Genomic DNA, 57,671 nt, shown 5'->3' with positions numbered 1-57,671 from the left:
TCTTTCTTATATTTAAGAATAGACTTCAAAATCACCTTTATTTTCGTTCAAAAAAAATTTATTACATTGCAACTGGCTATAAATTAGAAAATCACCCAGATGTTAAAAAAAGCTTGTTTGCTATTCTTATTCGTGAGTATCATTTTCTCATGCAATAATGACGATGATATTATTCCTGTTTGCGATACTGTAACTAATATATCATCAAACGCTATTACCAATAACTCTGCTACATTAACTTGGGAAACCACAAGCACTTCTGCAACTTATACCTTAGAGTATGGAGTTTCAGGATTTGCTTTAGGAAGCGGAACAACCATTTCCGAATCTGACACAGGTGCTCAACTCATCAATTTACAAGCCAACACAACTTACGATGTCTACATTCAAACCGTTTGTAGCTCTAGTAACATCAGCCTTCATACTGACGTATATAGCTTTACAACAGCATTACCAAATGTAGCTACAGAATTCAAACCTATTTTATCTGAAATGAATTTGTTTGTCGGAAATCTAGAAAATTTACAAATAACCCCTTTAGCTTTTGAATATAATCTTAATACCACCTTATTTTCTGATTATGCTCACAAACAACGTATCATAGCATTACCAGAAGAAACAAGTATGGAGTTTGATGGAGATGGCTTGCCTATTTTTCCAGATCATACAGTAATAGCAAAAACCTTTTATTACAATACAGATGAACGCGACCTATCTTTGGGAAGAACTATTATTGAAACGCGTATTTTAATTAAATTAAATGGAGCTTGGGAAACTGGAGATTACAAATGGAACGAGGAACAAACGGATGCCGTTTTAGATTTAGCAGGAAGCACATTACCTATCACTTGGATTGATGCATCAGGCAGCTCAAACTCTACAACTTATAAAATCCCTTCAAATACAGATTGTTTTACTTGCCATAACAGTAATAATGATATTATACCAATAGGTCCAAAATTAAGATCTATGAATTTTGAAATCAATGGGGTGAATCAATTAGAGCAATTTATAAGTAACCAACAACTAACAGGCTTGTCAAGCAGTTCTTCTGTTAGAGTGCTTCCTAATTGGGAAGACACATCACTTCCATTAGAAACTAGAGCAAGGGCTTACATGGACATTAACTGTGCACATTGCCATATTCCTGGCGGTACTTGTGCAGACGAATCTACTTTAAATCTTGCTTTTGAAACACCTTTAGAAGAAAGCAATATTGTAGAACAAAGTGTTGTCATTGATTATAGAGTATCGTTTTATTCTGAAGGATTAAGCATGCCTTTTATTGGAACTACAATGCGCCATACAGAAGGTTTGAATTTAATTCAGGAATATATGAACACACTTTAATACTCACGTTAAAAAAATACTAAAATCGGTTTTTATATTAACAGATTCTTAATAGAATCCGTATTTTCATCAAAATTTAATAAAAACCAACTATTTTGAAACACGTATCCATTAAGCTACTCTTTGTAGTTTCCGCGTTCCTAGCATTTTCTTGCTCTACTGCAAAAAAGGCTGGAAAATCAGGTAAAGACGCCAGTGCGATGGCTAAACCTCCAGCTAAAAAACCTGGAAAAAATGATCCTCAACCTTACAGCAAAATTATAACCAAAGACGCCAAAAGCGACAAAGGGTTATTTACGGTTCATAATGTAGATGACAAATTCTTTTATGAAATACCAGATTCTCTTTTCGATAGAGAAATGCTTATGGTTACACGTATCGCTAAAACAGCGTCAGGACTTGGTTTTGGTGGAGGAAAATTAAGCGAACAAGTATTACGATGGGAAAAGAAAAACAAAAAAGTATTACTACGTATGGTATCTCACCAAGTAGTTGCTGCAGATTCTTTACCCGTACATGAAGCGGTAGTTAACTCTAACTTTGAACCCGTAATTGCTACTTTTCCAATTAAAGCATTCAGTAAAGATTCTTTAAACACTGTTATTGATGTTACAGATTTATTTTCAAAAGATGTTAAGCCGTTAGGCTTTCCTCAACGTGCTAGACAACAATATAAAATTTCACGTTTAGATGGTCAGCTTTCATACATCGAAAGTATTAAATCCTACCCTACAAACATTGAGTCGCGTACGGTAAAAACTTATGCTTCAGGTCAACCACCATCAAACTCTAATACAGGTGCGATTTCTATAGAAATTAATAATTCTATGATATTATTACCTGCAGTACCAATGAAGCGTCGTTATTTTGATGAGCGTGTAGGTTGGTTTACGAGTAATCAAACCGATTATGGTTTGGAAGATCAAAAAAGTAAAACTTTAGAATTTTTAGATCGTTGGAGATTAGAAGTTAAAGACGAAGACATCGAAAAATTTAAACGTGGAGAATTAGTCGTTCCTAAGAAACAGATTGTCTACTATATTGATAGAGCAACTCCAGAAAAATGGAGAAAATATCTTAAACAAGGTATTGAAGATTGGCAAGTAGCTTTTGAAGCTGCCGGATTTAAAGATGCTATTATCGCTAAAGATCCTCCTACTGTAGAAGAAGATCCAGAATGGAGCCCAGAAGATGCACGTTACTCAGTTGTACGTTATTTAGCATCACCAATTCCTAATGCTAATGGTCCTCACGTAAGTGACCCAAGAACAGGTGAAATTTTAGAAAGTGATATTAATTGGTATCACAATGTAATGTCATTATTACGTGGTTGGTTCTTTGTACAAACAGCTGCTATTAATCCAGATGCACAGAGCCCACAATTTAAGGACGAAGTAATGGGCCGTTTAATTCGTTTTGTTTCAGCTCACGAAGTAGGACACACTTTAGGTTTACCTCACAATATGGGAAGTAGTGTGGCATATCCCGTTGAAAAATTACGTGATGCAGAGTTCACCAAAAAGTACGGAACTGCACCTTCTATTATGGATTATGCACGTTTTAACTATATAGCTCAACCTGGAGATGAAGGTGTAGCTTTAATGCCAGACATTGGAACTTATGATAAATATGCTATTTCTTGGGGTTACAGACCTATTTTAGACAAAACTGCTGAAGAAGAAAAGCCAATTCTTAACGAGTGGATTATGAAACATGCTGGTGACCCAATGTACCGTTTTGGACATCAACAAGCTGGAGATGTTGTTGACCCAAGTTCTCAAACTGAGGATTTAGGTGATAATGCCATGTTAGCGAGTGAATACGGTATTAAGAATTTAAAGCGTATTGTACCTAATTTAATTGAGTGGACTACAGAAGCTGGAGAAGATTATGATGATTTAGAAGAAATGTACGGTCATGTAATTTCTCAATTTAACCGCTATATGGGACATGTATCTAATAACATTGGAGGTGTTTACGAGCATTATAAAGCTGCCGACCAAGAAGGTCCTGTTTATACCGCTGTACCAAAAGCACATCAAAAAGAAGCGATGCAGTTTCTTCATGATAACTTATTTGAGACTCCAGAATGGTTAATTAACAAAGATATCTTTGATCGTATTGAGTTTACAGGTTCTGTAGAACGTGTTCGTGCCCTACAATCTAGAACAGTTAATAACATTTTGAGCTTAGGAAAAATGCAACGTTTAACTGAAGCTTATACCTTTGATAACAAAGCCTACTCTTTACCTGACATGATGAGTGATTTACGTTCAGGTATTTGGAGTGAATTACGTACTGGAAAAAAAATAGACACATACAGACGTAATTTACAACGTGCACATATTGATAGATTAGAATACTTGATGACAGCTAAAAACCAAACAGCAAGCAGAAGATCTAGTCCTTACGTTAAAGTAACACCAGTTAATACTAGCCAATCAGATATTAGAGCGGTTGTAAGAGCTGAGTTAAAAACTTTACGTAGTCAATTACGTTCTGCACGTGGTGGAGATACCATGAGTAGAATTCATATAGCAGATGCTATAGAACGTATTAATTTAATTTTAGATCCTAAATAATCTAGATGACAATACAACTAAAAAAAAGGCTTCAATTAATTTTGAAGCCTTTTTTTTTTAGTTTAAAATAGTTTGAATGGTTTTATGATAGTCTTCAAACTCAATCAAATTATTATGAGCAGCACCTTCTACAGTTACAAAGCTTAAGTTTTCAATATTTAATTCTGAAAGCTTTTTTCCTGAAGCATAAGGTACAACAGCATCATCAGTACCATGAATAATTGTTATTGGGCATTCCGACTTTGGTAAAAACTGATAGGTTGGAAAATGATATTTTAAAACTTGTTTTACCGGTAACATAGGAAATCTGTCTTTTGCAACATCTAAAATACTGTAATAAGGTGTTTCTAAAATAAGTTGTTTAGGATTGTTTTTTGAAACTAAATAGGATGCAATTCCCGTTCCTAATGATCTGCCATACAAGGTAATTTGATTTTCAGAATACTGTTCTAAGAGGAAATCATAACAATATTGTGCATCTTTATATAAAGCTTCTTCACTTAATTTCCCTGTACTTTTCCCATACGTTCTATAATCCATTATAAATACGTCGTATTGCTGAAGTACAAAATATTCTGCTATAGCTCCCCAACGACTTAAATCGCCAGCATTACCATGAAAATAAAGGATAACACCTTTTGGGTTTTTAGCTTTAAAATGAAGTGCATTTATGCTTGTACTTTCATCTGTTTTAAGGAATAATTCTTCAAAATCATGATAAAACTGATACTGGTAATTTTGCGCCAACCTACTAGGCATAAACAATAATTTTTCTTGAAAAAAATAAAGTACAGATCCTATCATAACAAATATGCTTAAAAGTACAAGTATAAACACTTTAAGGCTTTTTTTAATTTTACTTTAATGGTAAATGCCATTTGTTTCTTAATATTTAATTATCAAAAACATTTCAATACCCCTTCAAAATGGAAAGTCTAAAAGCAATAAACTATAAAAAGTATTTTAAAACCTCGCAGCACTATATAATGCTGCAAGGTTTTGGGTTATTATCTAACCTATCATCAAAACTAATCTTCGTCTTCTTTTGCCGCTAGTTCATTATTTATATAAGCCACATCTCTGGTATTTTTCTGTACAGCAATAGCCGAAAACAAACTTAGAGTAAATGACATAGCGTAAAACCCTTTTTCACTTAATTCTAAATCGGCATTCCAAAGTCCAATAGTTAATAAAACAATAGATGCAATAGATGTAAACCAACTAATACCAAAATACATCTCTGTAACTTGAATACCTTCTAGTTTGTCCCTAACTGCTTTTTGAACTGAAATTACAGAAAACAATCCAAAAAGGAGAATGGTAAAATAATAGCCTTTCTCATTAAGCATCATCTCTGCATTCCAAAGCCCAACACAATAAGCAACCATACCAATAAGTAAAGCCGACCATGAGGCACCAATAAACGCTGGTGTTGGCTTATGGTTATACACTTTCTTTTCTTTCTTTTTTGAATTTAGATTTTCTTCGTCTTTTAACGATACTGTTGTTTGATAATTCATCTTGTTTGGTTTTAATGATTATGAAGCAAATCTCAGATAAAAGTCAATATTTATAAAACAACAATCACAACAAAACTGACGATATATTTAATATACAAACATAATAAATTACTATATTCACTGATTAATTAAATAATTTAATGACGATTAAATGATAGAAATAAAATCAATCATCAATACATTAAGTACTGAAGATCATCAGAAATTTGTAAATTATCTTCAGCAAAAGAACAAACGCAAAGACACCAAAAACATTCAATTATTTAAATTACTAGCCTACTCTACCTATGATTCAAAAGCTATTTGCAAACAACTCTATAAAGTAGATAAAAGTAATGCTTACCATGCGCTTAGAAAGCGACTATTACAATCCTTAATAGATTATACTGCCAATAAAAACCTTGAAGACGAGAACTCTATTGACATGCAAATTGTTAAATACATCTTAGCATCACGTACATTTTTACTTCAAAATAATTTCAACATTGCTTATAAAATTTTAGACAAAGCAGAACGCCTAGCAGATGAACATTCATTGTTTGCCATACGCAACGAAATTTACCATACTAAAATCCAATATGCTCCAAATTATCCTAAAATAAATCTAGAAGACTTAATAAATAAGCAAAAAGCAAATCAGAAAAAACATCAATTAGAAGATCAACTCAATATTGTATATGCAAAACTGAAATCTATACTAAATAAAGTAGCCTACCAAGGAAACGTCATCGACTTTGAATCTGAGCTTGAGCACTTGTTAAAAGCACATCATATTGAAATTAACACATCACTTTCTTTTAAGTCTTTATATCAGATTTTAGCGATTGCTAACATTTCGGCTTTTGTCACAAAAAAATATTACTCTATTGAAAGCTTTGTGATGAAAAGTTATGATATTCTCAAACAAAAAAAGGAAACCAACAAGCAACTTTTTTATCAAATTGCAATCGTTTATATCATTGCCAACACGCTTTTTAGAAACAAAAAATTTGAAACGTCCCTACTCTACATCAAAGAGATGGAACAGTTAATGCAACTAAAAAAAGGGGCTTACTACAAAACCTTCATCTTAAAGAAAACTTTAGTTGAAGCCTTAAACCTTAACTACAGTAATAAACAAAATGAAGCTATTGCCTTAGTTGAAAAACACATAACTAAAAAACATAAGGATACAGAAACCTTATTAGACTTACAGCTAACTTGCTTTATGTTTCATTTCCAAAGAGAAGACTTTACAAAAGCCAAATCTATTTCATCTAAATTTTATCATTCAGATCAATGGTATAAAGAAAAAGCAGGGATAGATTGGATAATCAAAAAAAACATAGCAGAACTTTTATTATATATAGAATTACAAGAAGATGATCTGTTCTTTTCACGATTAAAAAGTTTTAGACGTCGTTATTCAACGTATTTAAAAGAAATAGGGCAAACCAAAATCCTTCAATTTTTAAAATTCGCAGAACTATACTATATAAAACCAAAATCGGTTACAACAGAAGATTTTAAAGATCAATTAGAAACAACTTTTGAATGGATTACAATTCACGAAGAAGATATCTTTGTCATTAGCTTTTATGCCTGGTTAAAAAGCAAAGTTGAAAACAATACGATATACCTAACCACACTACAGTTACTAAACTCATAATGTTAAATTCTGTGTTAAAAAAAACGACGGCTTTAAACGTTTTAAATTTAATAGCGTCTAAACTAGTATAACACAAACATATAAACAACATGAAAAAATTAGTAATTATTGCCCTAGCATTTGTAACCTTAAATGGTTTTGCACAAAAAAAAGAACATGACAAAAGAGACAGAGCGCATACTTCTGAATTAAGAAAAGACATGACTCCAAATGATATTGCAGATTTAAAATCTAAACAACTGACTTTAAAATTAGACCTAACAGATGCACAACAACAAAAAGTACACAAGCTAATTTTAAAGCAAGCTGAATCAAGAAATGAGGCAAGAGAAGCGCATAAACCTAAAGAGGGAGAAAAGAGAGAAAAGCCTTCTAAAGAAGAACTCGTAAAGATGCAAAATCAAAGATTAGATGATCAAATAGCAATGAAACGTGAAATGAAATCTATTTTAACTGCTGAACAATACGCTAAATATGAAAAAATGGAGCCTAAAAAGCACAAAAAAAGAGGCATGCGTAATAAAAATAGAAGCAAAAAATAGATTATTTCACTAAAAAAGTATCGGATAGTCGATACTTTTTTATTTTGTTGAATAAAATTATTACTTTAGTAACCAATTATAATTAAATAATCCATAATGAAAAAAGTAATAACCTTGTGCTTATTTGTATTTGCACTATTTCTTGGAACTCAAACTACTGTAGCACAAAACAGTAAAATAGAAATTAATAAAGAAATAAATGCTAAGGCCGCTACAAAAACTGAAGCTTTAAGAAAACACATAAAGTTTGACAAAGAACAACGTAATGAAATTTATTCAGCTTTAAAGGCATACGAACAAAGTAAAGTTCGTATTAGTAACAATCCTGTAAGCGAAGATGAAAAAGCAAAAATAGAAAAACAGTTAAACGACAAGATTAAAAAGATTTTATCAGAAGAACAATTTGAACGCTATTTGACTTTTGAATAGGCGTCTTGATAAAAAAGTTTAACAACTCATAAAAATTAAATCAGAACATTCATTTGTTCTGGTTTTTTTTTATTTTCAAAAAAGCGAAGAGGTGTTATATTTACAATTTATTAGATTAAAGATATTGAGTTTACACCAATAATTAAATTCTGCATTTCAAATAATCAAATAAAATATTTTACATTATTTGTAACATTTTGATAGTTTGTTACGTATAATAAAAGCAGCATGTTGTTGCAATAAAATTGCACAAATCTTAAAATTAAATGAGACAGCTTAAAATTACCAAGCAGGTAACCAATAGGGAAACTGCATCATTAGATAAATACTTACAAGAAATTGGCAAAGTAGACCTTATTACAGCAGATGAAGAGGTTGAATTAGCTCAACGTATTAAAGCTGGTGATCAGCTTGCTTTAGAAAAATTAACAAAAGCAAACCTACGTTTTGTTGTATCTGTTGCAAAACAATATCAAAACCAAGGGTTAACATTACCTGATTTAATTAACGAAGGTAATTTAGGTTTAATTAAAGCTGCACAGCGTTTTGATGAAACACGTGGGTTTAAATTTATATCTTATGCTGTTTGGTGGATTCGTCAATCAATACTTCAAGCTTTAGCTGAACAATCTCGTATTGTACGTTTACCGTTAAACAAAATTGGTTCTATTAATAAAATAAACAAAACCTTTGCTTTTTTAGAGCAAAGTCATGAGCGACCACCTTCTGCTGAAGAAATAGCTAAAGAATTAGACATGACGATTAACGATGTTAAGGAGTCAATGAAAAATTCTGGTCGCCATGTAAGTATGGATGCTCCTTTAGTAGAAGGAGAAGACTCTAACTTATATGATGTACTTAGAAGTGGTGAATCACCAAATCCAGATAGAGATCTATTACACGAATCGTTGCGTACTGAAATTGAACGTGCTTTAGAGACCTTAACCCCTCGTGAAGCCGATGTAATTCGCTTATATTTTGGCCTAGCTAGTCAACACCCAATGACTTTAGAAGAAATTGGAGAAACGTTTGATTTAACACGTGAACGTGTTAGGCAAATTAAAGAAAAAGCAATCAGACGATTAAAACATACGTCTAGAAGTAAAATATTAAAAACATATTTAGGTTAGTTTTTTGTATATTTAACGACCAACCTAATGAAAGCAACAACAGTTACAAAACATAACTGTTCGTTTTTTGATTGATGAAAGAACCCACGGCTGATTACCGTGGGTTCACTTTTTTAAAATAGTCAGTAACGACCCTCTGTCACATTGTAGTATGACTCTTTTATTTAGCTATAATTAAATTACACAGACGATACTAAATAGAGAGAGCTACAGCTCCTACTCCCTAAATTATCCACTCAATAGTGAAACCACAGTATTATCTTCAGCATAATCTTCCTTTTTTAATTACCTTTGCTAAAACCTAAAACAACCTCATAAAATGGCTTCAAAATTAATTGCCCCATCAATGCTAGCTGCCGATTTTGGCAATCTTCAACGTGACACAGAAATGGTAAATAAAAGTGATGCTGATTGGTTTCATATTGATGTTATGGATGGTCATTTTGTACCAAATATATCTTATGGTATGCCTGTAATTTCAGCCATCAAAAAACACGCTACAAAACCATTGGATGTGCATTTAATGATTGAAAAACCAGAGCGTTATATTGAAGAATTTGCAAAAGTTGGTGCTGATATTATTACAGTTCATTACGAATCTACGGTTCATTTGCACAGAACGTTAAGACAAATTAAAGATGCTGGCTGTAAAGCAGGTATTGTACTTAATATTACAACCCCTCTTAACGTTTTAGAAGATATTTTACCAGAATGTTATATGATTTTATTAATGTCTATAAATCCTGGTTTTGGTGGTCAAAAATTTGAAGACATCACTTATAAACGCATAAGAAACCTTCGTCAAATGATAAACGAGCAAGGTTTAGACACGCGTATTGAAGTTGATGGCGGTGTTACTGATAAAAACATACAAAAGTTAGTTGAAGCTGGCGCAGACACCTTTGTCGCTGGTAGCCATGTTTTTAAAAGTGATAACCCAACAGCAACTATTAAAACATTAAAGCGTTTAGCCAATTCATAAAAAATGCGCATTTAGCGCATTTTTTTTTATAATTGTTTCAATAAATAATTGATTAAATCTGTTGTAGTAACAATTCCGACTAAACGTCCTTTATCAACTACTGGTAGTGCGTGAAATTCTTTTTCAGCTAAAATTTTAGCCACTTCTTTTATAGTCGCATCAGAAGGTATAGTAACTACATTCTTAGCCATCACCTGGTCTATAGTAAACATGTTGTAAACCAAGGTTTCTATTTCAGTTTCAGTTTCATCTACAGCATCTGCAAAGCTAATTCTTAACAAATCGGTATAGCTTAACATCCCAATAATTACTCCTTCATTAACAACAGGAATGTGTCTAATTTTATGGCGTTTAAATAAAAGCTCTGCTCTTTCAAGATCATCCTCTCTATTGAGTGCAATAATATCAGTTGACATTATTGTAGAAATTAATGCATTATTTTTCATGTCTTTTGGTTTTATAATTCACTATTAAAAGTAGTTTATAAAGCCTTTATAAAGTATGACAAATATCACATTGCAAAAAAGTGACTAACCATATTCAAAAGTTAGTCTTTAGTACCATAGCCATAATTGTAACCATAATTGTAGCTATACCCATAAGATCTACTTGCGCCTACACTATTAATAACATAAGCTACATTTTTTAACTTACCTGTTTCTGTTAAATCTTTAGAGAATTTTAATAAATTCTTCTCTGTATAATTAGCTCGTGCTAAATAAATTGTAGCATCAGCTAACTGAGAAATTAACATGGTATCTGTGACTAGTATTGTTGGTGCTGTATCTACAATAATATAATCGTACTCTTCTTTAGCTTCTTCAATAAGCTTCTTAAAACGACCATTGGTTAATAAATGTGCAGGATTTGGTGGTATAACACCTGATAAAATAATTTGATGATTAGGATGTTTATCAAAACCATTAATTAAAGCATCTCTCCAATCATAATTAGTATCATGAAGATAATTAGATAATCCTGGCTTATGCTTTTCTTCATGAATATGCGTGTGAATCTGTGGATTTCTTAAATCAGCTCCTATTAATAATACTTTTTTATTAATACTAGACAAAGCTAAAGACAAATTAACACTTACATAGGTTTTTCCTTCCCCTTTAATTGTAGAAGTACAATAAATCACCTTTCCTTTTCCATCGTCTTTAATTGGCAAAATATAATCCACATTAGAACTTAAAATCCTAAAAGACTCTGCTAAGGCTGTACGTGCATTTGGGTCATCAAAAATGATATGCTCTTTCTTTTTTACATCTGGTATTTCACCAATGACCGGTATATTAGAATTTATCTTAGTGACATCCTCTTTACTATGTAATTTAGTATCTAACATAAAAATAAGATACAATATTCCAAATGGAATTAACAAACCACCTAAGATTGCAGCTGCATATACAATATTAGATTTAGGTGACACTGGATTAGAACCCGACAAAGCATATTCAACAACTTTAATAGAAGGCTCCGTAATAGCCAGATTAATAGCTGCTTCTTCCCTTTTTTGTAATAATAAGAGATATAAACTCTCTTTAATTTTTTGTTGACGATCAATAGCTCTTAATAGCTTTTCTTTTTCGGGAATTTGAGCTACTGTACCACTAAATCTACGATTTCTTAAAGTTAATTGTTTACGTGAAGCTTCAAGTTGATTAGAATACGTTTTTATAGATTTATCTATATTCGCCTTTAAACTTTCTACTTGTTCTACTGCTTGTTTAACCATTGGATTATTAACACCACCACTACTTAAGTATTTATCTCTGTTAATAACAGCGCTATTATAGTCTGAAATAAGCACATTAATACTAGAATTATCTATACCAATATTAGACGGTAATAAATCAGATTCAGGATTATTTTTCAACGAATTATCTAATAATTTAGATAAGGCTAATTGATGTTCAATTTGAAAGAGTTCCTCATCAGATTGTGCGCGTTGTTCTAACCCCAATCCAACATCTGCAGCAATATCAACAATATTATTTCTTTGTTTAAAGTCTTGACGACCTACTTCAATCGAGTCCAATTCTTGGGCTAAAAACACAAAACGATCATCTATAAAATCTAAAGTTCGTTTTGAAATTAACTGTCTATCATAAATACCATCTTTATCAAACACATCCATTAAGGTGTTTAATATTTTCTCTGAAAGTTCTTTACTCTCCCCTTTTATGGTTAACTTTAGTAAATCACTTAACTCACCAATTGATTCTACTTTAATATTAGATTTTAAACTTAATGCCGTACTTTTAATAGTATTAAACTTTAAAATATATGTATTACCTATAAAATTAGACTTAGATCCATTGACGTTAAGGTCAACTTCAAATGGTAAATTATAATCACTATCACGAGTGGTAGATCCCGAAAAAGAAAACACTTTCTCTGTGTTTAAATTAGTGACATCTATACCATTATTTTTAATTTTTAATTTATAAGATAACCGTTCTGTAATACTATCTGGATGAATAATTTGCTTAAAGCCAAAAGGCAAAGCTTCTATTTGAGACGTTTGAATAGTGCCTTCTTCATAAAAGTTAGTATTGAGATTTAACTCCCTTACCACACGGTTCATTATTAAATAAGAGGTTAAAATCTCTATTTCGTTCTCTAAATTTATATTTTTTCTCTTAAATATAAAAGCCGAAGTAGGCAACTCTAAGCCTTCAGATTCATCTAAAATTTTAATTTTAGAATACGTTTGATAAACACGTGGAGCATACCTTAAATACATGTAGGCACTTATTAACGTCACAGCCAATGTTACAGCAAACCAAGGCCAATAGCGTAAATAACGACTAATCTCTTGTTTTATATCTATATTCTCCTCTTCCTTTAAAGAAAAATTATTAAATGAGTTATCCATATCGTTATCGAGACAATAAAATAGTTATACTAAGCGCTAAAGAGGCAATTGTTAACACTGTGCTTATATCCTTTACAAAACCAGCGTTCTTTACTCTAGGGTTATTTGGATTAACCACTATAAAATCGTTTGGTTTTACGAAATAAAACTCACTGTCCATAAACTCTGAAGAAGTGAGGTCTATGTGAGTTACTTTACGCACACCATCAACCTCTCTAGTTAATAAGATATCATCACGTTTTCCGTTAATGGTCAAATCACCAGCATAACCTAAAGCTTGAATCAATGTCATGTTTTGATCCGTATAATTAATAGTTCCTGGTTGATTGACTTCTCCTAATATAGTAACTTTGGCATTAATTAAACGCACATTAACTCTTGCATCAGAAAGATGTCCTTCACTCATTAATCTATCACTAATAAATGCTTCTAGCTCTTGTGTTGTTTTGTTTTCCGTAGATATTTCACCTAACACAGGTAAATTAATAGTTTGATTAAGAGTAACTACATAACCTTCTAATTGTAGAAGCTCTAAATTTGGCGGTTGAGCTCCTTGATTCATTCCCTTATTATATGGCAATGCAGCTAGGGGTTCTAAACTTCCTATCGTTATTTTTAAAATATCATTAGGTTGAATATTTACAGATTGATAAGGTACACTACTTCCTCTCTTAGCCTCTATATCTTGCAAATAAAGTATGTCTTTTTTAGGAGCACAAGACGCTAAAATAAAAAGACTTATTAGGCCTAACGTTTTAAAATTCATTAAAATATATTTTTTTTATAGTTGGCAAATATAACTGCATTTAAGGTACTAGCAAAACCTTAACTCTAATTAACCAGCTTCATTCTCAGTAATCTTGGAACTATTTTTAATTTTATGCAATCCAAAAGGGATAAGATATAGGGCAATTCCATATAGTAAAAGACAAATTATCTGTGTATTTAAATTAAGGTGTAACATGTTAAAAGCAATACACACAATGACAAAGTTAATACTACAAATTAATATGGTGGTCATTAAATGGCTGTAGCCTATTTTAATAAACCAATGGTGAATATGGTTTTTATCGGCCTTGAATGGACTTGTTTTATGAATCACAATTCTGATAAAGAAAATACGTAAGGTATCAATAAATGGGTAAAACAATAAAGCAAAAGCCAATGCTGGCGATGCTCTATAATAGTCTGAAGCCTCATCTACTTGAGCCATATTAATAAAACTTATAGTAAAAAACGCTAATAAAAACCCCACAATCATTGACCCTGTATCTCCCATAAATATTTTTTTACTTAAAGAGAAATTAAATCTAAGAAATGCTAACAATGACCCACAAAGCGCAATAGCAATAGTTGCCAAACTTAAATCATGGGAATGAACAAAAAGATATACAAATATAGCACTTGCTGTTAAGGCTATGGTACCTGCTAATCCATCAACACCATCAATAAGATTATAGGCATTTATAATTAATATATATACAAATAATGTAAACCCAACAGAAACCCAATATGGTAACGTATACACATCTAAAATACTTGAAAAGCCAATAATGCGAGTATCTGTAAAAACAATAAGTAAGCTCGCTACAAAAAGTTGCCCCACTAATTTTTTACCTGGTGATAAAACAGTAAGATCATCTTTTAAGCCCAGAAAAAACAAGACTGTTAAGCCCCCCATTACTAAAAGTAAAACTTTAGTATTCAGAAAAGCTCCTACTATAGTTATCACAACAATAACCCCTAAAAAAATACCAATACCTCCTAAAGTCGGTGTTTTAGTGGAATGTAAACTTCTACTATCTGGTTCATCCATTAAGTGTTTTTCGTTTGAAACATATAAAATTGTAGGAAAGGTTCTATAAGCGATAATAAAAGCCAATATAAACGCTGCTATTAACCAAATAACAGCATTATCACTTGGACTAAAATTATCTAGTAGTGTTTTTATCATAAGAGGATGATGTACTTTTATTATAATCCATTAATAGCTAGGCGCAAGATACAATTTTATTGTTTAGACCATAAATTTCAGACTAAATAAGCTTAAATATATCTAAATGAATTATTGTCAAATTATTTCAACTTTTTTAAACATTCCACAATTCGATGTGCCGTTTTACCATCCCATAATGGGATCTCATTCCCTTTTTTCCATTCACCAGCAAATAAGGTGTCTAAATATGGCTTTAATTTTTCAGGATGCGTTCCAACCAACTCATTAGTCCCTAAGGTAATCGTTTCTGGCCGTTCGGTATTATCTCGCAATGTTAGACAAGGCACTCGCATAATTGAAGCTTCTTCAGTGATTCCTCCAGAATCCGTGATGACCGCTTTTGCTCTTTCTACTAAAAAATTAAATTCTAAATAACTTAATGGCTCTACGGTATGTAATCTTGAATGACTAATATTAAGACGTTCTAAAATTTTTGCTGTTCTTGGGTGTACAGGAAAAACTAGTGGTAAGTCTTGCGTATTAGCTATAATTTCATCAATCATATCTTTTAGCTGTGACTCTTCATCTACATTAGCCGGTCTGTGCAGTGTCATTACGATGTAATTCCCTTCTTCTAATCCTAATGTGTTCCAAACTTTAGGTTTTGTAAAATTTGGACGCTGCTTTAGCAAGGTATCAATCATGGTGTTTCCTACGAAAAATATCTGATTATCTTTTACACCACTTTGCTTCAAGTTTGTATTCGCTGTTTCTGAAGTTGTAAAAAAGTAGTTCGTAATACTATCGGTTACCAATCTATTAATTTCTTCAGGCATAGACCAATCGTCAGAACGGATACCACCTTCGACATGTGCTACTTTGGTGTGTAATTTCTGAGCGACCAATGCACAAGCCATTGTAGAGGTTACATCTCCAACCACAAGAACCAAATCAGCAGGATTTGCCATTAATTCCTTTTCAAAACTAACCATAATTGCCGCCGTTTGCTCTGCTTGTGTACCACCACTGCACTCTAGATTAACATGTGGCTCAGGAATTTCTAATTGCTCAAAAAAGCTACCAGACATATTTTTATCATAATGCTGACCTGTATGCACTAAACGATAATCCATATCTCCATGGTCTTGTTTTGCTTTTTGAATGGCATGGATTATTGGTGCTATCTTCATGAAATTAGGTCTAGCCCCTGCTATAATTGTAATTTTGTACATGGTTAACTTTTTACAAATTTGGTATTTATTCTATTACTAATAATTTTAAATATTGATTTTATATCTGCTTGACCCGAGGTTTACCCGACGCACACCCGACGCATATCCGACGCATACCCGAAGGAGCTCCTTATAACATCTGTGATATAGTTTGGCAATTTACAGCATAATAAGCACTTAAAAACCTCCTTAACTTTATGATAATATTAAAACTATTTATTAAGTAATAAAGACTTTTTAAGAGCTGTTTTAAACATAAAATTGCCCCCAATTAATATCTATTTAAATGCAAATTAACAAAAAAACGGACTAAATGTATCTGTCTTTTTATTCTAGAGGGCTGACTTATTAATCTATAAGTCCACTCCATATTATTTTTTACCCACCATTCTGGTGCACGCTTTACATTGCCTGTAAACACATCAAAACTTCCACCTAAGCCCTGATAAACGGCTTGATGTTCTTTTTGAATACGTTCCATTAACAACTCTTGCTTTGGCGACCCCATGGCCACAAATACAACATCTGGATTATGCTTTTTAATATCTTCTATTAAAGCTAATTCTTCAGCTTCCGTTTTAATATAGCCGTTTCTATAGTTACAAATGGTAATGCCGTTAAATTGGGCCTTCAGTTTTTCTACTGTTGTATCAATGACCTCTTGTTTTCCACCAACTAGATAGAACGATTTTGTCTTATAATAATTAGCAACAACATCTAACCATAGTTCACACCCAGGAATCTTAACTACTTTATCTATTCCTTTTTTCTGTAAAGCCCAAACCGCTCCAATACCATCTGGATAGCCCATATTTCTATTGATTAGCGCTCTACTTTCGTCTGTAGCATGAAGAATTTTCTCTGCATTAACAGCCACCATAATTTTATGGTTATCAAAGGCATATTGCATTAATTCTTTTCTGGATGTTGGAGCAAAAGTCATTACTCCGTTTAAGGACTTAGCCTCCATATTATTTAGATTTTGTTTCTAGTAAGTAATGCGCCATAGCGTTAAACATAAAGGCATTAGACCACCGCATATAGGATATTTTAGAACTCATGCCTTGTCTATATTGATAATAAAAGTAGCCTTTTTTATGTTGCATATTATCTATAGTCCAATGTAACACTTTAGAAAGTAAAGCCTTATTAGGTTGAAAAGCTTTCATCTTAGATAAGGTTACAATGACTTGTGCTGGACAATGAATATCTATTGGAAATGTTTTATCGTGGTAATATTTTGGCATCCCATCACCTTCAAAGAAATTGTCTAGATAGTATTTTAATCCTTTATCTAAATACATTTGAAAACTTAGATCACCTGTATTTTGTTGATAGGTTTCAATAGCATCTAAATTAAAGCCTGTATGAAAACTATCGATCCAAGATTGTACGGGCAATAAACCATAAATCCAGGAACCATCTTCACTTTGCAAATCGCAAGCTGCAATAACCGCTTGTTTTGCTAAATCAGCATGCTCTTGGTTTTTGGTATACTTATAAGAATAGCTTAATATTTTAGCTCCTAATAACGATGCGTTAATCACGGTATTATTACCATCTAGCACACTATATGAAAAAATGATTCCGCTGCCATGTTTTGTTCTCGATAAATCCTTTACTACAAAATCGGCAGCCGTTACCGTTTCTTTTAAAACATGTTCATTCTTAGTTATTTCGTAACTTTCTAGTAAAGCTTCAACACAAAAACAAGTGGCGACAACCGTTGGAGTATACTTCTTAAACAAAAACAAACGTCTCGCTTGCCAATCGAAATTATAACCCCAAGCCGACCCCGAATAGCCTTTAGACCTTAAGCCTAATAGTAATTCTGAAAGTTCATTGATACGCTGTAAAATCTGGTCTTTAGTTCCAAAGTCTTCATTTCCGTTTTCAGCTAACTTATATAAGCGACAATACCCTAAAAGAAATAAAGCCAAACCTTTTGTATTATGCTCTTTAGGCACCAAAAGCAGCTTTCTAAAATTAATAGGACTTCGCTTAAATCCTTGAATCCAAGCTAATCGTGCTAAGTCCCAATGCTTTAATGGTAAGGCCTGAAAAACCTTAGAGTTCATGCCATCATAAGGATCCCAGCCTTTGAAATCTTCGGCTTCACAATAGCTTTTTAGCTTTTTAAAACTGGATGCTATATTAGATTTCAACTTGCTCACCTCCACGTTTTACAGATTCTAAAACTTTAAATGACGCTTTGGTAACCGCTACAATGTCTTCAAAAGGAATTGGAGCTTTGCCATCGGTTAATAATCCATTAACAAAGGCTTCAACCATTTCTTTCTGACCTTTATTTTGATTAAAAATCTTATCTTTTTTAGGTTTTCCTTTACCGTAAATTTTTAATTCTTTAAAGTCATTTAAGGTTGCTGAAATTCCGGCAGAAAATACCTCAACATATTCTTTAGTCATAGACTTAGAACCGTTAGCATAATACGCCACGACTCCAGATGATCCATTTTCGAATTGAATTAAAATATTCAACGTATCATTTAATTTATTGGCATCAGGTAATGCTGAAGCCGACACTTTAACAGGAAGACTTCCATTAAGATAGGTTAAGTAATCTATAAAGTGACATACCTCACCTAAAACACGACCGCCTCCAATTTCTAAATCTTGTATCCAAGTGTCACCAGGTATTGCACCTGCATTAATTCTATATAACATGGTCATAGGATTATTACCTACGGCCTTTTTAAGCTTATCTGTTAATGGTGAAAAACGTCTATTAAAACCAATCATAACTGCTTTTTTAGCTTCAGATTGGGCTTCTATGATATCTTCTAATTCAGATTCTAATAAACATATTGGTTTTTCAACAAATACATTTTTATTCGCCTTTAGACTTTTTAAAACGTAAGGGCCATGAGAATCGTGACGCGTCGCTACAAAAACCGTATTGGTTTTGTCATCTAACACATCTTCTTCATTAGTGGCACAAAACTGAAACTTAAATTTCTCGGCCACACGCTTAGAAGTCGTCCCTGTATTCGTCAATACTCCTACTCTAGCAACATCATTAGTTTCTGGTATATTGGGTAATAAATTACCTTGTGCATAACTACCAGCACCTATAAATGAGATATTTATTTTTCCTAATTGCTCAGTTTCAGAGGTAGCAATCTTTGTTTTATTGGCTGTTTTTTCAATATTATATTTTAAAGCGATACCTGTAAACGGCTCAGCTTTAGAAACCACTAAATCAAAGGCATCTTTTGCATTATCAAACTCAAACTCGTGCGTTGTTAAGTAATCGATATTTATTTTCTTGGTAGCGATTAAATTTTGAAAGGCTTCCATGTTTCGTTTTTCTGTCCAACGTACATAAGGCAAAGGATAATCGATTCCTTTTTCTTCATAATTAAGATCATAACGCCCAGGACCATAAGAACAGGCCATTTTTAATTCTAGCTCTTTACGATACCAGAATGGATCGCGTTCAAAACCAGTTGGCACAGCACCTAACACCACCACTTTTCCTTTTTTACGTGCTATAGCACCTGCAAAGTTAATAGGATCTAAACTCGCTGTTGCTGCTGCAATAATTACAGCATCTGCTCCATAACCATTGGTTGCATTTTGAATTTGCTCTTCTACACCTGCTGCATTTCTGGTTAAACCTAAATCGACCACATTATTATCCACTGCTTTTTTAACAGCTGCTTCCGATACATCGATTCCGATAACTGTAACACCAGAGGCTTTTAATATTAGTGCTGCTAATTGCCCTAATAAGCCCAAGCCAATAACTACACAAGATTCACCTAAGCGCATATCTGCTTGACGTACACCTTGCATTGAAATGGCACCTAAGGTATTATATGCAGCATCTTTTAAGTTGGTACTTGGATTTAATTTTACACAAAGATTAACGGGAACAGAAACAATTTCTGCATGGTTGGCATAACCTACTCCTGCGCAAGCGACTTTATCCCCCACTTCAAACTCGGTTACTCCTTCGCCTACTTCAATGACTTCACCTGCACAGCTATACCCTAATGGCGAATACGCATCAAGTTTTTTCATCACTGCTCTGTAGGTCTGAATTGGTCCTTGTTTTTTTAAGGTATCAATAACCTGTTTTACTTGTTGCGGACGTTCTTTGGCTTTACCAATTAAACTTTTACGAGCGGCTACGACTGTAGAACCTTCTGTGCCTGCACTAATTATGGAATAGTGGTTTTTAACAATCACCATTCCTTTTCCTAATTGTGGGTAAGGCACGTCTTGAATGATCATATCGCCAGAACCTAGCTTTTGTGTTAGTTGTTGCATTATCTTTCTATTACTTCAATTATTCTTTTAAAAAGTATTTCTCTTGAATATTTCTCTCTATTCGAAATTACTTCTTGTTTTTTAACATTATAATCTGAATTGATTCCTTTAAAAACAACATCATTTACTGCTTTTATTTCACTGACATTAAATGAACTAGACCAGCCTATGTTGTTATTGTTTACAAAATCGGAACAATCATTTTTTCCGAGTGCAAAAATAGGCAATTCACATGCTAAATAATCAAATATTTTATTTGGCATTGAAGAAGTAATCATAGGGATAATACCAATATCACATTTTTTTAAATGTATACATACTTCATCTTGATTCAGTTTTCCTTTAAAAAATACATTTTTAATTTCATTTGTATTCACGTAATCAAATACAGAAGCATAACGTTGTCCTTCTCCATTATCTCCATATAAGTACAGTTCAAATCTTAAATCATTCTCTATCGATTTAATATAAGGAAGAATATCAATCTGGTATTGCAAAAGGCCAATATAAACGACTTTGACAGGAGGAACTATAATGTTAGGTTTTACAACTTCGCAATTAAAACGATTTGGATTATATCCTAGGGGAATAAAATCTGATGTTGAATTTGGGCTGTAACGGCTTAGCCAATTTAAAAAAGAAGGAGAAACGTGTAAAAATTTTTCAAATTTAGAAACACTTCGATTTAAAAAGAAATTACAATAAGTTGTAAAAATCTTACTAACTATCTTATTGTTTATCTTAAACGCATCTGGCCACACATCTCTGATATCTACAATAACTTCAACGTCTTTTTTCCGTTTTAACTTACTAATGTAGTACAAAATTTCAATAGGTCTCGAAGGAATAATTATCAAACTATTCTCCTTTAATTCTTTCTTTAGTTTTTTATAAACTTTGAAAGCAAAAATCAAGTTTGATAATACACGATTAAAGCTAAAATTGCTTTTATATGCTCGAGTTGAAATTAATTCTAAACGGTATGGTAATCTCTCTTGAGCAGATTTTAGATCTGCATTAGAAAAGAAAATTTTATCAGCGTGATAAAAATTAGAACTAATATAGGTTACATTGTAATTTTTTTCTGCTAGTAATTTTGCCAAATCGGGATGTCTTTTCCCTCTTTGAGTTAATTCAGACTCAGTTTGACTAACTATATAGATATTTTTTTTCATCTCTCTTAATTTACAAATATATTATACAGTTGATTTCTAACAGCATTTATTTCAAATCTATCTTTTATTTTAAGCTTACTTTCTGAACAATTTTCTAGATAAAAAGATTTATTATCAAGAAATGATGCTATGGCATCTTTAAGTTGTAGTACTTTTTTTGGGGCTACTAAAAACGCATTAAATCCATCTTCAACAATTTCTGGAATTGCCCCTACATTGGTTGCAATTACAAAGCAACCTGACGCAGTCGCTTCAATAACAGCGTTGGGACAGCCTTCCATATAAGAAGGAAGTAAAAACACATGTGATTGAGACAACACTTCATATTTAGTTGTTTTATCAATAAAACCTAAAATATTAATCTTTGACTTAACCTCTGGATTTAGACTAAGAAAATCATTTATTTTTTCTTCAATTTCAGAACTCCTGTAATGTCCATATATATCCATTGAAAACGACGTATATTTATTTGCAACTAGTAACTTTAAGGCTTCTAATAATTCCATAATTCCTTTAAGTTCACTAATTCTAGAAATATAAACCATCTTTATAATTTCATCAGAACTTTTAGTTTTCCTCTCTTGTAGTTGCGAGTTATCGTAAGTTGTATAAACAACATGAACATTATGTCCTTTAAAATGTTTCTCTAACTCTGTTTTAAATTTTTTACTTAATACAATAAATTCTGACGAATTCTTGTAAACACTTTTAAAAAAATATGATAAAAATCGTCTATTAAAAAAGCCTTCGCGCCAACCTCTAACAAAAGTTATAGACTTTATTTTCAAATACTTACTTATTAATACATAAATTCCATCTCTAATAATCGCAATAGGGATTAAAGATGGATTAACAACAACCTTATTGGGCTTTTCTCTTTTTAAGAACCTATAAAACTCTCTATATTGTCTTATACTATCCGTTAAATAACCGAAATATCTTTTCTCACGATGGACATAATCTGAGCTATGTGAACCAATATTAAAATACACCAATTGATGGCTCTGATAATTCCATACTTCATTTAATTCTCTATAAAAATTTGCAACACCACCTTTGGCTTCTAAATCTTTAGAACATATTACTATTTTTTCTGCCATGCCATTACTTGTTGTTGTTTTTGTTTATATAATACTTTTAGTTGCAAATATGGTAGAATTGAAAAGAAGTAAACGACATTCGTTGTTCTAAATAAGCCCGAATAAAAATTAACTAAGACTAAAATAAAAAATAAAGAAATAATTATAGCAGAATTCTCTTTATCGTATTTCCTATAATAGAAGTAAAATTTAATAATTTTTATATATAGTAATAATATAAGCGTAATACCTACTAATCCATAATTATATAGAAATCCAAAAATATCACTATGTGCATGTGTTCTTCGACCTACAATTCTTCTTGAATCTTCTTGATTTCCAAATCCAAAAATTAGGTTATCTGAATAATACCATCCGTCATATAAGTCCATATATAGACCTACTCTACCTGAACCTGCTTTTTCATTATTAGGGTCGAATTGATTTTCATTAAAACGTTCTTCTACGTTTGAATCTTCAAATTCAAGGGATGTTAATCCTATTAATGAAATTGACGTAATAATTATAAAACCAGACACTAATTTTTTTATACTAAAGTTTGATTTTAAATACCCAAAATAATAAACAAGACTACTAACTGTAAAAGCCAATATAGCTCCTCTTTTTAAGGTTATAAATATAGAAAATGCGGATAGAATTATAAAAAACTTGTTAAACTTGAAAGCATCACTATTATACAATAGAAGAGGGTACATAAAAAGTACTAAATAAGCAGCAATGTTATAATCCTCCTTAATATATCCCGTTAAAAAGAATAGAACTGTAAAAATAAACGCAATTAATATAACCCTTTTAAGTACTATCAAAAAATCTTCTTCTTTGAAAACTCCTCGGTAACCATATGCAAATAGAATATTAACACCTAACACCCAATATAAAATTTTAGAATACACCCAAAATCCCTCTGCAAAATCTTGATCTGTAAATAAGTACAAAAACAGAACTATTAAAAAGAAACTTAAGAATTTAAAAAAAATAAACTTTTTTATTATGCGATAATTCGCTATGTTCTCCTTAATAAGCAGTATCAAAATTAGTGTTCTTAAAACTCTAGAAATATTTAGAATGAATTCACTCTCTAATAACTCAGAACTAAGGTCTGAAATTAAAAGGATTGGAAAGCCCCATTTAATTAGAAGTATTAATAATTTCAATTGTCAATTGTTTTAATCATTTCCAAAAGTCTTAAATTACACAAATTATTTTTGCAAAACTTACCCTTTTCAAAAACCCACTCATGATTATTTGTATCGTAATACAATCGTCCAGACTCATTATTAATTTGCAATAACTCCCTATCGCCTTTTTGTCCAAAATACGGCTGTACCTCATTAACTAACAACTGATTATCTGTCGTAACAAACACATCAATATCGGCATAATAAATTTTATATTTATCTGTGATATCTTTAACTAAATTTAAACATTCAATTGGAGGCATTCCATAACCAAAATTTTTAGAACCGCTATGAAATTGGCCTTCTTTTAATTTCTCAAATCCAAAATAATAATCACCAATTCTAATAATTCTCCATTCTTTAACATCATTGAGATAATCTTGAAGAATCACAAAACCATGTTCTTTATCTAACTTATGCTTTCGGTAACTTCTAATACCTGAATTAAAAACTTTCTTAGTTACACTTTTTAATTCTGATGAATTCTTTAAAATCTTAACACCTGATGCTCCAGAGCCACTACTTGCTTTGTATACAATTGGATACTTACACGTAGATGCAAAATCTAAAAGTTCATTATTATCGTAAAAAATATAAGATGAAGGGTGTGGTAAATCATTAACCTTTAACCAATCTAGAGTTCTTAACTTGCTTTCCCATATCCACAATTCATTATAATTTGGAAATACAGGAATATCATAACTATCATTTAACAACTTTAAACGATTATCAAACATGTCTTTCCAAGGGGTGTACTGAACCGAAGGTCTGGCGATTAAGAAATCTATAGATTTTGATTTTAAATTTTGTAACCAATCTTTCGAAAAAAAATCTATAATAACGTAAGACAATTTTAAATCCTCACAAGCTTTTACATAATTATAATGAAGGTGCCATTTCTCTTTTATTATTCCTACAGTATATTTTGAGTTTTCAAAAGTTCGCTCTTCTTTCTTGGTGATTTCAATCACGGAGTCAACAGCCTTTTTACCTCTGTAATTGAAGACATTAAAATAGTAATAAACGAATTTCTTAAAGCCTAAAATGAATTTGTCTTTCATACTACTTGTCTTTTAAAATAGTTTCAACAATTTCTCGATGCGTTTCGCAAGTCACAATATTCTTTAACACCAATTTTCTATCGTTTTTGTATATGAATTTTAACCAAGATAATTTTTCATTTAACTTACGCATCACTTTACCATTACCGTTTAAAATACTAAAATAGGTATTCTCTAATGACTTTGATAATTTAAGCCATTCTTCTTGAATATAATTAGGGTTTTTAATCATCTTTTGAGAAGCTTCATCTATATGATTCATAAAAAGTTTTGCTTCTTCTATTGTCATTTTTCTTACACCAATTTCATCTTTAAAAAAGCTTTTATGTATATAAGGGATCAATTGTATATCTGTTGAGTTATCTTCATGTAATACAACTTCAATTAAAACCCCTTTGTATAGCCAATCTCTTTTTAATGGGTAAGGGTCAAACACAAAATTGCCTTGGCCATAATAAATATTTCCTTTATTGTACGCTTCGTAAACTCCAGCCGTATGTGAGTGTTGGCAAACCACCATATCAACCCCCTGATCTACAAAAAAGCGACATAATTTTTGTTGTTTTGGTGAGGGTAAATGGTAATTTTCTTTACCTCCATGATATAATAAAATTATAAAATCACTTGAATCTTTAAGAGCTTTTATCCTTGTTACAAAATCTATAACATCCACTGGATTTGCACCAGATTGACCATTTTCTGCTATAGAAAATTCGTTTTCAGCATAGCTAAGCACAGTTATATTTTTTCCTTTTATAGTTGCTCTAAATGGTTCCGAAGCATCTTTTAATGTTTCACCTGCTCCAGAAAAATCAAATTGATTTTCCTTCAGAGCTTCTAATGTGCTTTTTAGTCCTTTTTTACCGTGATCTAAGATGTGGTTATTTGCTAAATTTAAATAAGTAATACCACTTTGTTTTATAGCATTTAACATTTTAGGAGAATTCCCAAAAACAGCACCACTTTTTTTAATTGGTGATTGCGCATTAATTAAAGGAGTTTCAAGATTAGCAATCGCAAAATCAGCAGCTTGAATTTCTGGTAACACATCGGTAAATAATTGCTGAGCATCTCCTCCTAAAAAAGCCTTTTCGTCTCTTTTAGTCACGCAGATATCTCCTCCAATAATAAGTTTAACCATTATATGTACCGTCTAAAAAGGTTTGTGCCCAAGTTTCAAAAGCAAAAAACATCCATAAGTTTTTTAAATCTCCTTTAGAAAAATTGTTTTTATTACTCCAAATTTTAGAGACTTCTTTATAATCAAAAACACCTCTATTTTTTATACCTGGCAATAGTTGATCCTCTATAAGCTGATTCATTCTTGTTTTTAAAAATAAATCCTCTACAGGCAGCGGAAAACCGCTTTTTTCTCTGTAAACAAAATCATTGTTAAATCGTTTTACAGCAAGCTCTTTTAAAATATGCTTGGTATATTTATTTGGCCTATTAAGATGTCTTATATCTTGACATTTCTTAACCAATAACTTCGTTGGAAGCTTCATCACTAACTCTACCATATTTTTATCTAAAAATGGCACTCTATTCTCTACAGAATGTGCCATAGTCATTTTATCCTGTCTATTTAATAAATCTACCATGTAGGTTTTTAAATCGTAAACAGAAGCTCGCTTTATGACATCTCCATGAGAAGGAAAAAGCTCTTTTCTTTGTTTGACAACCGTTTCTATATCGTTAGTGACACTAAATTTCTTAAAATCATTTATACTTAAAGCAGAACTACTCATTATAAAAAAGTCCTCTAGTGTTTGCTTTAAATTGTACTTACTCTTAATTCTATTTCCAATAACAGGTAAATTAGAATAGCCTTTAAGGTTCATATTTAATCTACAAGATAAATTGTGATATCTTGAATACCCTCCAAATAATTCGTCTGCTCCTTCACCACTTAAAAGCACTGTAACATTTTCTCTAGCGCGTTCCGCAAGACGCTTTATACCTAAAGTATTAGGTATACTAATAGGCTGATCTAAGTGCCAAGTAGCCTTGAAAAAATTCTCAAAAGCGTATTCGTTAGAATATTGATATCTATGTGAATCTGAATTGGTATGATTTGTTACGTAAGTAATAAACTCTTCTTCGGAATATTTTTCATCTGAAAAGACAATAGAAAACGTATCCATATTGGCGTTAAAAAACTCACGTGCATAAGTCGTTACCAATGAAGAATCAATACCACCAGATAATTGACAGCCCACAAGAACATCGCTCATTAACTGCGATTTAATACTCTCTTTAAATGTTTCGTCCAATTGTTGTAAAGCATCTTTGGGGTTTATGAGATTTTCTTTATTAACCATTGAATAAGACCAATACTCCTTGACCTCTATATTATTTTCTGTAATTTCGTAATAATGTCCTGGAGGCACTTGCTTCACATCTTTATAAAGTGTCCTATCATAAGCACAATATCTAAACAATAGATATTCATCGAGATGATTAGAATTAAGTTCAGCCTTAAAATCTGGATGTTTAGTAAATGATTTTATTTCAGATGAAAACATTAAAACATTTGGCGTTTTATAGATATACATTGGCTTAATACCCAATTGGTCTCTAACTATAAAACTTTTTTGCAGCTTTAAATCAACAATAATAAAAGCAAACATACCATTGAGTAACTCTAAGGTTTTGTCTAAACCATATTCTATATACAAATAAAGAATCACTTCAGTATCTGTATGACTTTGAATTGGATGCCCTTTAGCTATTAATTCATCTCTAAATGATAATGCATTATAGGTCTCTCCGTTATATGCTAAAATATAATTACCGCAACCAGAAATCATTGGTTGATGGCCTTTTTTAGAAAGGTCTAAAATAGATAGTCTATTAAAGCCAATACCTGCATGTAGATGACTAAACTCTGCCGTTTCGTTATCAATTACATTAATTTTTTGATCCTTGAACAACGAAAAACCAACCATACCTTGATCATCAGGTCCTCTATGTACCTGTATATCTGTCATCTGTTTTAACACATGACTCTTTAATGGTTGATTATGTAAATTAATAAAGCCTGTAAAGCCACACATAAATTATAAGATTTTATGAAATTTGTAAAATGCTTTTATTCGCTCGTCTGTCAATAACGGCTCATGCCCTTGCAAAACATCTGGATCTGGATGATGATTACCTTCAATAGCGACTAAACCTTTAGTGCTTAGTACAAAATCCCATCCAACACATTTTAGCATTGGCAAACTATTAGCAGCATCTAATATCTCTGTTTTTATTGAAGACCAATCTGGAATAACTGTTCCTTCTATTTTCACATTAGTATCTGGATGATGCGTATATCTCTTATGTTCTTTAGCTTTAGGATGCCTTGTACAGTCACTTAATTGCCCAGTTTCAAGATTAATTGAAGCACTTAAACCTCCTTTTGTAAAATTATCTTGTGGTGCAGATGCTGCTACTCCTATACGTTGAACTGCTCTTGCTATAAATGCTTTATTTGTTTCTGGATCAATTAGTGTTATAATACGCATGGTATTTACCGAGGTGGCATTAAGTGATTTTGAAAATTCACTTGGTTCTATATAATCAGTAAAAATATAATTGTTTAAGGTTTTAAAAAAAGAGAGTAATTCCTTCGAACTGTATGTTTTAGTATTGTTAACTAAAAACTGATTATCATTTTCTTTTTTAATAATATATACTCCTTTACCTCCACCACCAGAGATGGTTTTTACAACAAAAATTTCAAATTGATTAATAAGATCTTCAATTGATCTGCTATCGTTAGAATAAAACTGTCCACTTACTATAATACCAAAGGTTTTTGGCACTTGAATATATTTACCAACATACTCAGAAAAGATTAACTTATTAGTTAACAACTCATTGAATGGTTCATTAATCCATCTTGCCATAGCCGCATGATAATCACTTAAATAATCTTTATAATTATTTTTATCGAGTTGATAAAGCGTATATTTTTCAGCTAAAAACCCTTTTTTCCAAAGTCCAATCTTTTTAGTAAAACCTATTGGAAATTTATCCTTTAGATCCTTCTTAATAATGTTTATCCTCGTTATAAATTTATAATAAAACTGCTTCAATTTATATATCTATTAATTTGATTTATGTTTTTTCTTTAAAACTTTTTCAATTGTAACCCTATTATATTCACCCAAATAACTTGGATATTTATAAGCTAAAAATAGAAGTAATCCAGATAAAAATACTATGGATATAATAAAACACAATAAATCACTTCCGCCCCATATATTAAAAAGACTTTTAAAAACGATAACAATTACGGCTAAAACTATACTAAGCTTAATCGCTGGAATCATGGGTTTCAAAAATAATTCCTGAAATGTTTTATTAAAAATTCTTTTCACTAAAATCACTACTAAAATATAATTAAACATATAGCTAACTGTAACTGCTATAGCCGCTCCAATCAACCCGTAAAATTTAGCACTTGTAGTAACTGTTATTAGTAAAAAACAGACATAAATAAGTTTTCTTTTTACATTAGAGTAAATTAACCCCTTAGATCTTATTACAGAATCTGCCATTCTACCAGAAATACTGAAGGGAATCACACAAAACATTATTTGAAGTAATAAGACTGTTTCATTCCATTGATTACCAAGTAAAATTTGCACAACCTCATTTGAAAAAAACACTAAAAAAACAGTTAATGGCATTAGTACAGAATTACTTAAGCCTATACCAAATTCAAATATTTTGGATAACTTCTCTTCTTCATCCTGAATTTCAGACATTGCAGGAAACATTATTTTATCTAATATATTACCAAAGTATACACTTGGTATTGTCTTAATATATGAAGCTCTATCAAAAACACCTAATAATGTAGGTGATAAAATTTTACCTAAAAACAAATTTAAACCGCTACTACTTAAAAAGCTAGTTGTTTTAAGTAAAATCATACCTGAACCAAAAGAAAATAAATCTTTCCATTCCTTATAATTAAATTCAAAAAGTAGTTTCACTTTAGCAAAATAAAAAAAACCGACAGACTTAAACATTGTAAAAAGTAAAGTAGCAATAACTAACGACCAAACACCGTAGTTTTCAGTTCCTAAATACACACCAACGGAATAACTGATAATACATGAAGCTATTGTAACGATCGACGCTTCTTTAAATTGAAAATTCCTATGTAAAACACCTATCGCGACACTACTTATAGATAACGCAATTAAGTTTATTCCAATAACTCTAATTAATAAGATTAGCTCAGGTTCTTCAAAAAATCTTGAAGCAAGTGGTGCAAAAGCTAACATCAATACAAAAAAGATAAAACCGAATAAAAAACTGCCTTGAAAAGCAGCATTTATATGTCGCGCAGAAATATTCTTTCGTTGAATTAAGGCAGATCCCATACCACTTTCTGCAAAAATACTACCAACGGCTATAAAGCCACTTGCTATAGCCATTAAACCAAAATCCTCCTTGCTTAACAACCTTGCCATTATTGCAAAAAACACAAAGCGTGTGATTATTAAAGTTATGACCTCTACTGATTGCCAAAAACCTGATTTTTTTAATTTATCTGAGATAGTATTCATTAATTGTTAAATCCTATTAAATAAATTAGCAATATTATTAAACAAAGGTCTTTTAACAATTTTTGATTTCCATGCATCGTCATATTTTATTTCTCTTGTATCAAATCTATTTGGCGACCCTCCAATTGTATGGTCATCATTTCCAAAAGACATAAACTTTGGCACCTCAAATTTTTGTTGTTCAAATTTATCCAAAATTAAACCTATAGTGTTTTGTGGATTTGATGATAAATCTTCATAAGTAATAACTATTTTATCTTTATCTTCAATTTTATTCAGACAATCCAAACAACGTAATCTAAAAAAGACACAAGCAATTAGGACTTTGTATATATTAGCTTTTTTTCCACTAAATTTTTTATGCCATTTAATTTTTGATAGTACTAAAGATCTCAAATCGCGTTTCAAGTAAATAACTTTGACATCGTAATGAAGTTTTTCATAAATTGCCAATCCTTGTAATGGATTTTTAGACGAATCTATTATTACTTTCTTCTCTGAAATATCAAAAATTGAGTTATAAACATGATCTAAAATTCCTAAAGACTTTGCGTTTTCTTTTGTGTCAAAATTAGATGCTAATTTTGGTAAATATTTCCAATAAAATTTCTGATAATCAACTGTGGTTGTTGAAATGCCATTTACTCCACTTAATTTTAAGTTTGCAAAGACCTTATTCCAAAAAACACATTTTTTCAAACTACTACCACAAGAACATTTCCAGCCCCAAGTCTTCCCCCACTGACCTTTATTATAATGACTATCAAGATGATGCAATTCGCCAACAGATAAAGCGTCTTCTGATTTCGATAAAATATTTTCCAATAAAGTAGAACCAGATCTACTATCCGACACAATATAAATAATTGTTTTTTCCAATATTACAATTCTAAATTTTATTTATACAACTAACTTTCAAAGCCTTACTCTTACTTATCCATTAAACTTATAAAATTCGCCACTTGAGCATCTGAAATTTTAAAACACTGAATAAGAAGTAAAATTTTCGACAAATATATTGCAAATATGATTGGTCATCTAGGGATAAACAAACTATTTACAACTCTATTTCTTTCATACTTTTAAAATGCGAGTAACATCATTAAATAGCACAAAACAAAAAGGTTACAACACCAAGTCGAGCACAATAGCCTTGTGTATCAAAATTATTTCTTCACCAAAAACCAACTATTCAAAAGCTCCGCTCTGTTATACAACATCCGCTCTTTCGTACTCCAATCTATAACCTCGAAGCCTGCATGCTCACAAATGGCCTGTCCTGCAGCTGTATCCCATTCCATAGTGGGTGCAAATCTTGGATAGCAGTCTGCTTGTCCTTCTGCCACCATACATAGTTTTAACGAACTTCCTTTAGAAATCAGGTTAACATCACCATACTTTTCTCGCATCTCAGAAACATAAGTTTCAGTTTCTGGTGACATGTGCGAACGACTTGCCACAATTGTAAACGTTTTATCTTCTCTTTCTAATGGCAACTTATTTCCTTGACCGATTAAAGCAGAAACATCATAATCTTCGAGATTTACAGACACTTTATACGCCCCGATTTCGCTAGTTGAAAAATAAAGGTCACCTAGTACTGGTACATAAATAACACCAACTATGGTTTTCTGATTTTCTACAAGTGCAATATTTACCGTAAATTCACCGTTACGCTTAATAAATTCTTTAGTCCCATCTATAGGATCTACAATCCATAGTTGGCTCCAGTCTTTACGATCTTCATAAGGTATAGATTTACCTTCTTCGGATAACACAGGAATATGTGTTGCTTTCAAATGTGACATAATCACATTGTGAGAAGCGATATCGGCTTTGGTCAAAGGAGAATCGTCCCCCTTTAGCTCCACCTCAAAATCATCAGAATGATAGATGTCGAGAATTGCTTTGCCAGCTTCTAGGGCTGCGGTGATGCTGTGATGCAGTAATTCGGTGAGGCGGTGAGGCGGTGATTCGGTGATTCGGTGATTCGTTAGATTGGAGCTTTTATTATTCATTTTACTTACTTAGTTTCTTGGTTAAACCTTGTTTTAAACGGTATAACATTTTTCTAACTGTAATGATGTTATTTTGTAATGCACCATCAAATGTTATATACCCTATTCGTTCTGCTATTACTAACTGTGTTTCTATTTCTGATAATGATCCTGATGCTATATTTAAAAATCGAATAAAGTCCTTTGTAGAACCTCTACTTGAACCCTCAGCTATATTTGAAGGCAACGAAACTGCAGCTCTTCTAAGTTGAGAAGTCAATCCAAAATTTTCAGACGAAGGAAAATCCTCGGTAAGTTTATAAATATCCTCTACTAAATTTAAACTTAATTTATAAACTTCTAAATCTTTATGCGTCATAATTAAAACATTTAAATTACAAGATAAAGATTCTCCCTATCACCACATCACCATATTACTATTTCACTGCATCACCACTAAATAATCATCCCAGCGCCAATGGTCTCATTAGTTTGTTCGTCAATAAGAATAATACTACCTGTTTGACGATTCTTTTTATACGCATCATAAAACATTGGTTTAGCTGTTCTAATAGACAAACGAGCAATTTCGTTCATTTCTACTTTATCTATATTTTCAATGCGATGTAATGTATTGATATCGATTTTATATTTTAACTCTTTTACCATACCAATAGATTCATTGGTAGTATGTTTAATTACAACCTTGGTACGTGCATGTATGGGAGTTGTACTCATCCAAGTCACTAACACCTCTATATCTTGCCCTATTTCTGGAACATTGTTTTCACGCACAATCATATCCCCACGACTGTTATCTATTTCGTCTTCTAGAGTCATAGTTACAGACATCGGAGCAAATGCTTCCGAAATTTGTTCTCCATTCAGCTCTATTGTTTTTATGGTTGACACAAAACCAGAAGGTAATGATTTCACTTTGTCACCAGGTTTAAAAACCCCACCATCAATACGACCTGCAAAACCTCTATAATCTTGATTTTCTAAAGTATGAGGACGAATTACCGATTGAATAGGAAAACGACAATCTACAAGGTTATGATCACTAGAAATATGAACCGTTTCTAAATGATACATTAATGTACTTCCTTGATACCAATCCATATTTTTAGAGCGATTAACGACATTATCTCCATTTAAAGCCGAAATAGGAATAAATTGAATATCCTTAATTCCTAATTTAGAAGAAAAAGATTTAAAATCTGAAACAATATTATTGTACGTTTCCTCACTATAATCAACCAAGTCCATTTTATTAATACATACAATAGCATGAGGAATACGTAACAATGACGCAATAAAGGCATGTCTATGCGTTTGTTCCAACATCCCTTTTCGTGCATCTATAAGAATAATGGCTAAGTTTGCAGTAGACGCACCCGTAACCATATTACGAGTATATTGTATATGACCAGGTGTATCTGCAATGATAAATTTACGTTTAGGTGTTGCAAAATAACGATATGCCACATCAATTGTAATACCCTGCTCACGTTCCGATTTTAAACCATCTGTAAGTAATGACAAATCTACATAATCAAAACCCTTAGATTTACTAGACTCCTCTACAGCATCTAATTGGTCTTGAAATATTGATTTACTATCGTACAATAAACGTCCAATTAGTGTACTTTTTCCATCATCTACACTTCCTGCTGTTGTAAAACGTAATAATTCTATATCTTGATAATCCATGTATTTATTCTCTTTTATTATTTTATACTAATCGTCACTATTTATAGTTGATATTTTTACAACCCTTTTTAAAACGCCCCTAAGAGCTAGGCTCGGTACTTTCAAAACAAAAACACATTTTGTTTCTCAGTAATCCTCAAGGGGACAATAGTCACAATTAAAACCTATTTTCTATTAAAAGTACCCTTGTTTTTTACGATCTTCCATGGCTGTTTCTGCACGTTTATCATCTGCACGTCCACCACGCTCTGTCGTTCTAGTTGTTGCAATTTCTTCAATAATCTTATCTAAATTATCTGCTTCAGATTCTACAGCTCCAGTAATTGGCATATCGCCACAAGTACGGTAACGAATGGTCATATTCACCACTTCTTCATTTTCCTTTAACTTAATAAATTCTGAATTTGCTAATATCACACCATCCCTAACCACACAATCGCGTTGGTGCGAAAAATAAAGCGATGGCAAATCAATATTCTCTAATTTAATATATTCCCATACATCCATTTCTGTCCAATTAGAAATAGGAAACACTCTAAAATGCTCTCCGTAATTTTTTCGACCATTAAATAGATTCCATAACTCTGGTCTTTGGTTTTTAGGGTCCCATTGTCCAAATTCATCTCTATGAGAAAAGAAACGTTCTTTAGCACGTGCTTTTTCTTCATCGCGTCTTGCACCACCCATTGCTGCATCTACTTTATGAGCTTCAAGTGTATCTAAAAGAGATACTATTTGAAGTGAATTACGAGATGCATCTGCACCTGTCTCTTCTTTAGCTCTACCTTTATCTATTGCCTCTTGTACTGACCCTACAATGAGTCTTACTCCTAATTTTTCAACCAAAGCATCGCGAAAAGCTATTGTTTCAGGAAAATTATGCCCTGTATCAATATGTATTAAAGGAAAAGGTATTTTTGCTGGAAAAAATGCTTTTTTAGCTAAATGTGTTAGTAAAATAGAATCTTTACCACCAGAAAATAATAATGCTGGATTTTCAAATTGCGCTGCAATCTCTCTAATCACAAAAATAGCTTCTGATTCTAATTCTTTTAAATGATTAATTACGTAATTACTCATGCTTTTTATTTTATTTTTTGAATAATAAAGTCTAAAATGGTTTGAACAGATGTTTCTACATCTTGATTATCTGTTACAATTTCTATGTCTGGGTTAGTAGGGGCCTCATAAGGCGCTGAAATACCTGTCATATTTTTAATTTCTCCTGCTCGTGCTTTTTTATACAAGCCCTTGACATCTCTTCGCTCGCACTCCTTTAATGAAGTATTAATGTATATTTCAATAAAATTATCTACTCCTACAATGTTTTTTATATTCTCTCGGTCTTCAATATAAGGCGATACAAAAGCGGCCAAAGTTACCACACCTGCCTCAACCATTAAATGACCAATTTCGGCTATTCGTCTAATATTTTCGGTACGATCTTCTGGCGCAAAACTTAAATCTTTATTAATGCCTTGCCTAACATTATCACCATCTAAAACAAACGTTGAAACCCCCTTTTTATGAAGCTCCATCTCTACTAAATTAGCTAAAGTAGATTTACCAGAACCTGACAACCCTGTAAACCATAATAATAAAGAGCGATGCCCATTTAAATTTTCACGATCTTTTTTTGTGATTTTATAATCATGTCTAACCGTATTTAAGCTCATAATTCATTAACGTTTTTCACCTGTTTTCTTTTATTCCTTTGATCCAAACCAAAATTAATTCGGTACCATAATTTCTCATGACCAAAATACAACAACATTTTCGTAACCACCTCTGCACCACCTATCTTGAGCCCCGTTAGAGGATTCCCTGAAATTACCCAACCTAAAATAATAGTATCTAAAGTACCTACTCCACGCCAAGAGAACGTTTTTAATATATGGCGTTTATTAGACGACTTTATAGTTGACTTAAACCAAACTCTTTCATGCAAATAATACAATACCATTTTAGTGACCATTTCATAAAGCCCCATTTGCATGCCTATAGAAAAATCACCAGATATAAACCAAGACAACAGCATGGTATCCAAGGTCCCTATAATACGCCAAGTAATTGTTTTAGCTAAATGTCGTTTACTGAATTTCAATATTAATGTTTTTTAAATTTCACAATAGCACATACCGTAACTCTGTAACAAAAATAAATACATCTACGCATCTAATAACAACATTTACTTTTAAAACTTCTTTCTTTTATTTTTAAATTACGCAAAAATACTCAATTACTCATTCTTACAACTAAAATTTCATCATAATTATAACTTTTAATTCCATTTAAACACACCTTTAACATCTCTCTTTAGTATATATTTTAAAAAGACAATAAAACTATAAGAATTAGGCTTTTATAACAAACCATTTGCCAATCAGGCATAATCGATAATCGCGTCAATGTTATTAAGAAACCCCTCCTTTATTACCTTTAATATATCTCACTAGAAATTTATAGTATTGACACCTCTAATTTAGAAGCAGCAAACATAATAAAATAGCATGCTACAACAAGTCTCTAGCAATGATATAGAAATAACAAAAATCTTACTACAGACATTTATGTAGGAAAATCACCTAAAAACTTTGAAAAACAAATAACTCAATAAAAATTATCTTTTAAACCACAATAAAACAGTTCTAATACTATTAATGACTAAACGCATACATTATTATAATGCGCTTTTTTTTATTGAATTTTAAAAATCTGAACCAAAGACAATAAAGACTTAAAAGCAGAAGTATTATTTTAATTAAAAACAACAAGTTTCTAAATTTTAACTCTTTATAAAAAAAAGACTACAAATAAAATATTTTCACAAACCTAAAAAAAACATGGCAAAAGACTTAAAATCAATGCTATAGCAAAAACAAACACTCTTTAAAATCACAAAATTTAAACAAGCGTTAACTATTTGTTAAAATAAAATTATTAAATGAATACTAAGTTTTAGTATATTTGACTCCCCTCATTCTTACACACTTAGCCTGAATTTTTATAAACCAACGACAAACAACGTTATTTAACGACAACGTGTATTTATTTGTGAGTTATTTAGTTTTAACTATAATTCGCTATAGATACCAAATTTGTGCTTTAACTATAATTAATTCTTTCTATGAAAAATTTTTACGCATTTTTAGTATTCCTAATAATAGGAAACTTTGGATTCGGGCAAATCACCGAAAATTTTGATACTGGATTAACCGCAGGTTATCATACAGGATCTCAAACCTTAACTAGTGGAACATGGACTTCGGTTCAAGTTTACCCTGAAGACTCTGGTAATTCTCGTGGAGCAACAGGTTCGGCAGCAAGAATTAATGATGATGAAGTTGGTGCCAGTTTAACAACTCCTACACTTACAACAGGGGCTGGTGTTGTCACATTCTACTACAGAGAATTAAATACTGGAGGCGGGACTTTTGAATTACAAACCTCAACTGATGGCATTACTTATACCACGCAAACAACACAAGCTTATTCAGGCACAACTTACACACTATTTTCATACACTTTAAATGATGCTAGTTCTAATTTAACTATTAGAATTCTGAATGATAGCCAAGCTGGACATCTTATCATTGACGATTTTGATGTTACTGCATATAGTACTCCTGTTAACAATATTACTATTGGCACTGGAACTACGAGTACAGGATCTACAACTGCAGACCCAATTCATGGCTATTACAATGCATTTAAATACCAAGTAGTTTACACAGCTGCTGAGCTAAGCACTATACTAACTCCAAATGATGAAATAACAGCATTAGGATGGTCTATTTCTGGCGACTATGGTGGTGGTAATTTATTAGGTTACACCATAAAAATGGGACATACAACAGCAACTAATTCTGCTAATCACGATACCTCCGTAACTACTGTGGTTAAAAACGCTTTTGATTACAATCCTTCCGTTACTGCTGAAGGTGTTTTTGATATGATACCATTTGACACTAATTTTGTTTGGAATGGCACAGATAACATATTAGTTGAAGTATGTTCTGATGGTCAAAACACATATTCCTCACCTTTTGGTCAAGTTAGAGGAGTTAGTATACCTAACGGCTCTAGATCATATAGAGACGACGGAGGAACTGCTTGCGGCTTTGTTACTGATGAAATTGGCGGTCATAAACCTAATATCCAGTTTAATTACATTGATGGCATTCCACCTGCTTGCCTTAATGTTAGCGGTTTAACTATAGATAGTTTTACTTATGACACAGCAGAAATAAGTTGGAGCGTTAATGGAACAGAAACAAATTGGGAAATCGCAGTACAACCTGATGGAACTGGCACTCCAGTTTCTGGTACAGCCACAACTAGTAATCCTCATACCGCAACTGGACTAACAGAACAAACGGCTTATGAAGTTTATGTAAGAGCAAATTGTCTTGGTGATGGTTATAGTGCTTGGGCAGGCCCAATAGATTTCACTACACCACCTGCTTGTCCAGATCTTACTGGTTTAACATTAGATGCAGTGACTGATACTACAGCAACTATTAGTTGGACAGCTGAGGGCACAGAAACAGATTGGGAAATTGCAGTACAGCCAAATGGCACAGGTGTTCCTGCTTCTGGTACAGGTACTACAACAAACCCGCATACAGCAACTGGTTTAGCTGTATCTACAGCTTACGAGGTATATGTGAGAGCCGACTGTAGTAGCGCAAGTAATGGCTATAGTAATTGGGTTGGACCTATAACTTTTACAACAACAGCAGCAGCTATAACGGCATTTCCTTATACTGAAAATTTTGAAGGAGGAGCTGCAGGCTGGTCTTTGGATAATACAACCAATGGTTCATGGCAATTAGGAAACCCTGCTGCAACAATAATTAACGTTGCAGATACAGGAGCCCTTGCTTGGGTAACTAACTTAACAGGTAATCATAATAGTAATGAAGAATCATACGTAATTAGTCCTCCTCTAAACTTCTCAAGTATAGTAGCACCAGCTATTGAGTTTAGTATTTGGTGGAGTGCTGAAGATGGTTCAGATGGAATGCTACTTCAATCTTCAATAGATAACGGAAGTACATGGCAAACAGTGGGAGCCAATGGCGACCCTAATAACTGGTACAATGACAATATTGGTTGGACCGGTACAGGTGCTAATGGATCTGGCGGTTGGGTTGTTGCCAAACACAACCTAACAGGTCTTGGAGGGCAAAGTAGCGTATTCTTAAGATTAGCTTTTGATTCTGACAGTAGCACTAACAACGAAGGTGTTGCTTTTGACAGTGTAAACATATTTCAACCAGCTTGTCCAGATGTAACAGCTTTATCTATAGATAGCTTTACCGATACTCAAGCTACATTTAGTTGGACCGCTGGAGATTCTGAAACGAATTGGGAGTATGTAGTACAAGCAGCAGGAACTGGAGCTCCTGTTTCTGGTACAGCAACGACAACAAACCCGCATACAGAATCAGGTTTAATAGCACAAACAGCTTACGAAGTCTATGTAAGAGCAAATTGTCTTGGTAATGGCTATAGTGATTGGGTAGGTCCCCTAAATTTCACAACAGCTTGTACTCCATTAACTGACTTTACCGAAAACTTTGATACAGTTACAGCTCCAGACTTGCCAAACTGCTGGTCTAGTATTTTAGATAATGGTGCACCTACATCAGCTTATATTCGAACCAGTACATCGGCAGACAATTCGCTTCCTAATGGTGTTCAATTATATAGTGGGTATACAGCTGTACCAGAAGCAAATATTATGTTAGTATCACCTAACTTATCAAATTTAGGCGATGGGACACATCAACTTCGCTTTTTTGCACGTAACACGACAGCTACTCAAGATCTTGAAATTGGTACCTTATCAGACCCTACAGATGGTTCTACATTTACTGTTTTAAGTACGGTAGATATTAACACCACCTTTACTGAATATGAAATTTCATTTGAAGCTTACTCTGGTACAGATTCCTACATTGGAATTAGACGATTATCGACCTCTACCTATACGAATGTATATTTAGACGATATTACTTGGGAGATAATACCACCTTGTCCAAAAGTTTCAGACATCATAGTTGATAGTGTAACAAATACAACGGCTCAAGTAAGCTGGACTCTAGGGGACACAGAAACCAACTGGGAGGTTATAATACAAGCAGAAGGTACAGCAGCACCAACAGCTGTAGATTCAGGCACTAGCACTACTACGAATCCACATACATTCTCTAGCTTAACAGGCAATACAACTTACGATGTTTATGTAAGAGCCGATTGCACGAGTAATAGTGATGGCTATAGCGAATGGGTTGGCCCAATCAATTTGACTACAGCATGTGATATAATATCTTCTTTACCATGGACAGAAGATGTAGAAAGCACTAGTACTACTATAAACTGTTGGGAGGTCATTAATAACAACTCCGATTTTGATACTTGGACCGTTAATACAAGTTCTACTTATGCTAACTCAGGATCACAATCCTTTTCAATTTACACTGACAATAATGGAGGTTCTAACGATGATTATTTAGTTTCACCTCAATTAACCCTTACTGGAAACGAAAGACTTAGATTTCAACAACGTGTACGTTCTTCTGGAGAACCAAATGACTTTACAGTACTATTATCTACAACAGGATCTGCACCAGCCGATTTTACAAATACAATTTTAGCAAATGCATCCTATAGTAACACTGCTTATCAAGAAATTATTGTAGATTTAAGTACTTATTCTGGTGATGTATTTATTGCTTTCCATATACCACCTAGTGGTTTAGATGGATGGTATTTATATATAGATGATATCACTGTAGAAGCTATTCCTTCATGTCTTCCTATCACAGGCCTTACAATTGATAGTTTTACAGACACAGAAGCAACAATTAGTTGGACTGCAGGTGATACAGAAACCGATTGGGAATACGTTATACAAGATGCAGGTTTAGGAGAGCCAGCTTCTGGCACCGCAATTGCAACCAACACATATAATGCAACTGGTTTAACTGAACAAACAGCATACGAAGTATACGTGAGAGCCAATTGTATTGCTAATGGCTATAGTTCTTGGGTAGGTCCTGTTGTTTTTACAACAACAGCAACACCAATAACAACTTATCCTTATAATGAAGACTTTGAATCTGGAGCTGGCGGATGGGCAGCAGACAACACGACTAATGGAAGCTGGGAATTAGGTGTACCATCTAATACTATTATTAATAGTGCAGACTCTGGTACCAATGCATGGGTAACCAACCTAGATGGAACGTATAATAGTAGTGAAAAATCTGCGGTAATCAGTCCTCCATTCGACTTTACATCCTTAGTTAACCCTGTTATAGAATTAAGTATATGGTGGGAATCTGAATTTAGTTGGGATGGTATGGTATTACAATCTTCTATAGATGGCGGTAGTACATGGCAGAATGTAGGAGCAAATGGAGATCCTAACAATTGGTTTAATGACAATACGATTGGAGGAAATCCTGGAGGGCAACAAATTGGTTGGACTGGTAGAGATGGTAGCGGATCAGATGCATGGCTTGTTGCCAAACATGAGCTTACAGGCCTTGGTGGAGAAAGTAATGTTTTACTAAGAGTAGCCTTTGGTTCAGATGGTTATGGCAATTACGAAGGTGTTGCTTTTGATACGGTAAACATACACGAACCAAGTTGTTTAGATGTTACAGCTATTACTATAGATAGCTTTACTGATACGGAAGCTACTTTTAGCTGGACAGCTGGTGACACTGAAACCGATTGGGAATACGTAATACAAACCGCAGGCACGGGTGAACCTGCAGGTTCTGGTACCGCAATCGCAACTACCTCACAGACTGAAACAGGTTTAATTGCAGATACAGCTTATGAAGTCTATGTAAGAGCAAATTGTCTTGGTGATGGTTTTAGCGCATGGGTTGGCCCTATAAACTTCACAACAGCATGTACACCTATTTCAACTTTTACTGAAAATTTTGATGCGGTAACTACACCAGATTTACCAGCGTGTTGGGGTAAAATTATAGATAATGGAGCGTCTAGTTTTGCTACGGTTGTTACAAGTACAAGTGCAGACAATACAGTTCCTAACGGTGTAAGCCTAACAAATTCTAACTCTGGGTCAACAGCAAATATTATGTTAGTGTCTCCTAACTTATCAAATTTAGGCGATGGCACACATTTACTTCGCTTTTTTGCACGTAACACGACAGCTACTCAAGATCTTGAAATTGGTACCTTATCAGACCCTACAGATGGGTCTACATTTACGCTGCTTAGTACGGTAGATATCAATACAACTTTTGCCGAATACGAAGTATCTTTTGCGAGTTACTCAGGAACAGATAACTATATTGCAATTCGAAGATTATCAACATCAACATATACTACGGTTTATTTAGATGATATCGTTTGGGAAGCATTACCTCCTTGTCCTAAAATAACTGATTTAACAGTTGATACTTTAGCTGAAACCACGGCAGAAATCAGTTGGACCGCTGGTTTAAGTGAAACGGACTGGGAATATGTGTTACAACCAGCAGGAACTGGTGTACCAATCACATCAGGCACAGCAACCACAACTAATCCACTTTCTTTTACTGGCTTAACAAGTAACACCGCTTACGAAGTATATGTAAGAGCAGATTGTACTAGTGCTAGTAATGGTTATAGTGAATGGGTTGGTCCTTTGACATTTACTACAGAATGTGGCGTGATATCTTCTCTACCATGGACCGAAGACGCTGAAGCTAGTAGTACCACTTTATTATGTTGGAGCATCTTAGACAATAATGCAGATTCCGACACATGGTCTTTTAACACTTCTGCAACATATGCAAATAGTGGTACACAATCGTTCCAAATGTATACGGATTATAACAGTGGATCTAATGATGATTATTTAATATCACCGCAATTAACCTTAACAGGTAACGAACAACTTAGATTTCAACAACGCGTACGTTCTTCAGGTGAACCTAATGATTTTACTGTATTATTATCAACTACAGGAACCTTAGCTGCTGATTTTACTAATACTATTTTAGCAAACGCCTCTTATAGTAATACAACGTATCAAGAAATCGTTGTTGACTTAAGTGCTTATACAGGTGACGTATATATTGCATTCCACGTACCACCAGGAGGTCTTGATGGATATTACTTATATCTCGATGATATCACTGTTGAAACTATACCAACCTGTTATGTCGTTACCGATATAACTATTGATAGTTTTACAGATACTGAAGCCACGATTAGCTGGACTACCGCTAATACTGAAACGGATTGGGAAATAGTAGTACAACCAGATGGCACAGGTATTCCTGCAAGTGCAGGTGATGCAACAACAACAAATCCACATACTGAATCTGGATTATTGGAGAAAACTGATTACGAAGTTTATGTAAGAGCTAATTGCCTTACCAATGGCTTTAGTGCCTGGGAAGGACCAGTTACTTTTACCACACTTCCATCTTGTCCTGATGTTTCTAACATAGCAATAGATAGTTTTACTGCAACTGATGCAACTATTAGTTGGACTGCAGGTGATGCTGAAACCGCTTGGGAAATTGTCGTACAAGCTGATGGATTAGGAGAACCAGCGGGATCTGGTACTGCAACAACAGCTAATCCACATACAGAAATGGGATTAACAGAACAAACAGCCTATGAAGTTTATGTACGAGCTAATTGTACAAGTACAGGTGATGGTTTTAGTGCTTGGGTAGGTCCAGTAGATTTCACTACGCTTTGTAGTCCTATTGTACCGGACTATTTTGCTGATATGTCATCAAACTTACCAGATACTTGTTGGGAACAGGCTACTGATGGTGAAGTAGCTGCAGGCCCTACTGGCTTTGGTTCCTCTGGATGGAAAAATGATGGCTCAGGTGATGATAATAATTATGGAGCCGGAATTTATAGTAATAGAATTAATATCTATGGTAATTTTACAGATATAAGAGATTGGTTAATTTCACCTACATTTGATTTATCAACTGGAGGTCCTTACCAGCTCGAATTGAATGTTGCAGTTACAAACTATAATGATGGGGATACTGATGACACCATGGGGTCTGATGACGAAGTACAACTACTAGTATCTACAGATGATGGTATAACTTGGACAAATTTAACAACTTGGAATACTGGTAATGAGCCAGATTTTACAGGCACAGAATACATTGAAGATTTAACAGCCTACACTGGCAACGTAAAGTTTGCTATTTGGGCATCAAATGGAACAGCATCAGGTCAAGATTATGATTTCCACGTTGGATCATTTATTGTAAGAACACCTCCAAGTTGTTTGGATGTTACAAGTATAAATTTAGATAGTTACACAGCGAATGATGCAACTATAAGCTGGACGGCTGGTGATACAGAAACAGATTGGGAAATTGCAGTACAACCAGCTGGCACAGGTATTCCTACAGGGGCTGGCACATCAACAAGTACTAATCCTCATACAGAAACAGGCTTGACAGGTCAAACTGCTTACGAAGTCTATGTAAGAGCCGATTGTGACATTAATGGTTATAGCTCTTGGGTTGGCCCAATTAATTTTACAACACTTTGTGATGCAGAAGCTACATTTCCATATACTGAAGATTTTGAAAATACAGGTACCATTCCAAGTTGTTGGCTAAGTTCTTCGTCTACCTCTAGAGTTTGGACCTTTGGAACATCACCAACATTCGGTAACTCTTACAGTGACCACACAACAGGAAGTGGGTATTTTGCCTATGTAGACAGCTCTACAACTCCTGTATCTACTGATGCTACACTAACCTCTCCTATGATAGATGTTAGTACACTTACAACACCAGCATTAGAGTTCTTCCAATATCACTATGCTGCTGGAACGAATTCAAATACCATTACAGTTGAAGTTTATGATGGCTCTGCATGGAATGTTGTTCACACAGATAATAATGGTGATGTAGATGATTGGGAAGAAATATATATAGATTTATCTACACTTACTATTACTGGTGACATACAAGTACGCTTTGTTGTAGATACAGCTACTAATTCTACTTATGAAAATGATATTGCTATAGATGATGTGTCAATTATAGAAGCACCAACTTGTTTAAAGCCTACAGGTTTAACACTTGACGCTTTTGATCGTGATTCTGCAACTATAAGTTGGACAGCTGGTGATACCGAAACCGATTGGGAAATTGTAGTGCAGCCAGATGGCACAGGACCTCCTGCAGCTGCTGGTGTTGCAACATCAACAAACCCTCATACAGAAACAGGTTTAACTGCAGCTACAGATTACGAGGTATATGTAAGAGCAAACTGTGGAGCAAGTGATTTAAGTACTTGGGTAGGTCCTATTACTTTTACAACGGCAAACCCTTTACCAACAGTTACAGCAACATTAAATGTTTCTAGTTGTGGTACTGCTGGATCAGACAGCTATAATGGAGCTTATGATGCTAGTACACAAAATGTAGTTTGGGCACAATTAAATTATACAGGTAGTTGCCCTTCACTTACAATAGATACTATTGGATCTGATTTTGATACAGAAATTGGTATCTATGACGAGAATGGTGTTTTCATTGGCTCAAACGACAGTGGTACAGGAGTAACACCTCAAAGCTTATTTACAGAGCTTGGGTTAGCCAATGGCACTTATTATATAGCTGCTGGTATGTTTAATGTAACTTTTGGACCTGACTTTAATGTTACATCAAGTAATACAACTCAAACAGGTACACTTTACATTAATGCTAAAGGTCAATCTACAGAAACTGCTGATTTTAATAACTTACAATGGCCAATCAATGGTACTATTAATGAGGGTGATACTTATAATGTATACTCAAGAATTTATGAAGCAGGAGTAACCGACTTAGGTAGTCCTGGTGCTAATATTGAAGCATGGATAGGCTATAGCACTACAGATGCTACTACTACTGCAGATTTTACATCTGGTTGGACATGGGTACCAGCAACGTTTCACTCTGACGAAGGGAATGACGATGAGTTTGAAGCTGAAATTGGATCTTCATTATTGCCTGGCGTATATTATTATGCAAGTCGTTTTGCTGTAGATGGTGGACCTTTCACTTATGGTGGTATTAATACAACTAATCCTTCAGGAGGTGGAAACACATGGGATGGCACTCCAACTGCTGCCTCAGGTCAACTTACAGTAAATTCTTTATCTATACCAACCACAATAGCTACATTTAATATTGACGGTTGTGCAGATTCAGACACTGTTAGTACAGCTTACGATTCAGGCTCAGCTACAGATGTTGTTTGGGTAGAATTAATATATGACGGTAATTGTACCGAAATTACAGTAGATACTTTAACTAGTAGTTTTGATACAGAAATGGCCCTATATGACACATTTGGAAATGTAATTGCCACTAATGATGATTTCGTTGGCTTACTAAGCCTTATTACTGAAGAAGGATTGCCAGCAGGTACCTATTACATAGGTGCAGCACATTATACTGTTTCTTTTGGTGCTAACTTTAGTGCACCTGTATCAAACACAACACAAACAGGTACTATTGTAATTAACGCAAGCACGCCAAACTTTATAGATTACTGTAACTTACAGTATCCAAATAGTGGAACTATAGCTGTCGGAGGAAACTATGATGTATATGCACAGGTCTTAGAAGTAGGAAGAACAGAAGCTGCTGGACAAGCTGCTGATATTGATGCGTGGATTGGTTATAGCACTACTGACGCTACTGACATCAGTGATTTTGCTTCTGGTTGGACTTGGATACCTTCAACGTATAATACAGATGCTGGTGACAATGATGAATATGTTACTGAGATAGGTTCTGGTTTAGCAATTGGAACTTACTATTACGTAAGTCGCTTCTCTGTTGACGGTGGAGATTTCTCTTATGGTGGTATTACTCCGGGCAGTTCTGGTGGTGATATCTGGGATGGTGTAAACTATGTTTCAGGACAATTAACTGTAACGCCAAAACCAGAGCCAACAAATCATGTTTTAGCATTTACTGCTGTAGCAAATTCTGATTCTCAAATTACATTAACATGGGATGATAATAATGGTGCACAACCAGCAGATGGATTTGTTATTGTAGGTAAAACGGGATCAGGTGTTTTCACTACCATTGTAGATGGTACTGATCCAGCAAATGACATCGACTGGTCTGATGACGAATTTGAATTTAAAAGAGCACCTGGCTTACAGACTTATACTGTAGTAGGATTAGACGCAAGTACGCTATATGAATTTGAAATTTACCCATACACTAATGCTGGTGTAATAATAGATTTTAAAACTGATGGAACCATTCCTTCTACTAGTGCAACTACAAATGCAGATCCTTGTTTAATAGCAGTAAACACATTCCCTTTTGAAGAAGGATTTGAGTCTGGAATATTACCAAGTTGTTGGTCTCAAGAATTTGAGGCAGGAGCCGTAAACTGGACTTACACTAATGGTGGACAGAGTGGTGGTTCAATAACAATGCCACATACCGGATCGTTTAATGCAAACTTCTATGATGCATCTAGTTCTTCAGTGGTTAAATTAGTATCACCAAAATTAGACTTAACAGGTATTGTAAATCCTACACTAACATTTTGGCATGCACAGCAAGTTCGAGCTGGCGGTCAAGATGAGTTAAGAGTATATTACAAAACTTCTGCAGCAGGATCTTGGACTCTAATACCGGAATTAACTTATACAAATAGTATAAGTACATGGACCCAAGGCACTATAGCTCTACCTAACCCTAGTGCAGAATACTATATTGCATTTGAGGGAACAGGTGATAACGGTTATGGAGCTTTATTAGATGACGTTAGAATTGAAGAAATAATAACAGAAACTTATACTTATAACGGTTCTTGGTCTCCAAGTGATCCTAACGGTATCTCTACAGTACATGACCATATCGTTGTTACTTCTGGTAATGCTATTATTTCATCTAATACCTCTATTAAAACTGCAACTGTAAATCCAGGCGCGTCTTTAACCATTAATACGGGTACTACATTAACTGTTATTGATGATGTAACTTTAGAGTCTACGTCAAATAGTTATTCTAGCCTCATGTATGACGGAACTATAGCCGGAACCATAAAGTATGAGCGTTATGTTAATTCTAATAGTGGAGGTAATGATCTAATTTCAGCACCTCTTGCAGGAGAAACTTGGGCTAACTTCTTAGCTTCTGATACTAATGCTGCTGATTTATTAGATAATGGACTAACGAGTCCAACAACATATGCTTTTGCACCTTTCGATAAAGGAGCGGATGCTTATGTAAACTATACCGATGCAACTTCTGCAACTTTAACTAGCGGTACTGGCTATAGAGCTGCTACCGACAGCGGAACAACTCTAACATTTACTGGTACTGTACCAACATCTACAGTTCCTGTAAATATTGAGGATACTGGAGCAAATCACCCAGATTGGAACCTTATTGGTAATCCATATCCTTCATACATAGGTTCATTTACTTTACTGTTTTATGACCTTGGTTCAGGAGTTTTCAACTACAGCCTTTTAGAAAATGCTTCTGGTATATATGGTTACGATGGTGATGTTGATGGTTTTAGCGGTTATAACGTTATTACTTTAGCAAGTGGTAATGTGGCAATTGCACCAGGACAAGGTTTCTTAGTCGCTGCTAATGATGCTTTTGTTGCTGGCTATGATTGGACTTTTTCACCATCAATGAGAATGAGTTCTGGTGGTGATGATTTTATTGTAGGTAGAAATACAGATGACGCATTAACTTACTTTAAGTTAAGCACAAGTACTTCTGGTAAGGATTTTACAACACAATTCTATTTTAACGAAAATGCAACTCAGGAATTAGATCATGGTTACGATGGAAAACTGTTAGATAACTTCTCCCCTAGTTTTGCATTATACTCACAACTCGTAGAAGGTAATTCTGATATGAAAATGGCTTTACAAGCATTAAATCCTTCTGATATGATGGATGTCGTAATTCCTTTAGGTGTTAATGCTAATTCTGGTGAACAATTAACGTTTACAATCTCAGAATTTGCTTTACCTAGCACTACAGAAGTCTATTTAGATGACACCTTGTTAAATACATCAACATTATTAAATACATCTGATTATGTAATTACGCCAAGCACCAACTTAAATGGTACTGGTCGTTTTTACTTACGTGTATCGGATAATGCATTATCTATAAATGATGAAGATTTTAACAGTATTAAGATTTATACTAAGAAATCACCTAGATCAATATTTATTCAAGGTATCATTAACGATGGAGCTACTGCAAAAATTCATGATATCCAAGGTCGTTTAGTTTATAGCACAGATTTAGAAAGCAATAACTTACTAAATGAAATAGACGCAACAGATCTTCAAGATGGTGTTTATGTAGTAACATTAACCGATGGTTCTAAACAAAAATCACAAAAAGTGATTATTAGATAAACGTTTAATTTACTTTAAAAGTTAATTATTAAAAGCGCATCCATTAGGATGCGTTTTTTGTTTTTAAAATAGTTAACTAATTACTCTTATAGTGGTAAAACCCAAAAGTGACTGTACTATAAAAACGGTGTCTAAATAAATACAATTAACACTTTGTTAATGTCAAAATTAAAATAGACAATTAAGTTTTTGTACCTTTGCGACCTCATTTTTTAAACAATTAAAATCAGATTGTTATAGAATATAATACACTATGAAAAAAATTTACACTCTTTTATTTGCCCTGATGATGACCAGTCTTGGATTTTCTCAAGGCACTGAAACCTTTAGTGATCTACCCTCAAATGGAACTTATTTAAGTAGAACATGGACAGGAGATGATGGCTCTACATGGACAGCCACAAACTCTCGCACGGATCAAGATATTGATGGTAGGGCCATTACTATGAATGATGACAAATCAAATACATACGTACAATCTGGAACGATTAGTGGTGGTATTGGAGATATTACAATTACTACTCAAAGAAAATATAGTGGAGGATCTGGAAGTTTAGATGTTTTAATAAATGGTTCAAGCGTAGGAACTATTCCTTATAGCGGATCAGCTGTAGCTACAACAATTTCAGGAATAAACATATCTGGAGACATCGTCATTAGAATAGACAATAATATAGGAGGATCAAATGGTGGTGGTGCAGACCGAGTTGCAGTAGACAATATTACATGGACGGCTGCTGGCCCAACTTGTACAGCACCTACAACTCAAGCGTCGTTATATAACACAACAGCTTTAGGTACGACATCTGCAACCTTAAACTGGACGTATGGAGATGGTGAAGAAGTATTGGTTGTAGTAAAAGAAGGCTCAGCTGTTGATACAGATCCTACAAGTGGAACTGATTACACAGGTAATACTGTTTTTGGTTCGGGAGACGAACTAGGCACAGGTAATTATGTGGTACACTCTGAATCTGCTACGAGCTCAGTAAGCATTACTGGCTTAACTGAAGCAACTACTTATCATGTTGCTGTTTATGAATATAATACTACTGACACCTGTTATTTAACACCTGCCTTAACTGGTAGTTTTACAACAGAATGTTCTACACCTTCTGAAGTCAATACATTTACAGCTACAGCAGGTAACGAAGAAGTAGATTTAACATGGTCTAATGGTAGTTGTTATGATGAAATTTTAGTCATAGCTAAAGAAACATCTGCAGTAACGGTTACACCAACAGGTGATGGTTCTGCTTATACCGCAAATACAGCGTTTGGATCTGGTTCAGATGTAGGAAGTAGCGAATTCGTTGTTTATAAAGGTACTGGAACTTCCGCAACAGTAACAGGCTTAACCAACGGAAACACTTACCATTTTTCAGTATTTACAAGAAAAGCTACATCTTGGAGTGCAGCAGTTGTAGATGATGCGACATTAGATTGTACTGCTCCAGCAATACAAGCTTCTACATTTACAACTTTATCACCTACCACAACAGATGTTTCTATTGAATTTACAAGAGGTGGTGGTGACGATGTTTTAGTCGTAATGAAGGAAGGTTCTGCTGTTGATACTGACCCGACAAGTGGAATAAGCTATAATGCAAACAGTATATTTAATGGTGCTGGAGCAAGCGAAATAGGAACAGGTAATTATGTTGTATTTAATGGTAATAATGGAACTTCAAACCCTGGCACTGGTGGATCTAGCTTAAGCATCTCAGTTTCTGGCTTAAACCCAAACACTACATATCATTTAGCTATTTATGAATATAACACTACAAATACCTGTTATAATTTAATTGAATTCACTGGCGACTTTACAACAGTTTGTTCTACACCTTCAGATGTAACTGCATTTACTGCAACTGCAAGCACTACTGACGTTGATTTAAGTTGGACTAATGGTAGTTGCTATGATGACATATTAGTGGTTGCAAAAGAAGTTTCAGCCGTATCCGTGACACCTACAGGTGATGGTACTGCTTATATTGCAGATGCTGCTTTTGGTTCTGGTACAGATTTAGGAACTGGTGAATATGCTGTATATAAAGGTTCTGGTACTTCGGTAACCATAACTGGTTTAAATTTTGGTACAACGTATCATTTTAAAGTTTTTGCTCGTAAAGATACGACATGGAGTTCAGGCGTTACAGATAATGCTACACCTAATTATTGTGATCCAAATCCATCTAGTGTTGATGGAACTGGAATCACAAATGTAAACATAGGAACTATTAATAATAGTACTGGTGTCGAATCTGGAAATTATGGAGATTACTCAGCACAATCAACCGATGTAATTCAAGGTCAAACTGTCGCTTGTGATATCACTTTTACTACAGGTTATGCTTATAATACTAAAATCTGGATCGATTACAATAATGATGGAGACTTTGACGATCTAGATGAAGAGGTGTATTCAGGAATGTCTGCTAGTGAAAGCACAACAACTTTGAACGCAAGCTTTACTGTGCCTTTAACAGCAACGTTGGGACAACACAGATTGAGAATTGGGAGTAGTGAAGGTGAAGGATTTGGGGGAACTGTAATACCATGTTATACAGGCCCATATGGTGCTTACGAAGATTACACTATAAATATTTTAGTAGGGAATGATAACGACACAGAAGTCTACGATCCAACATCTCAAGTAGCAGCAACAACTATTACTGCTGCTAGCAGCACTACAAGTGGTACTGCATTTGATGCTTTTGGATTTGAAGTAGGAGATCAAGGAACTACCGATGGGGAACCAACAAACATTACTACGATGCGTTTTGTTCCAGGGCCAAATAATACAGCCGATTGGACAGACCATATACAAGGTGTTACGTTATCAGACGAAAACGCTGTGTCTTATGCACCAACCACAAGTATTACTGATACCGAAATTGTATTGACTTTTGGAAGTCCGATTGCAGTTGCAGATGGTACATCTTTAAAGTTTTTATTAGGCTTATACTTAAATGAGACCGCTATTGTAGATGGCAGTGTTATACAATTACAAATAAATGAAAGCGCTAGTGGATTTGCAACCGATATTATGGGTTCTGGTTTTGCTGATCCATTCTTATTAGGAGACGTTGTTGGTAATGATATAACTATAAATGTATATGCGACAGAACTTATGTTTTCAGAACAAGCGTCAGACACAGAATTAAATGCAGCAATGAGTCCTGCTGTAACGGTTTCTGGTGTAGATGCCAATGGTAACTTAGATACAGATTATAATTTAGATGTAGACATTACGTCGACAGGAACATTATCCGGATCGCCAGTAACTGCAACTGCTGTAAGCGGTATAGCAACTTTTTCTACGCTAACTCATACGATAGTTGGTTCTGGTTTAGTATTAACTGCAGATGACGGTGCATTAGCAACGGTTGATAGCTCGTCTTTTGATATTACTGAGCCTATAGTTGGAGCTGCAGATTTATTTTTCTCGGAATATGTTGAAGGAAATACTGGAAACAATAAATACTTAGAAATATACAATGGCACTGGTACTACAATTACATTGACCGATTATTCAGTTGAAATGTATTCCAATGGTAGCTCATCTGCTAGCCAAACTGAAGATTTTACTGTTGGTTTCCCAACAACGCTTGCTAGTGGTGATGTTATTGTTTTACGAGCGCAAAATACATCAGAATTCAATGGAACGGCTTATGATTCTGGTGTCTGTTTTTTTAATGGAGATGATACTGTTGTGCTTAAAAAGCACGGTATTATTATAGACATTATTGGTAATATTGGCTGTGACCCAGGAAGTGGCTTTAACGCTACTGGAGGTAACAGCACATTAAATCAATCCCTTATCAGAAATACAGATGTTTGTGAAGGAGTATCAATAGACCCTTCTGGCTGTGGCTCAACAAGTTTTACAACTCTAGCTACAGAATGGACTAGCCTAGGTACAGATGTATTTTCTAACCTTGGTTCTCACTCAGCGATGTGCGGTCCTACAACCTACACCTACACTGGAACTTGGTCTCCAAGCAACCCTAATGGTGTAGCTACTGCTAATGATAATATCGTAATTACTTCAGGAGCTGCTATAATTGACACCAACACTACTGCTAATTCTGTAACAGTAAGCCCTGGCGCTAGCCTTACAGTTAATTCTAGTGTTACTTTAACGGTTAATTCAACAGAAGGACTGTTGTTAAATTCAACCTCAACAAGCTATTCAAGTTTAATACTTGATGGAACCATTGCAGGAACAGTAAAATATAACCGTTACGTTAATTATAACGATTCAGTAAATGGTAATGATTTAATAAGTGCACCTCTATCAGGACAAGCTTTTAATACGTTTATTGCTAACAATCCAAATATTAGAGCGAACCCTTCTGGACCAGAAGTGTTATTTGGTGGGTTTGACAACAATAGTAGTACTGATCCTTTCGAACTTTGGAATGATACTGACACTACTCCATTAACTGCTGGTAAAGGTTATCGTTCTGGTATTACAGAAGGTCAAGCAAGTAATCTTGTAACATTTGAAGGAACAGTAAACACAAGTTTAGTTCAAATTCCAATAAACCAAGGTTCAGAAAGTACATTGAACTTAATAGGAAATCCTTTTCCATCTTATTTAGATGCTCAAGAATTTTTATCGCATAATTCTGGTCTATTAGATCCTAGTGCCGCTGTAATCTATGGATATAATGATAGTACAGACGGAACATCTGCTGATGATTACACCATAATAAGTGCTTTGTTAAACACGAGTATGAATATTGCACCAGGGCAGGCATTTTTCGTATCTTCAAATACTACAGGTGGTAATATCGAATTTACGACTAGTGGCTCTGATATGCGTTTGGCTACAGGAGGGGATGATTTTATTGCAGGAAGGAATTCTTCAGTAATATCTAACTTAAAATTAAACCTTAGCAATACTAACGCTAACTTCATCACTGATATTTTCTTTACACAATATTCAACTCAAGGTTTAGATCCAGGATATGATGCCAGCTTATTAGGAGGTGTTGCACCTGCATTTGCTTTGTATTCTCATTTAGTAGAAGATAATACAGATGTTCCTCTTGCAGTTCAAGCTCTTGGCAAAACAGATTATATGGATATTACAATTCCTTTAGGAGTTAATGCAAACCAAGGTGAACAGATAATATTTAGTATTAATGAGACTAACTTAGCTAATACAGTAGAAGTTTATCTTGAAGATAATGTCACTAATACATCTACACTATTGAATACAAGTGATTATACACTTACTCCAAATGTTGATCTTAATGGAACCGGTCGTTTTTACTTACGTGTAACTGATAATTCACTTTCTATATCTGATAATAGTTTAGACAATTTAAATATCTATAACAATCAAAAAGATAAGACTGTAGTTATTTCTGGTCAGTTAGCAGAAACAACAACTGCTAAATTATATGACATACAAGGAAGAACTGTAAGCACGTCACTTTTACAAAACTTAAATAGCCTACAAACCATTGATGTTAGTGGTTTAAAAGCGGGTGTTTACGTGGTACAATTAGTTAATGGAACTCAAAACAAAACTCAGAAAATCATTATACGTTAAATTGTAATATTGATTTTTGTATATATTGCAAATATTACACACAAAATATGTTGGTGTAATATTTGCAATTTATCATAATATTGATTTTATTTACTTGAAATAAAATCTTTTACACAATAATTAGGTAAATTAGAATACAGAAGTGTGTTTACATTAATTTTGAAGTCTAACATTTTAGATGTAATTTAACAGAAAACATTACTGTTTTACAAAGAAAATTTGATTTTAATGTAAACCTTTTCGTATTTTACTTTAATAAATAAAATATTTTACTATTTTTGAACACAAAATTTAGGGCAAAAGCCATGAAAAAAGACAACAACTCAGATAAAATCACTCGTAAAGAAGCCATTCAGAAAATGGGTAAGTATGCTGCATTAACAGCAGTAGGAACATTTGTGATTTTAAACCCACTTAAAGCACAATCATCATCACCACCAGATGCAGGAGGTGATCCATTCGATTAATTTTCGATTTTTATTTTGAATACCAACTTAGCACCTACATATAAAAAAATGTTTGGTGATCATTGGATTTTATGGTACACCATATCCAATAGTTATAGTATTATTGAACCAGAATTTAAATTACTTTTAGACTCTTATTTAGAATCTAATTCAACAATCGATTTTTCCGCTACGATTTCAGATAGCATTGACGTTTCAAATGATCTCACCTACAATATTTCTGAAACGTTATTTAATTATCTCAAGGACTGTAATAGACCTTATTCGCCCCCAATAATTCCTTTAATCCCCTTAGATAAATCTTATAGAAACATATCTAAGCAATATAATTTTGAAGGAAAAACAATTCAGATATATTACAATTCAGAACTGGTATTAAAAACAGTTCATCCTGCCTTGGCATATTGCTGTATAAAATCTAGTGATGTAGCATTAGCTACATTTGATATCTATTTAAAAGATGAGGATTTATATTTATTTAAAAATGAATGTTTAATTTCTCGGGTTTCTAAGCATGACTACCATCTGATTCAAGGTAAATTTATAATGCAATTGCTCTGTACTTTACACGATAAACAGGAGAGTGATTGGATTGGTACATTTCACGGATCTACTATAACAGATGGCAATTCGTCCATTCTTTTTATCGGAGAATCTGGAAAAGGAAAAAGCACCCTGTGTGCACTATTAGCTGCAAATGGTTTTGATTTACTCGCAGATGATGTATCTCCCATGCTTTCTAAAGACAAACATATATATTATAACCCTTTAGCTATATCTATAAAAAAAGGGGCTTTTAATGTCCTTGAACCAATTGTAAGTAATTTTGATAGCTTGCCTTTAGTAAAATTTAATAAAACTAAAGGAGATTTAAAATATATACCTTGTGAAAAGCCAAAAAATAACCACTACCCTTGTCATGCAATTATTTTAGTGAATTATAAACCTAAGGCTGGCACAAGTCTAGAAAAAGTATCTGTTAAAACCATTCTAGAAACTATAATTCCAGAGTCTTGGTTGTCCCCTAACCCAAAACATGCAAAACAATTTTTAGATTGGCTTACAGATATAGACATGTATCAACTAACCTATAGCAATACCAAGAGTGTAACTACTGAAATTTCAAAATTATTTAAACAACTTAATAAAAAGCTTTAATAGCTTATATTAGTAGTTCATTGATAGACTTATGAATAACTTAGCTATTACATACCAACATATTGCAGATATACTAAGTTTTGAAACACCAAAGTCTCAACTTGAAAAAACACTTAGCCAAGCTTCATTTAATTGGGAAACTATTATAAAAGAAGGTAGTAAGCACTTTATAATACCTACAATTTATTGTCGGTTAAAGACCAAGCAACTCTTACATTTATTACCTGAAGATCTTATTGCTTATTTTGAATATATTACAAGTGAAAACAGAAAAAGGAATGAAATTGTATTAATGCAGGTACATTCTATTTCTGAGCTCTTCAATTCTGAACATATAGAACATGTCTTTTTAAAAGGTTCTGCACTTTTAGCACTTGGTTGTTTTAATGATACAGCTGAACGTATGCTTGGTGATATTGATATATTAGTAGCTCCAAACCAATTAAAAAAAGCATATAATTTACTTTGTAAAAATGGTTACTACCCATCGAAACAAACATTAGGAAACGATTTTTTTGAGCATAAGCATCTACCAAGGCTAAAGACAGAGCTATCTCCTACTCGAATTGCTGCTGTTGAGATTCATAGAAAATTATTTGTAACATACAGTACTACAGAACTTGAGCACCTGTCGATTTTTAAAGACAAAAAAGAATGCAATAACGTATTTACGCCCTCTATAAAACACCTTATGATGCATAATGTGCTTAATTTTCAAATTAATGATTACG

The 57,671-nt window shown here is 33.5% G+C and carries 37 protein-coding genes (1 of these 37 only partly in view); 12 read left to right on the top strand and 25 right to left on the bottom strand.

Features of this window, described 5'->3' with window-relative positions; all coding sequences use genetic code 11:
• Nucleotides 1-117 precede the first annotated feature (117 nt).
• Nucleotides 118-1,350: a fibronectin type III domain-containing protein gene (locus VDP25_RS13820; protein WP_334470743.1), complete on the top strand. Its 1,233-nt coding sequence runs from the start codon at nucleotides 118-120 to the stop codon at nucleotides 1,348-1,350.
• Between the two features lie 92 nt (nucleotides 1,351-1,442).
• Complete coding sequence (locus VDP25_RS13815) at nucleotides 1,443-3,932, top strand: zinc-dependent metalloprotease (RefSeq protein WP_334470783.1); 2,490 nt, start codon at nucleotides 1,443-1,445, stop codon at nucleotides 3,930-3,932.
• Between the two features lie 57 nt (nucleotides 3,933-3,989).
• On the opposite strand, the gene VDP25_RS13810 is transcribed toward VDP25_RS13815, so the two are convergent.
• Both VDP25_RS13810 and yiaA read right to left on the bottom strand, forming a co-directional pair.
• Nucleotides 3,990-4,736, bottom strand: a complete 747-nt coding sequence (locus tag VDP25_RS13810; RefSeq protein ID WP_334470741.1) for an alpha/beta hydrolase — start codon at nucleotides 4,734-4,736, stop codon at nucleotides 3,990-3,992.
• A 224-nt stretch (nucleotides 4,737-4,960) separates the two neighbouring features.
• Nucleotides 4,961-5,452: an inner membrane protein YiaA gene (gene yiaA / locus VDP25_RS13805; protein ID WP_334470739.1), complete on the bottom strand. Its 492-nt coding sequence runs from the start codon at nucleotides 5,450-5,452 to the stop codon at nucleotides 4,961-4,963.
• A 151-nt stretch (nucleotides 5,453-5,603) separates the two neighbouring features.
• Between yiaA and VDP25_RS13800 the strand changes: the two genes are divergently transcribed.
• The 5 genes from VDP25_RS13800 to rpe all read left to right on the top strand — a co-directional run bounded on the left by VDP25_RS13800 (nucleotide 5,604) and on the right by rpe (nucleotide 10,183).
• Nucleotides 5,604-7,100: a hypothetical protein gene (locus VDP25_RS13800; protein ID WP_334470737.1), complete on the top strand. Its 1,497-nt coding sequence runs from the start codon at nucleotides 5,604-5,606 to the stop codon at nucleotides 7,098-7,100.
• 89 nt (nucleotides 7,101-7,189) lie between these two features.
• Nucleotides 7,190-7,642, top strand: coding sequence for a hypothetical protein (locus tag VDP25_RS13795; protein WP_334470735.1), 453 nt, complete (start codon nucleotides 7,190-7,192; stop codon nucleotides 7,640-7,642).
• A gap of 96 nt (nucleotides 7,643-7,738) precedes the next feature.
• A complete protein-coding gene (locus VDP25_RS13790; RefSeq protein ID WP_334470734.1) occupies nucleotides 7,739-8,071 on the top strand; it encodes a hypothetical protein in 333 nt (110 codons plus the stop codon).
• Between the two features lie 266 nt (nucleotides 8,072-8,337).
• Nucleotides 8,338-9,201, top strand: coding sequence for a sigma-70 family RNA polymerase sigma factor (locus VDP25_RS13785; RefSeq protein WP_092466645.1), 864 nt, complete (start codon nucleotides 8,338-8,340; stop codon nucleotides 9,199-9,201).
• 319 nt (nucleotides 9,202-9,520) lie between these two features.
• Nucleotides 9,521-10,183, top strand: coding sequence for a ribulose-phosphate 3-epimerase (rpe, locus tag VDP25_RS13780; protein WP_334470730.1), 663 nt, complete (start codon nucleotides 9,521-9,523; stop codon nucleotides 10,181-10,183).
• A gap of 26 nt (nucleotides 10,184-10,209) precedes the next feature.
• Here the strand turns inward: rpe and VDP25_RS13775 are convergent, their stop codons facing one another.
• From VDP25_RS13775 to VDP25_RS13665, 23 genes are all read right to left on the bottom strand, one after another.
• A complete protein-coding gene (locus VDP25_RS13775; protein ID WP_215927346.1) occupies nucleotides 10,210-10,629 on the bottom strand; it encodes a CBS domain-containing protein in 420 nt (139 codons plus the stop codon).
• 101 nt (nucleotides 10,630-10,730) lie between these two features.
• Nucleotides 10,731-13,064, bottom strand: coding sequence for a GumC family protein (locus VDP25_RS13770; protein WP_334470727.1), 2,334 nt, complete (start codon nucleotides 13,062-13,064; stop codon nucleotides 10,731-10,733).
• Between the two features lie 4 nt (nucleotides 13,065-13,068).
• Complete coding sequence (locus VDP25_RS13765; RefSeq protein ID WP_334470725.1) at nucleotides 13,069-13,830, bottom strand: polysaccharide biosynthesis/export family protein; 762 nt, start codon at nucleotides 13,828-13,830, stop codon at nucleotides 13,069-13,071.
• A gap of 69 nt (nucleotides 13,831-13,899) precedes the next feature.
• On the bottom strand, nucleotides 13,900-15,018 hold the full coding sequence (locus VDP25_RS13760) for an MraY family glycosyltransferase (protein ID WP_334470723.1): 1,119 nt from the start codon (nucleotides 15,016-15,018) through the stop codon (nucleotides 13,900-13,902).
• Nucleotides 15,019-15,140: 122 nt separating this feature from the next.
• On the bottom strand, nucleotides 15,141-16,232 hold the full coding sequence (gene wecB, locus VDP25_RS13755) for a non-hydrolyzing UDP-N-acetylglucosamine 2-epimerase (RefSeq protein WP_334470721.1): 1,092 nt from the start codon (nucleotides 16,230-16,232) through the stop codon (nucleotides 15,141-15,143).
• 271 nt (nucleotides 16,233-16,503) lie between these two features.
• Nucleotides 16,504-17,202 carry a WecB/TagA/CpsF family glycosyltransferase gene (locus VDP25_RS13750; RefSeq protein ID WP_215927337.1) on the bottom strand — a complete coding sequence of 233 codons (699 nt, stop codon included), beginning with the start codon at nucleotides 17,200-17,202 and terminating at the stop codon, nucleotides 16,504-16,506.
• A 1-nt stretch (nucleotide 17,203) separates the two neighbouring features.
• The gene (locus VDP25_RS13745) at nucleotides 17,204-18,406 is read right to left on the bottom strand and encodes a delta-aminolevulinic acid dehydratase (protein WP_334470718.1); all 1,203 of its coding nucleotides are present in this window, start codon (nucleotides 18,404-18,406) and stop codon (nucleotides 17,204-17,206) included.
• Entirely contained in the window at nucleotides 18,387-20,525 is a 2,139-nt protein-coding gene (locus tag VDP25_RS13740) for a bi-domain-containing oxidoreductase (protein WP_334470716.1), read from the bottom strand. Before VDP25_RS13740 ends, VDP25_RS13745 begins: the two co-directional genes overlap by 20 nt.
• Nucleotides 20,525-21,700 carry a glycosyltransferase gene (locus VDP25_RS13735; protein WP_334470714.1) on the bottom strand — a complete coding sequence of 392 codons (1,176 nt, stop codon included), beginning with the start codon at nucleotides 21,698-21,700 and terminating at the stop codon, nucleotides 20,525-20,527. Before VDP25_RS13735 ends, VDP25_RS13740 begins: the two co-directional genes overlap by 1 nt.
• A 5-nt stretch (nucleotides 21,701-21,705) precedes the next feature.
• Nucleotides 21,706-22,800 carry a glycosyltransferase gene (locus VDP25_RS13730; protein ID WP_334470712.1) on the bottom strand — a complete coding sequence of 365 codons (1,095 nt, stop codon included), beginning with the start codon at nucleotides 22,798-22,800 and terminating at the stop codon, nucleotides 21,706-21,708.
• Complete coding sequence (locus tag VDP25_RS13725) at nucleotides 22,785-23,735, bottom strand: O-antigen ligase family protein (protein WP_334470710.1); 951 nt, start codon at nucleotides 23,733-23,735, stop codon at nucleotides 22,785-22,787. The genes VDP25_RS13730 and VDP25_RS13725 overlap by 16 nt, the downstream gene beginning before the upstream one ends.
• 215 nt (nucleotides 23,736-23,950) lie before the next feature.
• Entirely contained in the window at nucleotides 23,951-25,039 is a 1,089-nt protein-coding gene (locus tag VDP25_RS13720) for an ATP-grasp domain-containing protein (protein WP_334470708.1), read from the bottom strand.
• Between the two features lies 1 nt (nucleotide 25,040).
• A complete protein-coding gene (locus VDP25_RS13715; protein ID WP_334470706.1) occupies nucleotides 25,041-26,180 on the bottom strand; it encodes a CapA family protein in 1,140 nt (379 codons plus the stop codon).
• The gene (gene asnB, locus VDP25_RS13710; protein ID WP_334470704.1) at nucleotides 26,173-28,095 is read right to left on the bottom strand and encodes an asparagine synthase (glutamine-hydrolyzing); all 1,923 of its coding nucleotides are present in this window, start codon (nucleotides 28,093-28,095) and stop codon (nucleotides 26,173-26,175) included. Before asnB ends, VDP25_RS13715 begins: the two co-directional genes overlap by 8 nt.
• A 3-nt stretch (nucleotides 28,096-28,098) precedes the next feature.
• Nucleotides 28,099-29,124, bottom strand: coding sequence for a sugar-transfer associated ATP-grasp domain-containing protein (locus tag VDP25_RS13705; RefSeq protein ID WP_334470702.1), 1,026 nt, complete (start codon nucleotides 29,122-29,124; stop codon nucleotides 28,099-28,101).
• A 12-nt stretch (nucleotides 29,125-29,136) separates the two neighbouring features.
• Nucleotides 29,137-30,609 carry a lipopolysaccharide biosynthesis protein gene (locus tag VDP25_RS13700; RefSeq protein ID WP_334470700.1) on the bottom strand — a complete coding sequence of 491 codons (1,473 nt, stop codon included), beginning with the start codon at nucleotides 30,607-30,609 and terminating at the stop codon, nucleotides 29,137-29,139.
• Nucleotides 30,610-30,615: 6 nt separating this feature from the next.
• Nucleotides 30,616-31,488: a sulfotransferase gene (locus tag VDP25_RS13695; RefSeq protein ID WP_334470698.1), complete on the bottom strand. Its 873-nt coding sequence runs from the start codon at nucleotides 31,486-31,488 to the stop codon at nucleotides 30,616-30,618.
• 287 nt (nucleotides 31,489-31,775) lie between these two features.
• Nucleotides 31,776-32,627: a 3'(2'),5'-bisphosphate nucleotidase CysQ gene (gene cysQ / locus VDP25_RS13690; protein ID WP_334470696.1), complete on the bottom strand. Its 852-nt coding sequence runs from the start codon at nucleotides 32,625-32,627 to the stop codon at nucleotides 31,776-31,778.
• Between the two features lies 1 nt (nucleotide 32,628).
• The gene (locus tag VDP25_RS13685; RefSeq protein ID WP_334470694.1) at nucleotides 32,629-32,985 is read right to left on the bottom strand and encodes a four helix bundle protein; all 357 of its coding nucleotides are present in this window, start codon (nucleotides 32,983-32,985) and stop codon (nucleotides 32,629-32,631) included.
• A 77-nt stretch (nucleotides 32,986-33,062) separates the two neighbouring features.
• Nucleotides 33,063-34,319, bottom strand: a complete 1,257-nt coding sequence (locus VDP25_RS13680) for a sulfate adenylyltransferase subunit 1 (RefSeq protein ID WP_334470692.1) — start codon at nucleotides 34,317-34,319, stop codon at nucleotides 33,063-33,065.
• 174 nt (nucleotides 34,320-34,493) lie between these two features.
• Nucleotides 34,494-35,399, bottom strand: coding sequence for a sulfate adenylyltransferase subunit CysD (gene cysD / locus VDP25_RS13675; protein WP_334470690.1), 906 nt, complete (start codon nucleotides 35,397-35,399; stop codon nucleotides 34,494-34,496).
• Nucleotides 35,400-35,404: 5 nt separating this feature from the next.
• Nucleotides 35,405-35,995, bottom strand: a complete 591-nt coding sequence (gene cysC / locus VDP25_RS13670) for an adenylyl-sulfate kinase (RefSeq protein ID WP_334470688.1) — start codon at nucleotides 35,993-35,995, stop codon at nucleotides 35,405-35,407.
• Complete coding sequence (locus VDP25_RS13665; protein ID WP_334470686.1) at nucleotides 35,992-36,423, bottom strand: DUF2061 domain-containing protein; 432 nt, start codon at nucleotides 36,421-36,423, stop codon at nucleotides 35,992-35,994. The genes cysC and VDP25_RS13665 overlap by 4 nt, the downstream gene beginning before the upstream one ends.
• A 1,023-nt stretch (nucleotides 36,424-37,446) precedes the next feature.
• On the opposite strand from VDP25_RS13665, the gene VDP25_RS13660 reads away from it, so the two are divergent.
• The 5 genes from VDP25_RS13660 to VDP25_RS13640 all read left to right on the top strand — a co-directional run.
• Nucleotides 37,447-49,749 carry a T9SS-dependent choice-of-anchor J family protein gene (locus tag VDP25_RS13660; RefSeq protein WP_334470684.1) on the top strand — a complete coding sequence of 4,101 codons (12,303 nt, stop codon included), beginning with the start codon at nucleotides 37,447-37,449 and terminating at the stop codon, nucleotides 49,747-49,749.
• 253 nt (nucleotides 49,750-50,002) lie between these two features.
• Nucleotides 50,003-55,315 carry a beta strand repeat-containing protein gene (locus VDP25_RS13655; RefSeq protein WP_334470682.1) on the top strand — a complete coding sequence of 1,771 codons (5,313 nt, stop codon included), beginning with the start codon at nucleotides 50,003-50,005 and terminating at the stop codon, nucleotides 55,313-55,315.
• A gap of 305 nt (nucleotides 55,316-55,620) precedes the next feature.
• Nucleotides 55,621-55,782 (top strand): hypothetical protein, encoded by a 162-nt coding sequence (locus VDP25_RS13650; protein ID WP_334470680.1) that lies wholly within the window; start codon nucleotides 55,621-55,623, stop codon nucleotides 55,780-55,782.
• A gap of 15 nt (nucleotides 55,783-55,797) precedes the next feature.
• Nucleotides 55,798-56,940, top strand: coding sequence for a hypothetical protein (locus VDP25_RS13645; protein WP_334470678.1), 1,143 nt, complete (start codon nucleotides 55,798-55,800; stop codon nucleotides 56,938-56,940).
• 31 nt (nucleotides 56,941-56,971) lie between these two features.
• A protein-coding gene (locus VDP25_RS13640) for a nucleotidyltransferase family protein (RefSeq protein WP_334470676.1) crosses the window boundary here: on the top strand, nucleotides 56,972-57,671 show its 5' portion. Its footprint extends 374 nt past the window's final position; 700 of the gene's 1,074 nt are visible here — the first part of the coding sequence; its start codon is at nucleotides 56,972-56,974; the stop codon falls past the right edge of the window.

Origin of the sequence: Winogradskyella sp. ECml5-4 (genome assembly GCF_036903175.1) — a bacterium.
Taxonomy (GTDB): Bacteria; Bacteroidota; Bacteroidia; order Flavobacteriales; family Flavobacteriaceae; genus Winogradskyella; species Winogradskyella damuponensis.
The sequence above is the reverse complement of the archived record's forward strand: the minus strand, read 5'-3'. Positions and strand labels throughout refer to the sequence as shown.

Bases quoted from the DNA above. Each gene is read 5' to 3' on its own strand.
- rpe (WP_334470730.1), top strand. From the start codon at position 9,521: ATGGCTTCAAAATTAATTGCCCCATCAATGCTAGCTGCCGATTTTGGC.
- VDP25_RS13795 (WP_334470735.1), top strand. From the start codon at position 7,190: ATGAAAAAATTAGTAATTATTGCCCTAGCATTTGTAACCTTAAATGGT.
- VDP25_RS13685 (WP_334470694.1), bottom strand. From the start codon at position 32,985: ATGACGCATAAAGATTTAGAAGTTTATAAATTAAGTTTAAATTTAGTA.
- VDP25_RS13750 (WP_215927337.1), bottom strand. From the start codon at position 17,202: ATGGAGGCTAAGTCCTTAAACGGAGTAATGACTTTTGCTCCAACATCC.
- asnB (WP_334470704.1), bottom strand. From the start codon at position 28,095: ATGTGTGGCTTTACAGGCTTTATTAATTTACATAATCAACCATTAAAG.
- VDP25_RS13720 (WP_334470708.1), bottom strand. From the start codon at position 25,039: ATGAAAGACAAATTCATTTTAGGCTTTAAGAAATTCGTTTATTACTAT.
- VDP25_RS13715 (WP_334470706.1), bottom strand. From the start codon at position 26,180: ATGGTTAAACTTATTATTGGAGGAGATATCTGCGTGACTAAAAGAGAC.
- yiaA (WP_334470739.1), bottom strand. From the start codon at position 5,452: ATGAATTATCAAACAACAGTATCGTTAAAAGACGAAGAAAATCTAAAT.
- cysC (WP_334470688.1), bottom strand. From the start codon at position 35,995: ATGAGCTTAAATACGGTTAGACATGATTATAAAATCACAAAAAAAGAT.
- VDP25_RS13735 (WP_334470714.1), bottom strand. From the start codon at position 21,700: ATGAAAAAAAATATCTATATAGTTAGTCAAACTGAGTCTGAATTAACT.
- wecB (WP_334470721.1), bottom strand. From the start codon at position 16,232: ATGTACAAAATTACAATTATAGCAGGGGCTAGACCTAATTTCATGAAG.
- VDP25_RS13800 (WP_334470737.1), top strand. From the start codon at position 5,604: ATGATAGAAATAAAATCAATCATCAATACATTAAGTACTGAAGATCAT.
- VDP25_RS13680 (WP_334470692.1), bottom strand. From the start codon at position 34,319: ATGGATTATCAAGATATAGAATTATTACGTTTTACAACAGCAGGAAGT.
- VDP25_RS13775 (WP_215927346.1), bottom strand. From the start codon at position 10,629: ATGAAAAATAATGCATTAATTTCTACAATAATGTCAACTGATATTATT.
- VDP25_RS13810 (WP_334470741.1), bottom strand. From the start codon at position 4,736: ATGATAGGATCTGTACTTTATTTTTTTCAAGAAAAATTATTGTTTATG.
- VDP25_RS13650 (WP_334470680.1), top strand. From the start codon at position 55,621: ATGAAAAAAGACAACAACTCAGATAAAATCACTCGTAAAGAAGCCATT.
- VDP25_RS13765 (WP_334470725.1), bottom strand. From the start codon at position 13,830: ATGAATTTTAAAACGTTAGGCCTAATAAGTCTTTTTATTTTAGCGTCT.
- VDP25_RS13660 (WP_334470684.1), top strand. From the start codon at position 37,447: ATGAAAAATTTTTACGCATTTTTAGTATTCCTAATAATAGGAAACTTT.
- VDP25_RS13790 (WP_334470734.1), top strand. From the start codon at position 7,739: ATGAAAAAAGTAATAACCTTGTGCTTATTTGTATTTGCACTATTTCTT.
- VDP25_RS13730 (WP_334470712.1), bottom strand. From the start codon at position 22,800: ATGGCAGAAAAAATAGTAATATGTTCTAAAGATTTAGAAGCCAAAGGT.
- VDP25_RS13740 (WP_334470716.1), bottom strand. From the start codon at position 20,525: ATGCAACAACTAACACAAAAGCTAGGTTCTGGCGATATGATCATTCAA.
- VDP25_RS13760 (WP_334470723.1), bottom strand. From the start codon at position 15,018: ATGATAAAAACACTACTAGATAATTTTAGTCCAAGTGATAATGCTGTT.
- VDP25_RS13785 (WP_092466645.1), top strand. From the start codon at position 8,338: ATGAGACAGCTTAAAATTACCAAGCAGGTAACCAATAGGGAAACTGCA.
- VDP25_RS13655 (WP_334470682.1), top strand. From the start codon at position 50,003: ATGAAAAAAATTTACACTCTTTTATTTGCCCTGATGATGACCAGTCTT.
- cysQ (WP_334470696.1), bottom strand. From the start codon at position 32,627: ATGAATAATAAAAGCTCCAATCTAACGAATCACCGAATCACCGAATCA.
- VDP25_RS13700 (WP_334470700.1), bottom strand. From the start codon at position 30,609: ATGAATACTATCTCAGATAAATTAAAAAAATCAGGTTTTTGGCAATCA.
- cysD (WP_334470690.1), bottom strand. From the start codon at position 35,399: ATGAGTAATTACGTAATTAATCATTTAAAAGAATTAGAATCAGAAGCT.
- VDP25_RS13770 (WP_334470727.1), bottom strand. From the start codon at position 13,064: ATGGATAACTCATTTAATAATTTTTCTTTAAAGGAAGAGGAGAATATA.